Source organism: Adhaeribacter rhizoryzae (assembly GCF_008629685.1).
Lineage (GTDB): Bacteria > Bacteroidota > Bacteroidia > Cytophagales > Hymenobacteraceae > Adhaeribacter > Adhaeribacter rhizoryzae.
The window spans coordinates 115,344-173,014 of sequence record NZ_VWSF01000007.1 but is presented as its reverse complement, the minus strand read 5'-3'; the positions used below and the strand labels follow the sequence as shown (position 1 = coordinate 173,014).

General features: G+C 43.2%; 52 protein-coding genes (1 of these 52 only partly in view). 39 read left to right on the top strand and 13 right to left on the bottom strand.

From position 1 onward, the window contains the following. Positions 1-168: 168 nt before the first annotated feature. A complete protein-coding gene (locus F0145_RS11540; RefSeq protein ID WP_150088559.1) occupies positions 169-1,128 on the bottom strand; it encodes an EamA family transporter in 960 nt (319 codons plus the stop codon). Positions 1,129-1,256: 128 nt separating this feature from the next. Between F0145_RS11540 and F0145_RS11535 the strand changes: the two genes are divergently transcribed. The 4 genes from F0145_RS11535 (at position 1,257) to F0145_RS11520 (ending at position 5,856) form a co-directional block, all read left to right on the top strand. Beyond that, positions 1,257-1,511 (top strand): SemiSWEET transporter, encoded by a 255-nt coding sequence (locus F0145_RS11535; RefSeq protein WP_223815987.1) that lies wholly within the window; start codon positions 1,257-1,259, stop codon positions 1,509-1,511. A gap of 403 nt (positions 1,512-1,914) precedes the next feature. Continuing rightward, positions 1,915-2,499: a hypothetical protein gene (locus F0145_RS11530; RefSeq protein WP_150088558.1), complete on the top strand. Its 585-nt coding sequence runs from the start codon at positions 1,915-1,917 to the stop codon at positions 2,497-2,499. Between the two features lie 517 nt (positions 2,500-3,016). Continuing rightward, a complete protein-coding gene (gene fumC, locus F0145_RS11525) occupies positions 3,017-4,417 on the top strand; it encodes a class II fumarate hydratase (RefSeq protein WP_150088557.1) in 1,401 nt (466 codons plus the stop codon). Between the two features lie 320 nt (positions 4,418-4,737). Next, the gene (locus tag F0145_RS11520; RefSeq protein WP_150088556.1) at positions 4,738-5,856 is read left to right on the top strand and encodes an acyltransferase family protein; all 1,119 of its coding nucleotides are present in this window, start codon (positions 4,738-4,740) and stop codon (positions 5,854-5,856) included. Between the two features lie 74 nt (positions 5,857-5,930). On the opposite strand, the gene F0145_RS11515 is transcribed toward F0145_RS11520, so the two are convergent. Together F0145_RS11515 and F0145_RS11510 are read right to left on the bottom strand one after the other, a co-directional pair. Beyond that, positions 5,931-6,254: a type II toxin-antitoxin system PemK/MazF family toxin gene (locus tag F0145_RS11515; protein WP_150088555.1), complete on the bottom strand. Its 324-nt coding sequence runs from the start codon at positions 6,252-6,254 to the stop codon at positions 5,931-5,933. Then, positions 6,245-6,490, bottom strand: coding sequence for an AbrB/MazE/SpoVT family DNA-binding domain-containing protein (locus F0145_RS11510; protein WP_150088554.1), 246 nt, complete (start codon positions 6,488-6,490; stop codon positions 6,245-6,247). The genes F0145_RS11515 and F0145_RS11510 overlap by 10 nt, the downstream gene beginning before the upstream one ends. A gap of 813 nt (positions 6,491-7,303) precedes the next feature. Between F0145_RS11510 and F0145_RS11505 the strand changes: the two genes are divergently transcribed. The 6 genes from F0145_RS11505 to F0145_RS11480 all read left to right on the top strand — a co-directional run bounded on the left by F0145_RS11505 (position 7,304) and on the right by F0145_RS11480 (position 13,312). Next, a complete protein-coding gene (locus F0145_RS11505) occupies positions 7,304-8,215 on the top strand; it encodes a hypothetical protein (RefSeq protein ID WP_150088553.1) in 912 nt (303 codons plus the stop codon). 223 nt (positions 8,216-8,438) lie between these two features. Beyond that, on the top strand, positions 8,439-9,539 hold the full coding sequence (locus F0145_RS11500) for a Gfo/Idh/MocA family protein (RefSeq protein WP_150088552.1): 1,101 nt from the start codon (positions 8,439-8,441) through the stop codon (positions 9,537-9,539). A gap of 701 nt (positions 9,540-10,240) precedes the next feature. Next, entirely contained in the window at positions 10,241-10,744 is a 504-nt protein-coding gene (locus F0145_RS11495; protein ID WP_150088551.1) for a DUF6265 family protein, read from the top strand. Between the two features lie 220 nt (positions 10,745-10,964). After that, entirely contained in the window at positions 10,965-11,363 is a 399-nt protein-coding gene (locus F0145_RS11490; RefSeq protein WP_150088550.1) for a hypothetical protein, read from the top strand. A gap of 94 nt (positions 11,364-11,457) precedes the next feature. Next, positions 11,458-12,186 carry an FKBP-type peptidyl-prolyl cis-trans isomerase gene (locus F0145_RS11485; RefSeq protein WP_150088549.1) on the top strand — a complete coding sequence of 243 codons (729 nt, stop codon included), beginning with the start codon at positions 11,458-11,460 and terminating at the stop codon, positions 12,184-12,186. Between the two features lie 205 nt (positions 12,187-12,391). Further along, the gene (locus F0145_RS11480; RefSeq protein ID WP_223815985.1) at positions 12,392-13,312 is read left to right on the top strand and encodes a M90 family metallopeptidase; all 921 of its coding nucleotides are present in this window, start codon (positions 12,392-12,394) and stop codon (positions 13,310-13,312) included. A 29-nt stretch (positions 13,313-13,341) separates the two neighbouring features. Here the strand turns inward: F0145_RS11480 and F0145_RS11475 are convergent, their stop codons facing one another. Then, positions 13,342-13,950 carry a pseudouridine synthase gene (locus F0145_RS11475; protein WP_150088548.1) on the bottom strand — a complete coding sequence of 203 codons (609 nt, stop codon included), beginning with the start codon at positions 13,948-13,950 and terminating at the stop codon, positions 13,342-13,344. A 375-nt stretch (positions 13,951-14,325) separates the two neighbouring features. Between F0145_RS11475 and gdhA the strand changes: the two genes are divergently transcribed. Beyond that, the gene (gene gdhA, locus F0145_RS11470; RefSeq protein WP_150088547.1) at positions 14,326-15,666 is read left to right on the top strand and encodes an NADP-specific glutamate dehydrogenase; all 1,341 of its coding nucleotides are present in this window, start codon (positions 14,326-14,328) and stop codon (positions 15,664-15,666) included. Positions 15,667-15,823: 157 nt separating this feature from the next. Here the strand turns inward: gdhA and F0145_RS11465 are convergent, their stop codons facing one another. Next, positions 15,824-16,246 carry a hypothetical protein gene (locus F0145_RS11465; protein ID WP_150088546.1) on the bottom strand — a complete coding sequence of 141 codons (423 nt, stop codon included), beginning with the start codon at positions 16,244-16,246 and terminating at the stop codon, positions 15,824-15,826. 533 nt (positions 16,247-16,779) lie between these two features. On the opposite strand from F0145_RS11465, the gene F0145_RS11460 reads away from it, so the two are divergent. The 9 genes from F0145_RS11460 to F0145_RS11420 all read left to right on the top strand — a co-directional run bounded on the left by F0145_RS11460 (position 16,780) and on the right by F0145_RS11420 (position 23,441). Then, on the top strand, positions 16,780-17,163 hold the full coding sequence (locus F0145_RS11460; protein WP_150088545.1) for an SRPBCC domain-containing protein: 384 nt from the start codon (positions 16,780-16,782) through the stop codon (positions 17,161-17,163). A gap of 288 nt (positions 17,164-17,451) precedes the next feature. After that, on the top strand, positions 17,452-17,646 hold the full coding sequence (locus tag F0145_RS11455) for a hypothetical protein (protein WP_150088544.1): 195 nt from the start codon (positions 17,452-17,454) through the stop codon (positions 17,644-17,646). 483 nt (positions 17,647-18,129) lie between these two features. Then, positions 18,130-18,714 (top strand): Crp/Fnr family transcriptional regulator, encoded by a 585-nt coding sequence (locus F0145_RS11450; protein WP_150088543.1) that lies wholly within the window; start codon positions 18,130-18,132, stop codon positions 18,712-18,714. A 71-nt stretch (positions 18,715-18,785) separates the two neighbouring features. Further along, positions 18,786-19,211 carry a DUF4345 domain-containing protein gene (locus tag F0145_RS11445; protein WP_150088542.1) on the top strand — a complete coding sequence of 142 codons (426 nt, stop codon included), beginning with the start codon at positions 18,786-18,788 and terminating at the stop codon, positions 19,209-19,211. Continuing rightward, positions 19,208-19,792, top strand: a complete 585-nt coding sequence (locus F0145_RS11440; protein WP_150088541.1) for a DinB family protein — start codon at positions 19,208-19,210, stop codon at positions 19,790-19,792. The genes F0145_RS11445 and F0145_RS11440 overlap by 4 nt, the downstream gene beginning before the upstream one ends. Before the next feature lie 246 nt (positions 19,793-20,038). Next, positions 20,039-21,082 (top strand): LLM class flavin-dependent oxidoreductase, encoded by a 1,044-nt coding sequence (locus tag F0145_RS11435; RefSeq protein WP_150088540.1) that lies wholly within the window; start codon positions 20,039-20,041, stop codon positions 21,080-21,082. Between the two features lie 171 nt (positions 21,083-21,253). After that, positions 21,254-21,907 carry an HAD hydrolase-like protein gene (locus F0145_RS11430; protein ID WP_150088539.1) on the top strand — a complete coding sequence of 218 codons (654 nt, stop codon included), beginning with the start codon at positions 21,254-21,256 and terminating at the stop codon, positions 21,905-21,907. 13 nt (positions 21,908-21,920) lie between these two features. Next, complete coding sequence (locus F0145_RS11425; protein ID WP_150088538.1) at positions 21,921-22,583, top strand: NAD-dependent epimerase/dehydratase family protein; 663 nt, start codon at positions 21,921-21,923, stop codon at positions 22,581-22,583. Between the two features lie 438 nt (positions 22,584-23,021). Beyond that, positions 23,022-23,441 carry a hypothetical protein gene (locus F0145_RS11420; protein WP_150088537.1) on the top strand — a complete coding sequence of 140 codons (420 nt, stop codon included), beginning with the start codon at positions 23,022-23,024 and terminating at the stop codon, positions 23,439-23,441. A 60-nt stretch (positions 23,442-23,501) separates the two neighbouring features. Here the strand turns inward: F0145_RS11420 and F0145_RS11415 are convergent, their stop codons facing one another. Further along, positions 23,502-24,494 carry a pseudouridine synthase gene (locus F0145_RS11415; RefSeq protein ID WP_150088536.1) on the bottom strand — a complete coding sequence of 331 codons (993 nt, stop codon included), beginning with the start codon at positions 24,492-24,494 and terminating at the stop codon, positions 23,502-23,504. A 325-nt stretch (positions 24,495-24,819) separates the two neighbouring features. Next, positions 24,820-25,686, bottom strand: coding sequence for an MBL fold metallo-hydrolase (locus tag F0145_RS11410; protein WP_150088535.1), 867 nt, complete (start codon positions 25,684-25,686; stop codon positions 24,820-24,822). Positions 25,687-25,905: 219 nt separating this feature from the next. On the opposite strand from F0145_RS11410, the gene F0145_RS11405 reads away from it, so the two are divergent. Together F0145_RS11405 and F0145_RS11400 are read left to right on the top strand one after the other, a co-directional pair. Beyond that, positions 25,906-26,424 carry a GreA/GreB family elongation factor gene (locus F0145_RS11405; RefSeq protein WP_150088534.1) on the top strand — a complete coding sequence of 173 codons (519 nt, stop codon included), beginning with the start codon at positions 25,906-25,908 and terminating at the stop codon, positions 26,422-26,424. Positions 26,425-26,543: 119 nt separating this feature from the next. After that, positions 26,544-27,008 carry a DinB family protein gene (locus F0145_RS11400; RefSeq protein ID WP_150088533.1) on the top strand — a complete coding sequence of 155 codons (465 nt, stop codon included), beginning with the start codon at positions 26,544-26,546 and terminating at the stop codon, positions 27,006-27,008. 82 nt (positions 27,009-27,090) lie between these two features. Here the strand turns inward: F0145_RS11400 and F0145_RS11395 are convergent, their stop codons facing one another. Beyond that, on the bottom strand, positions 27,091-30,111 hold the full coding sequence (locus F0145_RS11395; protein ID WP_150088532.1) for an AsmA-like C-terminal region-containing protein: 3,021 nt from the start codon (positions 30,109-30,111) through the stop codon (positions 27,091-27,093). A gap of 177 nt (positions 30,112-30,288) precedes the next feature. Here F0145_RS11395 and F0145_RS11390 point away from each other — a divergent pair, with 177 nt between their 5' ends. Both F0145_RS11390 and gldJ read left to right on the top strand, forming a co-directional pair. Continuing rightward, entirely contained in the window at positions 30,289-31,305 is a 1,017-nt protein-coding gene (locus F0145_RS11390; RefSeq protein WP_150088531.1) for a PorP/SprF family type IX secretion system membrane protein, read from the top strand. Between the two features lie 71 nt (positions 31,306-31,376). Continuing rightward, positions 31,377-32,630 carry a gliding motility lipoprotein GldJ gene (gldJ, locus tag F0145_RS11385; protein WP_150088530.1) on the top strand — a complete coding sequence of 418 codons (1,254 nt, stop codon included), beginning with the start codon at positions 31,377-31,379 and terminating at the stop codon, positions 32,628-32,630. Positions 32,631-32,785: 155 nt separating this feature from the next. On the opposite strand, the gene F0145_RS11380 is transcribed toward gldJ, so the two are convergent. From F0145_RS11380 to F0145_RS11370, 3 genes are all read right to left on the bottom strand, one after another. Beyond that, a complete protein-coding gene (locus F0145_RS11380) occupies positions 32,786-33,523 on the bottom strand; it encodes an SDR family NAD(P)-dependent oxidoreductase (protein ID WP_150088529.1) in 738 nt (245 codons plus the stop codon). Between the two features lie 11 nt (positions 33,524-33,534). Beyond that, positions 33,535-34,851 carry a family 1 glycosylhydrolase gene (locus F0145_RS11375; protein WP_223815983.1) on the bottom strand — a complete coding sequence of 439 codons (1,317 nt, stop codon included), beginning with the start codon at positions 34,849-34,851 and terminating at the stop codon, positions 33,535-33,537. Positions 34,852-35,632: 781 nt separating this feature from the next. Further along, positions 35,633-36,337 (bottom strand): ComF family protein, encoded by a 705-nt coding sequence (locus F0145_RS11370; protein ID WP_150088528.1) that lies wholly within the window; start codon positions 36,335-36,337, stop codon positions 35,633-35,635. A 71-nt stretch (positions 36,338-36,408) separates the two neighbouring features. On the opposite strand from F0145_RS11370, the gene F0145_RS11365 reads away from it, so the two are divergent. The 11 genes from F0145_RS11365 to F0145_RS11315 all read left to right on the top strand — a co-directional run bounded on the left by F0145_RS11365 (position 36,409) and on the right by F0145_RS11315 (position 48,337). Then, the gene (locus F0145_RS11365) at positions 36,409-36,750 is read left to right on the top strand and encodes a carboxymuconolactone decarboxylase family protein (RefSeq protein WP_150088527.1); all 342 of its coding nucleotides are present in this window, start codon (positions 36,409-36,411) and stop codon (positions 36,748-36,750) included. 9 nt (positions 36,751-36,759) lie between these two features. Further along, positions 36,760-37,107, top strand: a complete 348-nt coding sequence (locus tag F0145_RS11360; protein WP_150088526.1) for a hypothetical protein — start codon at positions 36,760-36,762, stop codon at positions 37,105-37,107. Positions 37,108-37,111: 4 nt separating this feature from the next. Next, positions 37,112-37,873: an exodeoxyribonuclease III gene (locus F0145_RS11355; RefSeq protein ID WP_150088525.1), complete on the top strand. Its 762-nt coding sequence runs from the start codon at positions 37,112-37,114 to the stop codon at positions 37,871-37,873. Between the two features lie 158 nt (positions 37,874-38,031). After that, a complete protein-coding gene (locus F0145_RS11350; protein ID WP_150088524.1) occupies positions 38,032-41,457 on the top strand; it encodes a DUF4175 family protein in 3,426 nt (1,141 codons plus the stop codon). Positions 41,458-41,490: 33 nt separating this feature from the next. Next, positions 41,491-41,901: an ATP-binding protein gene (locus F0145_RS11345; protein ID WP_150088523.1), complete on the top strand. Its 411-nt coding sequence runs from the start codon at positions 41,491-41,493 to the stop codon at positions 41,899-41,901. Further along, positions 41,894-42,325: an rRNA maturation RNase YbeY gene (gene ybeY, locus F0145_RS11340; protein WP_150088522.1), complete on the top strand. Its 432-nt coding sequence runs from the start codon at positions 41,894-41,896 to the stop codon at positions 42,323-42,325. Before F0145_RS11345 ends, ybeY begins: the two co-directional genes overlap by 8 nt. Before the next feature lie 60 nt (positions 42,326-42,385). Then, on the top strand, positions 42,386-44,248 hold the full coding sequence (mnmG, locus tag F0145_RS11335) for a tRNA uridine-5-carboxymethylaminomethyl(34) synthesis enzyme MnmG (RefSeq protein ID WP_150088521.1): 1,863 nt from the start codon (positions 42,386-42,388) through the stop codon (positions 44,246-44,248). 2 nt (positions 44,249-44,250) lie between these two features. After that, positions 44,251-45,141, top strand: coding sequence for a class I SAM-dependent methyltransferase (locus F0145_RS11330; RefSeq protein WP_150088520.1), 891 nt, complete (start codon positions 44,251-44,253; stop codon positions 45,139-45,141). A 115-nt stretch (positions 45,142-45,256) separates the two neighbouring features. Further along, positions 45,257-46,873: an Ig-like domain-containing domain gene (locus F0145_RS11325; protein ID WP_150088519.1), complete on the top strand. Its 1,617-nt coding sequence runs from the start codon at positions 45,257-45,259 to the stop codon at positions 46,871-46,873. Between the two features lie 472 nt (positions 46,874-47,345). Next, entirely contained in the window at positions 47,346-47,840 is a 495-nt protein-coding gene (locus F0145_RS11320) for a DUF4385 domain-containing protein (protein WP_150088518.1), read from the top strand. Positions 47,841-47,875: 35 nt separating this feature from the next. Continuing rightward, entirely contained in the window at positions 47,876-48,337 is a 462-nt protein-coding gene (locus tag F0145_RS11315; protein WP_150088517.1) for a hypothetical protein, read from the top strand. A 238-nt stretch (positions 48,338-48,575) separates the two neighbouring features. Here the strand turns inward: F0145_RS11315 and F0145_RS11310 are convergent, their stop codons facing one another. After that, positions 48,576-49,982 carry an inorganic phosphate transporter gene (locus tag F0145_RS11310; protein ID WP_150088516.1) on the bottom strand — a complete coding sequence of 469 codons (1,407 nt, stop codon included), beginning with the start codon at positions 49,980-49,982 and terminating at the stop codon, positions 48,576-48,578. A gap of 240 nt (positions 49,983-50,222) precedes the next feature. On the opposite strand from F0145_RS11310, the gene F0145_RS11305 reads away from it, so the two are divergent. Continuing rightward, positions 50,223-51,725 (top strand): glycine--tRNA ligase, encoded by a 1,503-nt coding sequence (locus F0145_RS11305; protein WP_150088515.1) that lies wholly within the window; start codon positions 50,223-50,225, stop codon positions 51,723-51,725. Positions 51,726-51,842: 117 nt separating this feature from the next. Here F0145_RS11305 and F0145_RS11300 read toward each other — a convergent pair whose 3' ends face one another. After that, complete coding sequence (locus F0145_RS11300; RefSeq protein WP_150088514.1) at positions 51,843-52,466, bottom strand: hypothetical protein; 624 nt, start codon at positions 52,464-52,466, stop codon at positions 51,843-51,845. A 595-nt stretch (positions 52,467-53,061) separates the two neighbouring features. Between F0145_RS11300 and ileS the strand changes: the two genes are divergently transcribed. The 3 genes from ileS to F0145_RS11285 form a co-directional block, all read left to right on the top strand. Next, the gene (gene ileS, locus F0145_RS11295) at positions 53,062-56,574 is read left to right on the top strand and encodes an isoleucine--tRNA ligase (RefSeq protein ID WP_150088513.1); all 3,513 of its coding nucleotides are present in this window, start codon (positions 53,062-53,064) and stop codon (positions 56,572-56,574) included. 57 nt (positions 56,575-56,631) lie between these two features. Continuing rightward, positions 56,632-57,285 (top strand): lipoprotein signal peptidase, encoded by a 654-nt coding sequence (locus F0145_RS11290; RefSeq protein WP_150088512.1) that lies wholly within the window; start codon positions 56,632-56,634, stop codon positions 57,283-57,285. A gap of 199 nt (positions 57,286-57,484) precedes the next feature. Further along, a protein-coding gene (locus tag F0145_RS11285) for an ABC transporter ATP-binding protein (RefSeq protein WP_150088511.1) crosses the window boundary here: on the top strand, positions 57,485-57,671 show its 5' portion. Its footprint extends 1,613 nt past the window's final position; 187 of the gene's 1,800 nt are visible here — the first part of the coding sequence; the start codon lies at positions 57,485-57,487; its stop codon lies off the right edge, out of view.

Genomic DNA, 57,671 nt, shown 5'->3' with positions numbered 1-57,671 from the left:
CGCAATGCTGCGCACCGGAAAGCTGAAAGGCCCTCATCGCCCAAACTGACGTAGCTGGCTTCGTAGCTGCTGCTTATTGCGGATGTTAATACTCGTGAAATGAAAACATACAATCCTTTAAAAAGCGAATCACCAAGTTATCTTTAAAAAAATATTAACCTTATTCGATTAGGTAGCCTCCTCCGGCACTACCTGCGGCTTTGAAGTTTTGGCTTTGGCCCGCAAAATCAGGATAACACCGGGTAAAATAAACGCGCCAGCCAGCAGCATCTGCCAGGTAATGGCTTCACCGCCAAATAACCAGCCTAATATTACCGCTACCAGCGGGTTAACATACGCGTACGTAGACGCCTGGCTCGGCGGCACCACTCTAATAAGCCAACTATACGCATTAAAACCCACTAACGAGCCAAAAACAATCAGGTAGCCAAAAGCCAGCCAACTCTTAAGTGATACTTGTTCCACGTGAAAGCTAGCTACTTCGCCGCGCAGGGCAGCCGTTATGAGCAGGAAAAAGCCGCCGGCCAGCATTTGCAAAGCTGTATGAATAAGAGGCGGCGCAAGCGTTTTAGCAACCGATGAATACAAGGAGCCAACCGTCCAGCCAATAGTACTGATAATAATAATTCCTAACCCAACCATATCCAACGCATGACCTGTTAACTGACCGGGACCAATTAGTACGACCATACCGGCAAGACCTAAAGTTAAACCAATAACGGTGCGGGAATTAGGGCGGGCATTGCCAAAGAAAAGCCAGCCCAGCAATACAACCCAAACCGGGGAAGTAGCAATTAATAGGGCGGCAATACTCGAAGGAATGGTTAATTCGGCGTAAGCGACGCCGCCGTTGCCAATTAATATTAGCAGCAAAGCCACAATAGTGGCGGCTTTAACATTGGGCCAGGTAGGTGCCTTAGCTTTATTTACAATTCGGGCATACAAATACAAGCAAGTCCCGGCAATTACAAACCGCAACCCCGACATTAAAAAAGGCGGAATGGTTTCGTTGGTAAACCGGATACCCAGGTACGTAGAGCCCCAGATTATATAAATAGCCGCAAATGCCAGGTATATCTGCCATTTAGGCGGCTTAGGAACAGCAGATGGGGTTTGAAGTGCGGCCATATGGTGGAGCAAAGGTTAATTATTTGCAAACTTACCATTCCTGCTCTTTTCGCCTCCATTAGTAGGTATAAATTCTGTGGTTTATGCTGATTAAAATTGTGGTAAATTCGGAAAACTCCAATTAAAAGTTGCGTATAGTAGGCGCTATGGATATGGTACAAATATTAGGATTAGTGGCGGGCGCTTGTACATCTCTGGCAGCAGTGCCGCAATTAGTTAAAACCTGGAAAACAAAAGAAGTAGAAAATATTTCGATGAAAATGTTTCTGTTTTACGTGGTTGGTATGAGCATGTGGCTAACCTATGGCATCATAAAATCGGATTTACCCATTATTATTACCAATGCCATTGCCCTAACTTTTCATGCGCTGATGCTCTTTTAAAACTGAAATATAAAAATAAAGCTGGAACAGTTACGGTTCCGGCTTAACAACTTACCGCAAGGTGCTGCACAGATATAATTCCGCGGATTTGTTGCCTCTTACCGGTGTACCCAACTCTTGCCTTACCGGCTGGTTCAGCTTAATAAAAAGTAAAAGATCAACATAAAATATTCTTTATAGAGCTACCTTCTCATTTGTATCTTTTTCATATCACCCTACCTGAAGGTTAAATTAAATCAGCTTTTATAGTACCTTTTGCCTGATACGGGCATTACTTCTTCCGGAATATTTAAGTATTTTTTCAACCTGAATACAAAAGATTGCATTTATCTAACCTACGGGGTATCTTTTTTTGCGTATGTGGGGTATCCGTACTTAATTTGTTTTATCAAGTCTGAACACTATGAAAAAATTTACCAACCTTTCTCCTTTATTTGCGCTGCTGGTTTTTACCGCAATGCTATTTTTTAGCTCATGTTCCAGCCAGAAGCAGCATTTCTCTTTTACGCCAGCACCGCCTGCTTACGTTAAAAAACAAGCACCCGCACCTGTAAAAACTACGCCAACCGAAATAAATAATACCGATACGGATGCTGCTACTTTATCTGCCAGTGCTACGCTTGTCCAGGCAACGGTACTGCCCGAAGTAGCTGCCCTGGAAAGCAGTAAAGCCGAATCAAATAATAAAACTGCCACAACTTACAAAGCTGGTCTAGCGGCCCCTGTATTTCAAAAAAGTCAGAAACTAACACTGGCGCAGAAAGTAGTAATGCACAAAGTACAAAAACAGGTAAAAAAGTTAAGCACTCAAGCCAAAGCTGCAGCCGGCCCGGTATCTAATCGGAATGCCATTGCCCTGGTATTAATAGGTATAATTTTGGCTGTATTTGCGACCCTGATTGGCGGCGGTTTAGGTAATTTATTTTATACCTTAGGTATTTTAATATTACTGGTGGGTCTGATACTGCTTATCCTCAACTACGTCTAACCTTTTAACTTAAAATATTATCAGCCGTTCCGTCAGATATCATTTATGCTGGCAGAACGGCTTTATTATTAACGGCAAGTGATCATCCGGCTAAAGCCGGAGGCAATTTAAGGTCTAAATAAATACAAAAACTACCCTTAATCTTTCTATTTTTTTAAATCTGGCAAGACAGCCGCTACTGGCAAACTACATCAGTTTGGGCGATGAGGGCTTTTGGAAGATTCTCTTCTGAGTTTCCGGAGCGCAGCATTGCAAGGTACGAGCAAAGGAAAGATGAGCAGCCCGAATGACCAAATGGGGCCCGCCGGCCCAGAGGCTTCTTAGGAGATTGCTAACTGTTAGCACCTGCACCTTGAAAGATGTAATCTTACAAAAGAAAAAAAATAGCTAACCTTTTCTCTATAGAAAGTTAATTGGAGCTACAGTAGCCAGCCCGTTAAATTATTTTACGTAACACCAGTTAGAAATTTATTCCTTAATTTCGCAGCCGGTTTTTAAACATAAAACATCCACTACTATGAGTAATTTCCGCATCGAAAAAGATACCATGGGACCGGTAAATGTACCGGCCGATAAATATTGGGGTGCTCAAACCCAGCGCTCGAAAGAAAACTTTACCATTGGCGGCCAGTTAATGCCCAAAGAAGTCATTCAGGCGTTTGCTATTCTTAAAAAATCGGCCGCTTATGCCAACACCGAGCTGGGTGTACTACCCCGCGAAAAAGCCGATATTATCGCCCGGGTGTGCGACGAAATATTGGCCGGCGAACTCGGTGACGAATTTCCGCTGGTAGTATGGCAAACCGGTTCGGGGACCCAAAGCAACATGAACGTAAACGAGGTAGTAGCTAACCGGGCGCACGTGTTGTTGGGCGGCAACTTACTCGACGAGAAAAAACAAATTCACCCGAACGATGATGTAAATAAATCGCAGTCGTCGAACGATACGTTCCCAACTGCCATGCACATTGCCGGGTACAAAATAGTAGCCGAGCATACCCTGCCCATGGTGCAGAAGCTGCGCGACACGCTGCACCAGAAATCGCAGGAGTATATGAACGTGGTAAAAATTGGCCGTACCCACCTGATGGACGCGACGCCGCTCACGCTGGGCCAGGAGCTTTCGGGTTATGTATCGCAGCTCGACCACGGTATGCGCGCGCTGCGCAATACGTTAGACCATTTAAGCGAACTAGCTTTGGGTGGATCGGCCGTAGGAACCGGTTTAAATACGCCTAAAGGTTACGCTGAACTGGTAGCCCAGAAAATTGCCGAATTCTCGGGTTTGCCGCTGCGCACCGCCGAAAACAAATTTGAAGCTTTGGCTTCGCACGATGCCATAGTAGAAACTTCCGGTGCTTTAAAGCAACTGGCGGTTAGCCTCATGAAAATTGCGAACGATATTCGTTTGCTGGCTTCCGGTCCGCGGTCTGGTATCGGCGAAATTATTATTCCGGAAAACGAACCGGGTTCTTCTATTATGCCGGGCAAAGTAAATCCCACCCAGGCCGAAGCCATGACCATGGTTTGCGCCCAGGTAATTGGTAACGATGTAGCCATTAGCGTAGGCGGCATGAATGGCCATTTTGAGCTGAACGTGTTTAAACCGGTTATGATTTACAACCTGCTAGTGAGCGCCCGGTTATTAGGCGACGCCTGCGATTCTTTTGACAAGCATTGCGCCGTTGGTATTGAGCCGAACTACGAGGTAATTAAGCGGCAACTGGAAAATTCTTTGATGCTGGTAACCGCCCTGAACCCGCACATTGGCTACGAAAATGCCGCTAAAATTGCCAAAAAAGCCCACAAAGAAGGCACTACCCTCCGCCAGGCCGCTATTGACTTAGGCTTACTCACCGACGAGCAGTTTACCCAGTGGGTTCGGCCGGAAGATATGATTGGCAGTTTAAAAGACTAAGCCAATTGTAGTATTTAAGCGGTTTATTACAATTACAAGAAACGGCCTTTTAAGGCCGTTTCTTTTTACCTCTCTTGTTATCTTGCGCTGGTTGCCCTCTTCTTTTATCCGGAAAGCTTAATCTCGTATTCGGTCTATTTAACTAATCATTATTACAGCTAACAGAAGAAGGCTTTCAGCAGTGGCAGCTTTCGCAATTCTTCCGATCATTTAAGCACTAAAGCCCTATATACAATTTGTTATGTATATTTAGCGTTTCTGCCGCTGTTGCTTTCAGCCAAGGTTAGCAGCGCCTGGATGTTTCAACCTATTTAAGCATTATGAATAAAGAAAATCTGACCCAGGGTATTGTACAGACAAAACAACATTTTGAGGTTCTTGATGGCTTAAGAGGTATTGCCGCGCTGGCGGTGGTCATTTTCCACTTTATGGAATGGATTTTTACCGATTTCGACAAAAACTTTATTGGTCATGGTTTTTTAGCGGTCGATTTCTTCTTCTGTTTATCAGGGTTTGTAATAGGCTATGCTTACGATAGCCGTATCCGGGAAATGGGAGTAAAGGAATTCTTCAAATTAAGGCTAATAAGATTGCACCCTTTAGTGATTTTGGGTTCTGTATTGGGCTTATTGGGCCTTTTCTTAGATCCCTTTGCCTCACCCATAACTTACGATGCAGGCAAACTTCTATTGCTGTTTGTTTGCTCCGCTTTTCTTATTCCCTTTCCGGTAATGCAAGACCGCGCTTTTAATCTTTTTGGACTCAATGCGCCCTCCTGGTCGCTTTTTTATGAGTATGTAGCCAATATTTTTTACGCGGTGGTTCTTTATAAGGTAGGCCGCCGTTCCCTGGCTGTACTAACTTTCCTGGCTGCGATAAGCATTTGCCTGGTTAGTTACCGGGCTGGAAACCTGTTGGGCGGATGGTCGAAAGACAACTTCTTAGATGGTGGTGCCCGGGTAGCTTACTCTTTTTTAGCCGGTCTCTTGCTTTTCCGTTCTAATTGGATTATTAAAAACAAGCTTGGGTTTACCGGCCTGGGCATTTTGTTGCTTTTAGCCTTTATCATGCCCGGGTCTAAGTGGAACTGGCTGACGGAAGCGCTGGTGGTACTCTTCTATTTTCCCCTGCTGGTGGCGCTCGGCGCCGGCTCCAGCTTATCGCCGCAATGGAAAAAGGTTTGCCGGTTTGCCGGCAATATTTCTTATCCGCTTTACATGACGCATTATGCCGCTATCTGGGTATTTGGAAATTATTTTATCAAAGAAAAGCCGTCGGCTGGCGAACTAACCTATATTGTTATACTGGGCAGCATTTTCCTGGTAGTTATTGCTTATTTGGCAATGAGGTTCTATGATGTACCCGTCAGGAAATACCTGGCTAAAAAACGGCGCAAACCCGAAAGCATTAGCCTTATTAACCTTGATAATAGCCGCTAACGGTTATTATATGCAAAGCCCGTAGCGGAGCAAGGAATTTGTATGTAAAGTGTTACCAACAGTTATTCTTTTTATCAGTCAACAAAGGTTTCTTTTATTATTCTTTTACAGGCAGCGGCTTCAGAAGAATTCAGTTGCCCTAAAATCTTAACAATCCGTATTTTATCGATTGTCCTTATCTGATCTATAACTACCCAGCCAGTCTGATTGTTATGTTTTACTTTTACACGTGTTGGGTAGGGGTGGCTTTTTGTAGTCATTGGGGCAATGACTACGGTCTTAAGGTTATGGTTAATCTCATTAGGTGAAACTACCACACAAGGCCTGGTTTTCTGAATTTCACTCCCTACAGTCGGATCAAGGTTCACCAGCACGATTTCATATTGATTTACTTCCATTCCTCAAAGCTTTCATCATCAAAAACATCGTTGAGTAGAAGTTGATCCTCACCATTCTCATGCATTTTTTTGAAAGCTTTATCCCAGCCTTTTCTTGGCTCATCAACTGGCTTTAGTATAATCTGCCCTTCTTCCAAAATCAGCTCAACCTTATCCTTAATATTGTATTTGTCTAGAATAGACTTGGTCAACCGAAGCCCTTTAGAATTTCCTATCTGAATAATTGATACTTCCATAGTTAAAAAGCATTAATGTAATTACAAAGTTATTACATTAACGCCTTTATTCAAGTCGAAGTTCTAAATTTTTCAATTATAGATAACGTACAAGGCTTTGCAATGGCATAGCTACCGTAAAGGTGTGGTTGGTTTTAATATTTTTATTTCTCAAATACTTTCTCAAAATCAATTTTTATAGGTTTTCCTGCCGGGAACTTAGATGATGTTAAAACAGAAACCTTTACCTTCCATTTACTTTCCGATATTTTTGTCCCTTCAATTATGCCGCTTTCAACTTCGTAAGTTCCTCCCGCCCAAGTGCCAATTTCCTGATAATAGCAGTTCGATAGTTTTATATCGTTATCTGTAAAGCGGAATTGTGCTGCTTCTGTGTTTAATTTAAAAGTGAAATTTTAAGCAATTCATCATCATAAGCATTAATATAAACGCCATAATGGTGTTTAGCCATCCATCTTCCAAAATGTATACTTAATTGGACAAACGAATATATTATATTTAAAACTATATAAAACAAAGCTGTCGGAGAATATTGCTTATAGTTAGGTCGATATACATGATAAGGCTGCTATCTAAGTATAAACATAAGGCAGTCCAGGAAGCATATTATGTTAGAAAAAATTAAGTAGCCACGACCAGCAATGCAACGGATACATAGGCTTAGGCCTCAATCTTACGGCAAATTAATTGCAATTCAGCCCGTTTTTTGTTAACTTCCATTACCGTGTACAAAGCATCTAAAGTCCGGATAAATATATTCGGAGGGTGTTCTGTCCAGACCAAGGTTAGTAATTTTATTTAATCCTTTGGTTTATGAAACTGCTGCTGGTATTCCGCTGGGTGCTGGTAACCACTTTAACTTTGGTGGCCTTGTTCTACCTGTTTATGTCGCAGGCCGAAAAGGATAAAACCCCCAATATTATTACCGCTAACACAAATAAATTTCCGCCGCTCATGCTTACCGGCGATTACCGCGCCTTAATTCGGCTACAGGACACCACCGTTCTGCTGAATGAATCTATCACTTTCTCTAAATCGGATTTAGACTCCTTGGTGGCCAAAGACTTGTACGGCGGCATAACAGATACCGCTTACCTGCAACATATGGGCACCCTAGGGTGGCACCCCGCAAACGCCGCAGCCGGCAAAATAACTTTAAAGAAAACGAAAGCAATTCCGTACCAAATTAGCCTGCTGCAAAAAACCAAAAATATTGCCGTACCCCTGCTTTACACCCCCGATAGCGTGGTACTAAATAAAAGCGCCCGGCGTTGGCAAAATATTGAGGCAGTAAACGGTGCGGCCAACATGCATTACGGCCTTGGCCTGGATTATATTCCTTCGGATAAATCGGATATTAAGCTGGTAGCGCGGCGCGGCAGTGTGTTGGCTACTTATCCGCCTGCCACGCCCCAACAATTACTCGATGCTGATGACAACGAATTATTTACCTTCGACCCCAAACAAATTCAGCCCCTGGCCTTAAACGACGAAGAAATTCATACAACTACGGTAAATTTTCAACTCGTACATCCGTTCTACAACAATGCCATCGGGCAAATAGTAAAAGATTGGTCGGCGGGTAAAATTATGGGTTGGTTGCTGATTAGCCTAATGGCGCTTTTCGCTGATAAAATTAAAGAACAGTTGTTACAACCTTTGGTGCAGAAAGCGTTTACGCCATCCCGAAGAAAATCCAAAGCCGCCAGCAAGAAGGCAAACTAATATTCAGGCCTATTATTTTAAACCGCAGGAAGAACAAACTTAAACCAGAAGCTGCCCCAATAGAAAGTATTCCGCTGGTAAATATTTAAGGTAAGTTTCGCGCCGAAACAAGCAGATTTTAACTATTTTGCTTTCGTAAATTAATTTAAGTACAGGTGATGTATTACTTTTTAAAAGGTAAATTAATTTTTCTAAAGGCAATTACTTCTTAACCTTAGCAACCATGACTTTAACTTCACGTCGCGACATTCTAAAAACCTTGGCTTTGGGCAGCGCCGCTGCACTGTTCTCACCGCATACACTTTTATCGGCCACTTTACCGCAAAAAACCCGGTTAGGCGTAGCTTTGGTGGGTCTGGGCTATTACAGCACCGATTTGCTGGCACCGGCTTTGCAACAAACCAAAAATTGCTACCTCGCGGGCATTGTAACCGGTACCCCGTCTAAAGCCGAAGCCTGGCAGAAAAAATACAATATTCCGGAAAAGAATATTTACAACTACCAGAATTTCGATCAGATTGCCAATAACCCCGATATAGATGTAATATATGTGGTGTTGCCCCCATCGATGCACCGCGAATACGTAGTTAGGGCGGCCAATGCGGGCAAGCACGTGTGGTGCGAAAAACCCATGGCTATTACGGTGCAGGAGTGCCAGGCCATGATTGATGCCTGCCGCAAAAATAAGAAAACTTTAGCCATTGGTTATCGGTTGCAGCACGAACCTAATACCCAGGAATACCGCCGCATTGTGCAAAAGAAGCTTTTGGGCAACGTACAAAAAGTAAATTGCGCCGCCGGCTACCGCGAGGGCCGCACCGACCACTGGAAACAGAAAAAAGAAATGGGCGGCGGTGTGCTCTACGACATGGGCGTTTATGCCATTCAGGGAGCGCGTATGGGAACCGGCATGGAACCTATTGCCATTTTATCGGCCAAAACCTCTACTATCCGGCCCGAAATTTATAAAAACGGCCTCGACGAAACTACGGTAGCTACTTTAGAGTTTCCGGGCGGTGTAAGAGCCGATATTAAAACCAGTTTTGGCGAAAACACTAATTTTTTAAATATTACCTGCCAGAAAGGCGAAATAAAAATGGAGCCTTACTCGGCTTATGCCGGCGTAAAAGGTAGCAGCCCGCTGGGCGAAATAAACCACTCGTACCAACTGCCCTGGCAGCAAGCCAATCAAATGGACGACGATGCGCTGGCCATTATGCAAAACAAGCCCTTGCTGGTACCCGGGGAAGAAGGTTTACGCGACATAAAGGTTGTAGAAGCTATTTACAAATCGGCGGCTTCGGGCCAACGGGTTAAAGTATAAGTGCGCTGTCGTTACCGGTTAGGGCCTGTAACGGCAAGCTTCTACCAAATAAACAATACACCTTCCTTAAAGATTATTTTATCAGAAATCTGATTCCAGCATTAGTTTAGAATTAAGGTACTTGTAGTTTGCCTGGAGCTGTTTACTATTCTTTAAGGTTTTCGCCGGTGCGGTAGGTACCTGCTTTTCTGCTGGAAGAGATTAACCCTTCCGCCCTCCGGGCACCTGCCCTAAATTAGGGAAGGAACTCGCCCGAACCGGAATGTTGCGCATTAGCTTTGTTGAGCTGGCTTGTTCATTGATTTTTAATAATGACTTAGAAAAGCCGTAGCTACTGGCAAACTACAGCAGTTTGGGCGATGAGGGCCTTCTAAGGTTGTGGTGCGTAGCATTCCGAGGTACGAGGAAAACAAGCTTAGACAGCCCGAGTGACCAAACGGGGCCCCGCGGCCGGGAGGCTACTTAGACTTCTAACTACAGTTAGCACCTCCGCATTGAAAGATGGAATCTTTCAAAAGATAAATAGCACCTCCGCATTGAAAGATGGAATCTTTTAAAAGATAAATAGCACCTCAGCCTTGAAAGATGCAATCTTTCAAAAGCTGAACATTAGGTGTTATGATTTATACTTTTACCCAGTACCAGATAAAGAAATATTTTATACCTTGAAAACCGGACTATATCTAAAAAACTAAATTTATATGAAAAAATTAATGCTATTGCCCCTGTTGCTGCTGTTCTTAAATTTACTAACCCCGGCTTCTGCCCAAACAACTCCCAAAGGCGGTACGCTGGCCGATGTAAGTTTTATACAAGGCCACTGGAAAGCTACCAACGATGGCCGCGATGTAGAGGGCTATTGGATGGCCCAAAACGGCGACAACATGGTAGGCATGATGCGCATGATGAAAGGGGACAAAGCCAGCATGTACGAAATATTGGCCTATGAGCAAGGTCCGCAGGGGCTGGTGTCGCTGGTAAAACATTTTAGCCCCGGCCTGATTGGGCAGGAAGAAAAAGATAAACAAGACCGTTATAATTTTATAGAGGCCAGCAAGAACCGGGCAATATTTCAGAAAGAAGGCGAAGCTTTACGCATTCTGTACGAAAAACGCTCCGATAACCAGTTTGTAATTGCCCGCGGCAACCAGCAGGATAACAAATGGGTGTACAAAGATTTGTTTGTATTTAACCGGATAAAATAATTACCACTTAATTCAGTCAGAAATATTCTTAATTGCCCGGGCTTAATACATAAGCTTGGGCAATTTTATTTAAATTCATATTTACTATTGCACAAAAATGCGTTTATTGCCAGCAGGCCTAACTTTTATTTAACTACTACCCGAAAATTACAATTTTAGACTATATTTAGCTTGTAGTGCATAAGTATATCACCTATTTTTGCTAACATTAGTTCGCGTCATGATTTTGTTCAACAGCCCGCTTATCCGCCTCGATTACTCGCCCGCCACCGATATTTTAGTTGCTGATTTATCGGCTAGCTACGAATTTTATGCCCTGGAAGTACAAGAAGCTTTGAGTACCATTGCCAAATATATTAGGCACTACGATGTTAAAAAGCTGCTCATGGATTCGCGGAAAAGAATTATACAAATAGATAATGAACGGTACACCGCTATTATGGCCGAATACATCCAGGAATTAGAATCTACCCGGCTCCAGAAATTAGCGCGCCTGCACACGGGCAATTCCGACCGGGAAAGCTTAGCCCGAACCATGCAGGAGCAAGTAGTTACAGCCTTTGAGATGAAAACTTTTACTGATCTGGAGCACGCCCTTACCTGGCTTAAAGCCAAATAAAGCAGCGGAAACTGCTGTCGCAACCACCTATAGCCGAACTAATTTCTCAAACCCTGGGTTAAAACACCCAAACGCAATTCAAAATAAAATAAATATGCTTAAAAAATTATTCTTGTTGTGGCTGCTGGTGGGTAGCCTGGCGGCGCAAGCCCAAACCAAAAAGCCCGTTCCGGCCAAGAAACCAGCTACTCCCACCAAACCAGCAGCTCCGGCCGCCCCTTCTTTCAAAAACCTGAACGATAGCCTTAGTTATGCCATGGGCCTTTCGGCCGGGCAATTTTTAAAAGCCCAGGGCGTAGAAAATCTGAATTACGCCTTACTAAACAAAGCCATTGAGCAAACCTTAGGAGATAAATCTACCTCTTTTGATATGCAAGCGGCTAATGGGGTAATGGAGCGTTTTGCCCGCACCAGTGTTAGCAAAAAAGCGTCCGCCGAAAAAGAAAAAGGCCGTCAGTTTTTGGTGCAAAACAAAAAGAAGGCCGGTGTAACCGAAACCGCCAGCGGTTTGCAATTCGAGGTTCTAACCGCCGGTCAGGGGGCAAAACCAAATAGTTCCGATACGGTAGTGGTGCATTACGCCGGCAAGTTGCTTAACGGAAAAGAATTCGATTCTTCTTTTAAGCGTGGCCAACCGCTTACCATTCCGGTTGCCGGCGTCATTTCGGGCTGGACCGAAGCCCTGCAACTAATGCCCACCGGCAGTAAATGGCGCCTGTACATACCTTCGGACCAAGCTTACGGCGATATGGGTGCCGGCCGCGATATTCCGGGCGGCGCTACCTTGGTATTTGATGTAGAACTGCTAGAAATTAAAAAATAAAATATTACCGGAAGCTTGAAAAAAGTCTTTTAAATATTTGCGGTGTTACCTTAGCGCAATACCATTAAGTAAACCTCACCAACTGTAAAGCCGGTGAGGTTCTTCTTTTACATTAAGTGCCATACACGGCATATCCGGAATTTATAGCCTGTTTTTTACCCGTAGGCGTATAGTTAAAACCAAAGCCCTACCAGGTTAATTAAAGATGGAAGCAGATTTTGAAACGTATTACCAACGGCTTGTAAGCAAAAGCCGGAACCAAGCCCTTTTATACGTGGCTGGAGTAGTAATATTTTGCGCTATACTCTGGTTTTACAGCAATCCTTTACCGGTGATTATGCTGGGAGGCATTTGCTTTCTGCTCATTTTTATATTGTACCGCCGCTCTACCAATAAATATTACCAGCGACTGCATTTACTAAATATTAGTTTCCCGGAAACCTGGCAAGACCTGTTGGAAAAAAATTCAGTTTTCTATGCCAATCTTAGCCCAGCAGATAAAAAAATATTTAACCAGCGGGTGCAGTTTTTCCTGGCCGAGAAAAAAGTAGAGGGCATTGATACCAACCTGGACGATACGGTTAGGTTGCTCGTAGCGGCCAGCGCCATTATTCCTACTTTTGCTTTTCCATTTTTCGAGTACCCCAACCTGAAGCAAGTATTAATTTATCCCAATGCTTTCGACGAAAAATTCCGGACAGAACATACGGCAGGGCAGGAGCGGATTATTGCCGGCATGGTGGGGAATATGTACTTAAATAACACGCTGCTGCTTTCTAAACCTAATTTGCTGGCCGGCTTCCAAAATCAGGACAACAGCAACGTGGGCATTCATGAATTTGTGCATTTACTAGATAAAGCCGATGGGGCGATAGACGGGCTACCCGAAATATTCTTAAATAATGCTTATGCTATTCCGTGGTTACAGGTACTTAAAGCCGAAGTTAAAAAAATGAAGAAAGGCCAGTCAGATATTAACCCTTATGGCTTAACCAACAATGCCGAATTTCTGGCGGTGGTAAGTGAATATTTTTTTGATAACCCGGAAAAGCTGAACCAGAACCACCCGGAATTGTACCGTTTGTTGTGCACCATTTTCCAGCAAGACCCGGAGCGAAGCCGCTAAAAAGTTTATTACCTCACATAAAATAAGTTTTAATTTTCTAAACCGGCATTTACTACAGCCCTAATAGGAGTAGCTATTACTAAATCGGGCACTTCTCTTACTTCGCCGGGTTGCAAATTATTTAGTTGCAAGTCACCTACGCGCACCCGAACCAAACGCAAAGTAGGAAAACCAACAGCCGCTGTCATTTTCCGGACTTGCCGGTTTTTGCCCTCGGTAAGCGTAATAGAAACCCAACTGGTAGGGCCGTGGCGCTCATCACGAATTTTACGGCCGCGCGGCGGCAAATCTGGTATAGTGGTTAGTTTTATAGCCCCACAAGGCTTGGTGGTATATATTTCACCTTCCAGGCCAATATTTACGCCTTGCTGCAGTTGGGCAACGGCCTCCGGGGTAATAATTCCATCTACCTGGGCATAATATTCTTTTTCAATTTTAGCGCTGGTAATATATTGGCTTTTTTTGCCATCTGTAGTTAATAGCAGCAGTCCTTCACTGTCCTGGTCCAGGCGCCCGATAGCCATAGTACCCGCCGGAAAGTCAAACAGTTCGCCTAGGCGCTTTTTCTTTTGCGCTTCGCCTACAAACTGACTTAGATAACCATAAGGTTTATAAATAACAAAATGCCGGTGCTGCATAGCGTAAAAAACAGGAATAAATCTTATAGCCTTAATTTTGGCTTTATTAACGACCAGCAAAGATAGCTAGCTTTTTAAACTTTAGGGAAGGTTAGAGAAAAACCCATTTTAGTAAAAGCAGTTTTATACTTGCCTTATTTGGGCTAAAGCTGCTTTTAAACTTTCCGGTGCAAGACGCTTTTACTTACCCATAAATATTGTCTGTTAGCTTCTTTAACCCGGTATAATTATTTATCAGGCTTATTTAATAAATAAAAGTTGCTGATTATGAAATTTCATTCTTAATATTAAAACTTTATTAGTAATACCTCGGTAAAAACGGCATTACATCAAAAATTAATAAGCAAACTATCAATATTTTATAAAAAGAATTCTATGGATGCACAGGTAAAAGAGTTTCTGGATAAAGTTGCATCGCGCAATCCGCATGAACCAGAGTTTTTGCAGGCGGTACAGGAAGTGGCCGAAACTATTATTCCGTTTATAGAAGAAACTCCGAAATATAAGAAAACCAGAATTCTCGAACGTATGGTGGAGCCCGAACGGGTTGTTATGTTTCGGGTGCCTTGGCTGAACGACCAGGGCGATGTAGAAGTTAACCGGGGCTTTCGGGTGCAGATGAACAGTGCCATTGGTCCTTACAAGGGCGGCCTCCGCTTTCACCCATCGGTAAACCTGAGCATCCTTAAATTTCTGGCCTTTGAGCAGGTTTTTAAAAATAGCCTGACGGGTTTGCCCATGGGCGGCGGTAAAGGTGGCTCCGACTTCGACCCAAAAGGAAAATCTGACAGTGAAATAATGAAGTTTTGCCAAAGCTTTATGACGGAATTGTACCGGCACGTAGGCGCCGATATAGACGTTCCGGCCGGTGATATTGGCGTAGGTGGCCGCGAAGTTGGTTTTTTGTTTGGCCAATACAAGCGCATTAAAGGCGAATTTACGGGTGTGCTTACGGGTAAAGGCATTAGTTGGGGCGGTAGTGCCATTCGGCCGGAAGCTACCGGCTACGGAGTGGTTTATTTTGCCGAAGATATGCTGGCCACCCGGGGCGAAACCTTACAAGGTAAAACGGTGCTGGTATCGGGCTCGGGCAATGTGGCCCAATATACCGTAGAAAGATGCATCCAGGCCGGCGCTAAAGTAGTTACGCTCTCCGATTCTGAAGGCTTTATTTATGATCCGGCGGGCATCGACAATGCTAAACTGGCCTATTTAATGGACCTGAAAAATGAGCAGCGCGGACGTATAAAAGAATACGCGGATAAATACAATTGTGAGTTTTTTGCCGGCGAACGGCCCTGGAAAATTAAAGGCGATATTGCTTTCCCGAATGCTACGCAAAACGAACTCGACGAAGAAGATGCCCGCACCCTAGTCCGGAATGGTTGTATTTGCGTAGCCGAAGGTGCCAATATGCCTAGTACTCCGGATGCTATTCATGTTTTTACCGAAGCCAAAATATTATACGCGCCAGGTAAAGCTTCTAACGCTGGCGGCGTGGCGGTATCGGGCCTCGAAATGTCGCAAAACTCGTTGCGTATTTCCTGGAGCCGGAATGAAGTAAACAGCCGCCTCCGCGATATTATGAAAGAAATTCATAGCATTTGTGTAAAATACGGCACCGAAAAGGATGGTTATATTAACTACGAAAAAGGCGCTAATATTGGCGGTTTTGTGAAAGTAGCCGATGCCATGCTGGCACAAGGTGTTGTTTAATAATATTTTACGAAGTGCTTAATAAATATACCAGCTTCTAAAAGTGCCTCTCCAAACCACAAAAAACAAAAGCCTGCTTTTATGTAAGCAGGCTTTTGTTTTAGAGCTTGTAATTTACAAAATTTAATAAGGTTAATTTAACCGATTAAGATTAAAGCTATTTTTTTAGCGGCGCTCCTACGGGTATAGCACAATCGTGGCCTGGTTGTCCGTGCGGCGGATTGGTACCGGCGGCTACTAAACCCGGCGCAGAGGGCAGCGGAAGCGTTGGCGCGGGTAACTGGGGCGCTATTGTTGGGTTGCTTTGGGGCGGCGAATCTAGCCGGGCACCTACGGGTATATCGCAGCGGTGCCCCGGCAAACCGTGGGCCGGGTTTAAACCTACCGGATTTACTGGCGTAGCTGCTTGGTTTTGCGAATTAGTTGCTTGCACCGGATCACCGCCATTAACCGTTGGTTGGTTAGTTGTAACATTATTGTTAGGCGCTGGTGTGGTTATAACGGTACTTTTTTTCTCGGGTTGGCAATTAGTAAAAATTAGCACCGCCGCTATAAACAAAATATTAGCTATATTTTTCATGGATGACTTCTTAACTTTAATAGGTGTAATTTAAACAAAGGTAACGTACGAAAGCAGTTTATCTTTCTAAATTAATATTAATATATTTTTTCTTCAACCCCAACTGGAAAGATAATTAAAATTGAAAATACTACTTCTTATGGTCTGTTTTATTACTCTTTTTAGCTAAATGGCGCTTTTAGGAAGCTTTACTTAACATAATAACGTAATTAGAAGACAAAACAAGGCAGATTAAGTAACGTCTGTTATACCAAAGCTAAAAAATAAGGGTACAAGTAATTCACCTCTGTCATTCAGGAGGAAACTATTTAACAGGCCGCCAAATAGTTTCCTCCTGAATGACAAGAGTTAGCTCAAGATGCTTAAATTTAATATTGCCCTACCTTTTGCGCAGCATCAGTAACTAAGTTATAATAAAACTAATTTCGTTATTATAGTGCTGATAATTTACGGCTAGAATTATTTTGCCAGCATAAACGTAGCGGGTTAATATTTTTATCTTTTAATTTGCCACAATACGTTAAGCTTATACAATGAAAGAATTTAAAAAATATTTTATTATTCCGGCCGCGCCCGAAGAAGTTTACCTGGCTTTAACCAATGCCACTACTATTCATCTTTGGTCCGGCGAAGAAGCCGTAATGAGTACAGTACCGGGCTCGGAGTTTGAATTATTTGATGGCAGCATTGCGGGCAAAAACCTGGAGTTTGAAGAAAATAAAAAAATAGTACAGGAATGGTATTTCGGCGAACAACCTGAACCTTCGGTGGTAACAATTAAACTGCACCCACACAAAAATGGCACATCAGTGGAACTGCGCCACACCAATATTCCGGACGAAGCTTTCGAAGATATAGTAGAAGGCTGGAACAATATTTACTTCGGCAACCTGATTGCTTTTTACGAAGACGAATAAATCACCTTTAACTACTCTGGTTTTCTTTGCATCTTAAGCTTTCCAAGCTCTTCTCAGCGCAACTCTGCGCCCCTTCCAAATAGCCTGCAACCCCTGCATTTTAACCATTCCGCCTACCTAATAAAGCTTAAAAAGCAATCTTTTACTATATATAATAAAAACTATAAGGTTAAAAAAAGTAAATATTGTAATTTTCAAATATTTTGTGAATTATTTTTGGAAGTTGAATTCACACCATCTAAATTGCACTAAATTTATAAAAGTAAAAAACAGTTAGCTTTATTATATATGAAAAACTTAGTCCCTTTACTCGTAGTAATTATTTTATCTTCTTGCGCTGCTAACAAAAGAGGCGGCTATCACCGGCTACCACCGCTCGAAAACCGCTTCGGACGGCAAATGTACTGGAAAAAAGAAAGATCGCACGGCCAAATTAATCCTAAAAAGAATACGATTGCTATTTACGACATTGCTGAAGGGTAATTAATATAATACAAGCAATAATATAACTTTAAAAATATTAATTATAATATATATTTACTTGACGCTAAGTTACACTTGTTGAACTATACTGCGCTCTAATTAATTGAGAGCAGAAATGCATGTACTTAATTGTAGTACCTATACAAGTGTATATTTTATGTAATTGCTTTTAAAAGTAGCCGTTATACCAAAACAGTTCTATGGCTGTTTCGGGGCTGTTACTTGCAATTCAGGAGATACCTAGTGGCTAACTGCTTTTAGTGGTATCTCCTGCACTTTGCTTTACTTTACCAATATTTATAATACCTGCTCTTGGGTTAAAATATTAACTTTAATTTCCTGCTTTACAGCTACAAGCTTTACGCTAATAAAAAGTATTATTGGCAACTCCGGAATTTAATTATCTTTAATTCCGGGCATAAAAGCCACCTGGGTAAAACCCGGAAGAATACCTGATTCAGATTAAAGCTTATAATTTTGCTTATGCCGGAAGCTACTGCTGCATTAAAATTATTGGTTAATGCTATTTACCCGATAGCCGAAGAAGATTGGGCAGCCTTTTCTTTAATCTGGCAGCCATTCAGGGCCAAACGTAAAGAAGCGCTTACCGTTGCCGGCGAAAAAGAGAAATACCTGTACTTTGTGGCAGAAGGCGTGCAGCGGGTATATTATTTCGATGACCAAAACCGCGAAGCAACCCTGGTTTTTAGTTATGCGCCTTCTTTTGGCGGCGTACTCGATTCTTTGCTGCAACAACAACCCTCCCGTTATTATTTCGAAACTTTAACGCCATCGGTATTTTTGCGGGCTACTTTCCCTGACCTGCAACAGGTAATGCAAACCCGACCTGCTATAGAAACCATGGTGCGGGTGGGTATAACCCATTCGTTGGCGGGCCTGCTCGAAAGACTGGTAGAACTGCAGTGTTATTCGTCGGAAGAAAAATTTAAGAAGTTGTTGCAGCGGAGCCCGCATATTTTGCAGTTGGTACCGCATAAGTACTTAGCCAACTATTTAGGCATAGAGGCCACCAACTTTAGTAAATTAATAAATAAGGTAAAGCTTTAAAATCTTGGTAAATACCAAGAATAATTTTTAGGCCTGACGCCACCTTTGTGTTGTACTTAAATCTAAAGAAAATGAAAACACAAAAAACTTTACGTCTGGCCGCTCAGGGCTTTATTTTATTATCGGCAGTTAGTTTGTTATCAGTAAGTTTAATGGCTTTTGCCAACCCGCAATCGGTAATGGATTTAGTGGCCGTAAAGTTAAACAACACCGATGCCTTTAGTTCTATCCGGGGCGTATACGGTGGCGTAGGATTAACTTTGTTCTTAACGCTACTTTACTTGCTGCGCCAGAACTTCCGGAAGGGATTAGCTTTTTTATGCCTGCTTTGGGGCTTGTATGCCGTATCGCGGCTTATTACTATTTTTACCGAAGGTCCGTTGGGCGATTTTGGTACCCAATGGCTGATTACTGAATCTGTTTTTTTTCTGGTAGCTTTTGTGCTGTATTTGCTCAATAAAAGTGCTGTAACCGTTAAAAATCCTGCCCTAATATGAAGCCGGTAAATAAAGAACAGTTTTTAAGCAGGCTCGAAAACAAAGTAGAAAGCCACTTACAGGAAGCTATCCGGGTTTTTCAGAATATTAACGAAGAAACCTTGCTACGCCCGGCTACCAACGGCGGCTGGAGCATTGCCCAGTGTCTCGACCACCTGAACAGTTATGGCCAATATTACTTGCCTTACATCCAAAAAGGTTTAAATAAAAATATTAACCTTGTAAACCCGGATACCTTCCAAAGCTCCTGGCTGGGTAATTATTTTACGCGGCTAATAGACCCCGAAACCGGTAAGAAAAAACAAAAATCCGCTAAAATACATCAGCCTGCCCACAACCTGGATGCGCACGCCGTAGTAGCCGAATTTATTCAGCAACAGGAAACCTTACTGGCTTATATAAAGCAATCGCGGCAGGTAGATTTAAATAAAATAAAAATTCCGGTTTCCATTTTAAAATGGATAAAACTAAACCTGGGCGATGTATTACAGTTTTTAATAGCGCACAACGAGCGGCATTTACAACAGGCTAAACAAAATCTTCTTCAGCCAAATATTTTAACCGCAACTGCCAGCGTATAGCGGCTTGCCTGCTCTAAAACACCAAGTATCAGAATAATAAAAGACACCATTTCACTTCACCGGGTTATCCAAAGCGTATGCCTCCAGTTTTAGCGGCTTAACGCTTTAGGTAATCTGGTATACTCAAATCATCTTCAGTTGTGCGTGTTGCTTAACCGAACTTTAATCCGGGAGCAATCGTTTTCTATTATCTTCCCTCGTGAAATAATTCTGTTTTGCAGGCCGGAAGAATTAGAAGAAAATTACATGCGAACGATAAATAATAAACAAAAACAGCTGGCGGATATTCCGGTATCGGTGCTTGACTTGGTACCTATTCTGGAAGGCAAAACGGCCGTCGATTCTTTCCAAAATAGTTTAGACTTGGCCCAACACGCCGAAAAATTTGGGTATAAGCGCTACTGGTTAGCCGAACATCATAACATGCCGGGTATTGCCAGCTCGGCTACTTCGGTATTAATTGGTTTTATTGCCGGTGGTACTTCTACTATTCGGGTAGGTTCTGGGGGTATTATGCTGCCTAACCATGCGCCACTGGTAGTGGCCGAGCAATTTGGTACGCTGGCCTCGTTGTACCCCAACCGGATAGATCTGGGCCTGGGTCGGGCGCCCGGCACCGACCAGCTTACGGCCATGGCTCTGCGCCGCGATTTAAAAAATGCCGGTAACGATTTTCCGGAGCATGTAGCCGAACTCAGAACCTATCTATCCGCTGAAAATAATACCTCTCCAGTAAGGGCCGTGCCGGGCGAAGGCTTAAATATTCCGGTTTGGTTATTGGGGTCGAGTACGTTTGGCGCGCAGTTAGCGGGTATTCTGGGTTTGCCTTATGCTTTTGCCAGCCATTTTGCGCCAACTTACTTGCAAGCGGCTTTACAGGTTTACCGCGAAAGCTTTATTCCTTCCGAAACGCTTCTGGAACCTTACGCCATGGCCTGTGTAAACGCCGTTGTAGCCGATTCCGACGAAGAAGCCCGTTACCTGGCTAGCAGCTTATACGCTTCTTTCTTAAATGTAATCCGGGGCAAATCTAAAATGCTGCAGCCACCCATCGCAGATCTGGACCAAATATGGGATGCTTCGGAAGCTTACTCGGTAAACCAGATGCTGCGTTATTCTTTTATTGGCAGCCCGGCTACGGTAAAAGAAAAAATGCAAACTTTCCTGAACAACACCCAGGTAGATGAGCTTATGATCAGCTCTCATATTTACGACCATGCCGCCCGCGTGCATTCTTACGAATTAATAACCGCGTTGCAGCAGCAAAAGAAAGCCCAGTTGGTTAGTTAAGCTGGCATTTAATTTCTCAGCAATAATTTTGCAATAATATTAAGAGTAGTCCGGGTTTCGGGCTACTCTTTTTTTTACTCGCCATAGATACAAAAAGCCGGTTAAGGATATAAATTGCAGTACTAGCCAGCAGGTTGGTTTTGTAGTAAAATATTTTACTTAAGCTATGGCATGATTAAATACATTGCTTTCGATTTTGATGGTACGCTGGTGCATTCGCAAGATGCTTTTATCTTGGTGTATAACCAACTGGCCGAAAAATACCGGTTACGAATAATGGAACCCCATACCATTACTTACCTGCGCACCTTATCTATAAAAGAGCGCTGCCGCTACATGAACTTACCATTGTACAAAATTCCTTTTTTTACGGCCGAATTCCTTAAATTGTACCAGGCCGCTATACCCAATATTAGCTTAATAGCAGGCATACCGCCAGTGCTCTGGGAATTACAGAACCAAGGTTATCAACTGGCAATAATTTCTACTAATTCCGAAAAAAATATTAGGCAGTTTCTGCACCACAACCAGCTCGATTTAATAAGCAGCGTGTTTTGCTCTACCAACCTGTTTGGGAAAGATAAAGTAATCCGGAAGTTTCTGACAGCCTATAAACTGTTGCCGGCAGAAGTGTTATACGTGGGGGATGAACACCGCGATATTATAGCTTGCCGGAAAAATGGAGTTAAGGTGGTTTGGGTAAGTTGGGGCTACGATTTACCGGAAAGTCTTGGCAACGATCAGCCGGATTTTGTGGCTAATACACCGGCAGATATTTTGAAAATAATGCAGCAGCAAATTAAGCTTACTTATATCGGAATTTAATATTTTATTAACCATGAAAATCAGGGCTATTATTACAGGCGCTACCGGCATGGTAGGAGAGGGTGTGCTACACGAATGTTTGGCGCACCCCCATGTAGAACACGTACTGGTAATTAACCGCAAACCTCTGGGGATTGCGCATCCGAAACTAAAAGAAATTATTCACACCAATTTCTTCGATATATCGGCGATAGAAGCGCAGTTACATAACTACAATGCCTGCTTTTTTTGCCTGGGCGTATCATCGGTGGGGATGGCTGCCGATGAATATTACCGCTTAACCTACGACTTAACCATGCACGTGGCCCAAACCTTAGCCCGGCTTAACCCCAATATGGTTTTCTGTTATGTTTCGGGCGCTGGTACCGATAGCACCGAACTGGGCCGCAGCCGGTGGGCGCGGGTAAAAGGCAAAACTGAAAACCACCTCCAGCAATTGCCTTTTAAACAAACGTATCTATTCCGGCCGGCCTATATTCATCCTATTCGGGGGCTTAAGAACACAAAACCTTACTTCGCGGCTTTTATGTGGCTTTACCCCATATTACGGCGCTTTTTGCCACAGTATGTATCTACGCTGCAAGAAGTTGGCCGGGCCATGGTAAACGTGGTGCTTAAAGACTACAATAAACCCGTGTTAGAAGTTAAAGATATTAATGCATTAGCGAAAGCCTGAAAATTATTTATGGTTTAGTTTCCAGGGAAAGGCTTTCTTTGATTATTGCTATTTACAATTTCTTGGGGTAAGTTTTCAAAGCTTACTTTTTGCCATATCTATACTATAAAATAAATCCGTAACAGACCTATATTTCATTTTTAGTAAAACAAAGCTCCTCATTTACTAATATTTTAGAAAGAATTAAATTTCTCCTCGCTAGTTTTTAATTTCTTCGGCAAAAGCTATTTTCTTAAAGCATTTACTGCTTAAGTACTCATTACTATTATTATATTCTACTGCAAATATAAAGAACAGCTATATTTTAGATAAAGTGTAATTTTATTGTAATATCGCTAAATAATAAGTTAGTAATTTTAATAATTCATAACGAACACTTATCTTTGTTACGAATTAAATATTACTCTTGTGAAAAACATTCTATGTTCTGCACTGTTAATGATGGTAATTTCATTAAGTGCGTTTGCTAACAACGGTACCGACAACGGAAAAGAAAAAGTATCTGGTTATACCAAATCTACCTTTAATACACACTTTGCTGGTGCCGAAAATGTAACCTGGTCAGCTTCTTCCAGATTTCAAAAAGCTACTTTTACGAAGAATGGCAAAACCATGACTGCGTTTTACGATGCCCAAAATGAGTTGGTGGGTACTACGCAATTGGTAGAAATAACAGCTTTATCTCCTAAAGCCATCAAAAACCTGGTTAAGAAATATCCTAATTACCAGATGGGCGAAATAATTAAATATACCGGTAACGAAGAAGTTTACTACGTGAACCTGAAAAACGAAACAACTAATTTCTTAGTAGAAATTACCCCCGATATGGATGTGCGTTATTTTAAAACCTTAAAATAAGGCCTGAAAATTTCCCTGTTTTCTTACATCCTTACCGGCTACTGCTGGTAAGGATTTTTTTTACCGCTTAGTGGTACCTTTAGTTGAGCGGCCTCTCCGGCCACCGCTTGCCCCAGGAGTTCTTTTAGTAGGGCTTGCATTGCTTCTAACTTCAGGCTTACGACCAGTAGCAGCGCTTTTTGCTCCGCTTCGGGCATCTGTATTGCTAGTACGCTTATTGCCGGAGGTTGGTGGCCCGCTTCGTTTTCCGCTGCCAGGTGCTCTGGCCGCGCGGCTACGGGCAGGTAAGCTTTCCCCGAAAAAAGCATCTTCTTCCCTTTTAGTTGCTGCACCGCTTTTTCCGGATTTGGTTCCGGCTATTTTTTTCAGCGTTTCTACTTCGGCTTCGGTGAGCGTGCGCCAATGGCCGGTTTGCAATTTTATTGGGGTAAAGTTAGCAATGCGCACCCGCTGCAAATGGGTTACTTTATAACCCAAGGCTTCGCACATGCGCTTAATGTGGTGGTTCATGCCGGGCTCCAGCACAATCCGGAAACGGTTAGTACCTTCTTTTGCGACAAAAACTTTTTTACGGCTAGTCCCTGGCGTTGGTGCACCACCCTCACTAATGCGGGTCAGGAACTCGCCGGTAACAGGTTTATCCAGGGTAAGCACGTATTCTTTCTCAAAACGGGTATCAGCTTTGGTCATTTTGCGGGCTAGTTCGGTGTCGTTGCTTAAAAACATCAGACCTTCGGCTTCGCGGTCTAAGTGGCCAATGGGCTGCAACGTGGCCGGGTAATTCAGCGCACTAATAATATTATTACGCACCGAAAGGTCGGTGGTGGTGGCAATACCCGCCGGCTTGTTAAACAACAAAAAAACTATTTCTTCTTCCCGTACGTGCAGCAACTCGTCGTCAATGCGTACTTTATCTTTAGGACCTACTTTGGTACCAGCATCCGGAGTTTTATTGTTCACCGTTACCCGACCTTCTTCAATCAACCGGTCGGCTTCGCGCCGGGAACAAAAGCCAGCATCGCTAATATATTTATTTAATCTTTTCGGTTCCATAAGCGTGGGCGCAAGGGTAAAGAATAGTTGGGCAATAGTTTATAAACGTGGGTTAATGCAAAAAGTAAATTTAAAAAGAGCAGTCACTAAATTTAAAGCTATTTTAAACTGCTTAACCAGCCGCCAAAGGTAGGTCAATATTTTTGATTTGGCAGATTCCGGTCAATAAATTAGCAATGTGGGGAGCGTAAGTCATTTGCAAACACCAGTTCTAATTACTCGGAAAATATTCCTTTATTGCCATCAGCAACTGCAAAATAAGCTTTTACCTGACTGTTTTAAACTTATTGCTATTTTACCTGATTAGCTTAACTCCAAATAATACTTACCAGATTATTTCTTGCTGGATGCCAATATTTGCTCTGCCCCGGGCTACCTTTTTACGTTCGGCTTTGGGCAACGCTGCTTTTTTAACCATATTACCGGTGCTGCTAATGGTATAAACGGGTGTTTCCGCGTACCGCGATGCTACTATTACCTCAGTACCTGCAGCGTGGGTGGTAAATATTTCGCTAACCAGGTTGGGGCAATTATTATTTTTAGAAAGGTGCGCCAACAGCAAATGGCTCATGTGGGCCGGCTTGTAAGTAGTAAATAATGTGAGGGCTTGTTTATTAGATAAATGCCCTTTATCGCCGCGAATGCGCCGTTTCAGATGGTACGGATAATAGCCGTTATCCAGCATTTCGTCGTCGTAGTTGGCTTCCAGAAAAGCCGCGTGGCATTCGCTGAAATGATTAATCAGGTTATCACAACATGTGCCAATATCTGTAAATATTCCTACTTTAACATCCTGGCAGGTAACTACAAAACTATGCGGGTCGGCGGCATCATGAAACTTAAGAAAAGCTGTAACCGATAGCGCCCCAATATGCACAGGTTTATCCGCTACAAAAGGTACTACCAGGTTTTGCGGCAAATCCAGGCGGCCAAAGCGTAAAGTTTCGGGTGTAATATATACCGGCAACTGGTATTTTTTAGCTAATACCGGCAAACCCCGAATGTGGTCGGAATGCTCGTGCGAAATAAAAATAGCTTTTACTTTACTCATGCACAAACCCAGCCGCTGCATCCGTTTTTCGGTTTCGCGGCACGATATGCCGGCATCGACCAGAATAGCTTCCTGATCGTTGCCAATGTAATAGCAATTACCGTTACTTCCGGAATTTAACGAGGTAATAAATAGGGACATAAGTAAATACAAAGAAACAGTTTTTCGCCGATTTTTCAACCCGCTACAAACAAGTATGTCGCATAACAAACTTCTTACTCAGCCCAGTTCCTGTTTTATTGTTATTACTGGTACTGCCCTGATAGTTAAACCAATTAAATATTTCTGTAAAAATTGCCTGACCATACTGCCCCCAATATCTCCGGCAACCTCATTCAAACATAACCGTTATAAATTCAGATGAGCCGCGCTTTTGTAAAAGAAGATGATGCGGGAGAGCCCCCGATAATTCCGCCCCGGGCAGCTTTGCCGCCGGGTACCCCCAACTATGTTACCCCGCAGGGACTGGCGCAACTCCGCGCCGAGCTAACGGATTTAGAAACGGTGCGCACCCGCACCGAAGCCAACCGGGAAGACGAGGCTAACCGCACCAGGCAACTCACCATCTTGAACGGCCAACTTAGTGCGCTCACCAGCCGCTTAGCCAGTGCCAAAGTAGTAGACCCACGCAGCCAGCCTGTAACCGAAGTACGTTTTGGCGCAACGGTTACCCTACGTACCCGCAACAATAGCAAAAACCAGGACCGGCGGTTTACCATTGTGGGCGTAGATGAAGCCTCCGTAGCAGATGGGAAAGTAGCCTTTGTAGCTCCTATTGCCCGGGAAGTACTGGGAGCCAAGCTGGGCCAAACGGTAACTTTGCGGCTGGGCCGCATCGAAGAAATAGCCGAAGTAGTAAATATTACCTACGAACCTTAACTGGTCGGTAACCCCGAAATATAGAATGTTAGTCTGAATACCTAATTCAGTAGGAATTAAATACTAAATAATATATTCCTCCGGTTATATTTGCCCACACATCTTAAGCGCCTTTTTGTATGATAAATAAATCTTCTACCTTAGAAAAGTTAGCAGCTTATAATTATTGGGCAAACGATAGGTTGTTACAGCACTTAGAAAATATGCCCGGCGAAATTCCGGAAACTACTTTGCAGCTATTCAGCCACGTAATAAATGCGCAGGTAATCTGGCTAAGCCGACTTGAAAATATTCCGGTTTTATTGCCGCTTTTCGAAACGCATACCCTGAGCCAATGCCGGGAACTTCACGAAACGACGTCGGAACAATTTCAGGAATACGCCACGCTTAACGTTCCCGAACTCGAAACTGAAGTTATTTACACCAATACCAAAGGCGAAGGTTTTTCTACTTCTATCCACGATATTTTAATGCAGGTATTTAACCACGGCACTTACCACCGCGCCCAGGTGGCCCGCGATTTGCGCCAGCACAACCTGGAACCTATAAATACTGATTATATTACTTATGTCCGGAGCAACTAATTTTATTCTGAAATTTTATTCTGAATATTTCAGGCAAAAGCTCCCGCTACTAGTGCGGCAGCTTGCCTGAAAAATATTCTATTTATCTCTTCACAGAATCTGGTTTGGTTTCGGTGGGAGCAGTTGCCGGTTTAGTTTTATTGCGGTTAAACAAGGAATTAAGTTTTTCGGAAGCTTGTTTTTTCAGGCGCGCTTCGGCTTCCAGACGCTTCTTTTCTATTTCGACCTGTACTTTGGCTTCGGTTTCGGTGCGCTTACGATCCAGTTCGGCCCGTAGGCTATCTTCCACCACCTGCTTCTTGGCTTTTAAGTCGGCTTTGGCATCGCCGAGTTTGGCCTGCACTACATTCTGCACCAAATCTTTAGCTTGGGCTTTAGCCGTACCACCCGCTAAGGCTACTTTGGGCGCGGTAAGCGTACCACCAATATTTAAGTTTAAGGTAACGCGCTCGGTGCCTTTAATATCTTTCAGGCCGGTTAGCGACGTAAGTTTAGCATTTAAAGCATTCCCTAATTTACCGGTAGGTACATCTAAGGCGGTAACGTAAGCAATATCGCCGTTAATATTGTTAGTGCCGCCCACGGTCATTTTTATATCGCGCACCTGAATATCAAAGGGTTTCACCACCAGGTTACCGCCTACTATTTCGGCGCCAAAATCTTTGTTTTCGATTATTAAATTCCGGATTTCATTAAAATTAGTTACTTCGCTTATTTTATTTAATACCTGCACATTGGTAACCACGGCCTTAATAACTTCAACTACGCCTTTACCAGTTAAGGTGCTAAATATGGGCAGCATGTCTTTACCCAGCTCTCCCGAAAAATTAAAATCTGTAGAGAATTGTCCATCGAGTAACCGGGCAATAGGAGCCAAGGCTTTTACCGTATTAAAGGCATTGTAAGCCGATTTAAAATCGAGGTTATTAATATTGAGCCCCATGGTAAACAGCGGTCGCTGCAAATTTTGGGTATTATAAGAGCCCGACGTAACAAAGCTGCCGCCCAACGTATTAAAAGCTACTTTCTCTAAGCGGGCTATGCGGTCTTTAATAACAACGGTACCCTGGGTATTATTCAGTTTTAAATTGCTGTAAACTACTTCTTTTACCGAAGTATTCAGCACAAAATCAACATCGGCGGGCACTTCTACTACGCCTTCGGTGGGTGAGTTGGTAGGCTTACCGGAATATTCGTCTACCATCCATTCGTTTACATCAAAGTGGTTCGAGTTCAGGGTTAAGTTACCACGCAAAGGCTGATTTTTGGAGAATAGATAACCCATATAATTAGAAATGGTACCGTTTACCTGAATATCGCTTTTACCTACCGCGCCGTTTAGTTGCTGTACGTTTATTTTTTCGTTGTTAAACTGCACCTGTGCCTGGTTTACTTTCATGCCCTGGGGCAAATCTTTGCTTACATAAGTTAAGTTATTTACCTGCATGTTGCCGCTGGCAGTTAAGTTGTCGTAGCGGCCGGCTTCCACATCGGTCATTTTGCCTTTGGCGGCTACATCGGCGTTAATGCGGCCGGTTACAGTCATGTCGTCGAGCGGGAATATTTTGGTAATCTTAGTCAAATCCAAAATACCTTTTATCTGCGCATCAAAAGCGGGTTTGTCAATATCCTGGATGGTAACGCGGCCTTGTAACGGCTCGCCATCGAGCAGCATGTTAAAGCGGTCTACCACAATGCGGGTATCGTTGGTGTTGCCGGTGGTGTTGGTTACCGTAGAGGAGAAGTTTAAATTCTGAATAGGCGCTGGAAAATCTTTTGACTTCACAAAGCCATTGGCCAAATTCAGGCGGGCACGCATTACCGGCATTTGGGTTTTGCTGTAAGTACCTTTGGCGGTAGCATCTACGTTTAACAAGCCGCGCAGCGTCATGCCTTCTACCGGAAATACTTTAGTCATTTCGGTTAAGTCAATGTTTGCTTTTACGTTACCGTCTACCTGCATCGGTTCCAGGCCATTTATAGTGGCGCGGGCATCTACCGGGTTTTTACCTAAGTCCAGGTGAAATTTATTTACCTGTATTTTTGTGTTGTTTACAATGCCGTCGGGGTTATCTACCTTCATGTCTACGTTAATATTAGTAGCGGCCTGCGGCAGGTCTGGGTATTTGAACCGGCCATTACTTACTTGCAAATCAATGCCGAAACCTGGCGTTGAAACTGCGTTGGAGCGGCCTTTGAGATAACCGTTAAAAGCCATTTTACCTTCGGTCTGTACATCCTTAAATTTTTCGGTAAACATGCCCGGCACAATAGAAAGAATATTTTTAAAATCCGTTTCGGCAGCTTTAAAGGTTAGGTCCAGGTCAATATCTTCCGTCGGCATGGCAATAGACCCGTTAAACCCAAACGGAAATTCGTTGATCCGGATTTTGTTTTCTTTAAACGTATAAAGCGATTTATTCAGATCCATAGCCAGGGTTACATCGGCATCCAGCAGCGTATTTTCTAAATAATTAACGCCGCCGTAGGTCATGGTAAAAGCATTGGCCGTGGTTTTGGATTTCAGGTCGAAAATATTCTGCTCGAAATCGCCGCTGCCGGTATGGTTTACCTTATGCGCTACCAGGCCCATGGGCAAGGTTAAATCTTCGTACACAAAAGTGCCGTTTTCTATTTCCCAGCCTTTAATAGCCATTTTAAATTCACTGGTAGTAGTATCAGTGGGCGTTTGAACCGTATCGGATTTAAAAATATCCCAGTTGGCTTTGCCGCTTTTTAAAACAATTAATTTAATACGCGGGTTTTTCAGGTTAATAGATTTAACTTTTAGTTCATCGCCGGAAATAACGCTCATTAAATCCAGGCCCATGCTAAAGGCCGGCAAGGCCGCCAGCGTATCGCGCTGAAAAGAATCCTGACCAATTACGGTTAAATTATTTACGGTTAACGACAGATTAGGAAAGTTGCGGAACAAACTCAGATTTACATCATCGGCTTTATAAATAACCCGGGCAGCTACGTTTTTTTCAATTTGTTTATCCAGCACCTGCTTTACTTTATCCCGAAACAAGTAAGGCAGCAAAGCGGCCGCTGCAATAAGTACCACCAGAAATACAGCGATACCAATTATTAGTTTTTTCATGGCACTATTAATTAAGTACTATATTTAAATAGCGAATTTAGCTAAATTTTATTGCCCCAGGTTTTCGCTTCTTAAAATTTATATCCGGCATTATACCTAAACCAGCATCTAAACGTTTGGTTAAGCAGGCCGGAAAATTTTACGCTTTGCCCGCCACCGGTTATTTTTGGCAATTATATGCGGTTTAAACTTACTCAATTATTATGCCTGTTCAGTTGGCTGCCGTGTACCGGTTTAGCCCAGGACCTGCATTTTACCCAGCAGTATGCCAATCGCTTACACCTGAACCCCGCTTACGCCGGCCTGCACGCCGATTACAGCGCTGCTTTTACTTACCGCAACCAGTGGCCTAAACTACAAGGTGCTTTTGTTACGAACCAGTTTTCCGGCTACTATCGCCTTAAAAACCAGCAATCTTCTGTGGGGTTGGTAATTTCTAACGATAAAGCCGGCGAGGGTGGTTTTGCCAAGTTTCAGGTAGGCGGCCAATACGCTTACCAATCTATGTTAAGCGAGAAGCTGGCTTTTAGTTTGGGTATGCAGTTAAGCTACGGTTCGCAGCGCCTCGATTACACCCGTCTTACCTTCGGCGACCAGCTCAACGACGATGGCACCACCAACCCCAATTCACAAGAGCTAAACTTTTACGACCCGGTGCGGTATATTAGCGTTGGTACGGGCGGTGTGCTTTACAATAATAATTTTTGGCTTAGTTTAGCCGGCCACCATTTAAACCGGCCCGTTATTGGTTTTAACGATGCTTCGGCTTATTTACCCGGAAAAGTTATTTTAAACACCGGCTATAAATTTCCGTTGAAAACGTACTATTATTTGAACAAACCTTACGAGTGGAGCGTTACACCCAGCGTTACGTATACGCAGCAAGGTCCCTTTAAAAAAACTGATATTGCTTTGTATACTACTTATACGCCTTTTACGTTTGGTCTATTGTACAGAGGCTTACCTTTATTAAGCAATTATGCGTATGATCAGTCGGTAAGTTTTCTGGCAGGTATTGGCTTAGCATCGTGGCGGATTGGTTACAGTTATGATGTTCCGTTATCGCCGTTCGGAACCCGGAACGGCGGAGCACACGAAATATCATTATCTTTTGAAAAGGTAGATTATAACAAAATATTTAAAAAGCGAGTATCCGGAAAAAATTATAAAAGAATACCTTTGCCGGGTGTGTAATTTTTGATATAATTGCGAATTATATTGATAATATTATTAATTTTGTCCAAACAGGTAATGAATAAATATTTATGAATTTTTTAAAGTACGTAACCTATGCTGCTGCAGGCATAATGCTAATGGCATCCTGTAACAAACGTGGCAATCCCACCAGTACCGACCCTGGCCGGGCAAGTACCAAAACCGGTATCGAATACAACGAGGAGGAAGGTTTCCAGGTGGCGGATTACGCCGATATGCCGGAAGGTCCGGGCCTGATATTTATTGAAGGCGGTCGTACTACCTTAGGCTCCAGCGAAGAAGATGTAGCCATGACCCGCGATAACATCGAGCGTACGGTTACCATTGCCTCTTTTTTCATGGACGAAACCGAAGTAGCCAATATTCACTGGCTGGAATATTTAATGTTCGTAAAAAGAGATTCGGCCGAAGAATTTTACCGGTCGGCGCTGCCCGATACTACTGTTTGGGAAAGAGAACTTTCTTTCAACGACCCTTACAAACTTTATTACCTGCGTTATCCGGGTTTCCGTTTTTACCCGGTAGTTGGAGTTAGCTGGGAACAAGCCAATGACTACTGCTTGTGGCGTTCGGCTAAGGTTAATGAAAAATTAGCTTCCGGTGGCAGCAGCAGCGGCGGCCGTAAATTTGGAATATTTGGCAAAAGACGTCAGGCTGCCGGAGCGGAGGCTCCTGCCGAAGGCGGCGCTGGCAATTCTATTGAGTCTGGCATGTTGCTGCCAAATTACCGTCTCCCAACCGAAGCTGAATGGGAATATGCGGCTCAGGCCATGATTGGTACCCAGTTAGATGAAGATGAAAACCAAGCCAACCGCCGGATTTATCCTTGGGATGGCCACCAGTTACGTAACCCTTATGGCAAGCGCCAGGGCCAGTTTTTGGCTAACTTTAAACGCGGCCGCGGTGACTACGCCGGTATTGCCGGTAGCCTGAACGATGGTGCGATGATTACCGAATACGTTTATTCTTATCCGCCAAACGATTTTGGTTTATACAACATGGCGGGTAACGTAAACGAGTGGGTACAAGATGTTTACCGTCCGCTTTCCTTCCAGGATGTAGAAGACTTAAACCCGGTTCGCCGTGGTGGTGGTACCACCGACCCAGCAAAGGATTATGCTGCTGGTGCTGAAGGAGGTTTCCAATCTTTAATTACCGACGAAGTGCGTGTGTTTAAAGGTGGTTCCTGGAAAGATGTGGCTTACTGGTTATCGCCTGGCACCCGTCGTTTCATGAAACAAGATTCTGCTACTTCTACTATTGGTTTCCGTTGCGCCATGATCAACACTGGTTCAAACAGATAATTAATTCAGAATAATATATTTAAAAAGCCTGGGCCTTTTGGTTCAGGCTTTTTTGTTTTAAAACTTATCCAAAAACTTCAATAAGTGTAGTAGCTGCGACTTCTGGCCAACAAGTTGCGGGTAAAAACACCATAGCGGCCAGGCTAAGGAAAAAACTATAGTCTATCCGACCGGCCACCATCTACCTGGAGCATAGCTCCCTGCACAAAGGCGGCATCATCGGAGGCCAGGTAAGCAATTGAGGCGGCTACATCTTCCGGTTTCCCTACGTTGCTCCGATCTATTTTTTCGATACCGGCTTTTACGTTTGGGTTCTCCCAGAGCATAGGCGTATCGATGGCACCTGGTAATATAGCATTAACCCGGATGCCTTTGGGTTTGCCTTCTATGGCCGACGAGCGGGTAAAAGATAATAAAGCGGCTTTGGCAGCGGCATAGGGGGCGACCATAGGGGTAGTTTCAATGGCGTGGATGCTGGAAACATTCACAATCCGGCCACCAGCCACCATGTGCCGAAAAGCATATTTGGTAAAGTAAAAAGCGCCCAGTAAATCTACCGTTAGTATCCGGAGCCAATCCTCGCCGGTCTGGTCTTCTATGGGTTTAAAGAGCATTAAACCAGCATTATTTACAACTACATCCAGCCGGCCAAATTGCTCGATAGCTCCTAAAACCGTGGCTTTAACCTGCTCTTCTGCAGCTACATCGCAGAGAATGGCCCAAACGGCCGGGGCCCCGGCGGCTTTTACTTCCAGTTCGGCAGCCTTTAAATTTTGCTGATTAAAATCGGCTAAAACCAGCCGCGCCCCTTCCGAAGCAAATCTTTTGGCGGTAGCTAAGCCTATGCCGCTGGCCCCACCGGTAACAATAACTACCTGATCTTTAAATCTCATGCGCTTACAATTTAAGAATTAGCCGGTGCATTAGTAGATGCATCTTTACGGGCTTTTGCCTGCCGGATATTTTTCAGACCCACTTCTTCATCGTATTCTTTGGGCAATACCACTGGTACCCGTAAACAAATACTTTGCGTGGGCAGCACTTCGCTCCAATCCCGGATTAATTGATGATACGCCGTACCTACCGGCCGGATGTTGCGGTCTAAATCGTATAAACCCAGCGGATTGACGTGGCCGTTGTTTTCGCGTAAGGCTGAATCCCAATCTACCTGGTCTGTTAAAGAATACCAGGTAAAGCCCAGAATAGGCATACCGTCGTTGCGCACCCGGAGCACATTGGCCCATTGTTTTTTTAACCAGTTTACAGCCTCATCGCCGTTAGGTCCCTGGTTCAGATTGGTTTCGGTGTGCATAATTGGTAGCTGGTAGCGGTTGTAATATTGCGACGTGATAACATGGTAGCCGAATATTTCGCCGGCAGCCCAGGTGCGGCCATCTGCCGCTACCCGGTGTTCGTTGGTTACGTAATAGTCATTGCCCATAATACAATGGCGCTTCATTTTATTATGCAGAAAGAAATGGTATTCTTCCCGGGACATTCCGTTATCCATCAAGTATTCGTACATCTCCGAATCTACTCGCCGCCCATAATTTAAATCTAATGAGAGAAACCGTTTACCATTCATAATCTCGGCCGGACCTATAGCCCGGGGATTTTCGGCATGAAAATATTCCGAAGATTCGCTTTGTATAAAAATAGCATCGGGCCGCACTTCCAGAATGGCCCGCATGGCCAGAACATTGGCTTTTACAATATGCTTGAGGGCCGTTACGTAAGACTGGTCAGTAGTGAGTTGTTCATTCCACCAACCGTACTTGGCCGAAAAAAGGGCACAAATATACATTTCGTTTACCGGCGTATAAAGCTGCACCCACGGAAAACGGGCCGCAAACGCTCGGGCATATCCAGCAAATAAATTCGGAAAATCCGGATTCTGAAAATTCCCTATCCAGTCGGGCACCCCAAAATGACACAAATCCACAATTGGCACCAGGTCGCGGTGGTATAATTCGGCAAAGGTTGCATCGGCAAAAGACCAATCGTAGTTATTAGGCCCCAAAAAAGTTTGGTGAATAGGCGGGCCATAACGCAGAAAAGTTATACCTAACTCCTGCACTAAATCGAAATCTTTTCGCCAATGCGTATAGTGACCACACTTTTCTAACTCATCCATCCGGTATTTTCCATTTTGTATAGTCGGCGCGCTGTTCTCAATGCCGGTAGCAAACATAAATCCGGGAGTTATTTGGTTGGTCATCATAGTGGGTTCAGACTAATAAGGAAATTACAGGAACGTTTAAAAGAGTACCAGCACCTGGTAATAAAAACACTTTCTGTTAAAACAAAGCAAATTGTGTCAGCTAGTAAAGTTTGTATATAGCCATACGATATTTATAATAATTTGCCTATTTAATCTACTAAGAACCAGGAGTTAATAAACATACCAGAATAGAACCTAAAAGAATAGAAGCAGAACGACTTAAACCTTCTCCTCAAATATCTTTTTCACTTATTCTGACAGCCACATTGGAAAATCACCCCAACAGCAATCAGAGCTAAAGTCGTTATGTTGTACGAAATACCTATATTCAAAAGAATATGCTTTAGCGCTGTATAAAAGCTGAAATATTCAATCAGCATTGCTAAACCGGAATTTATGATATTCTTGAACAAAAGATAGTTAGAGAACACACTTTTAAGACTACGGCTAACCAGAGTATCAGCAACAGCCTCAAAGGGGCGTTATAACTTAGCGATGGGTGCAGCCCATCGGAATAAATAAAAGATAATTAAGGCTAAAGCCCTGTAAGGGCGTAATACGTAATAATCGGATTAGCTATAAAATATTTCACCCATTCAGGGCTAGATTATTTCTTTCACAGGGCTTCACCCTGTGCTAAGTTATAACGCCCTTTCAGGGCTGAGAGAACGGTTAGTAGTTGCTGTAAATGATACAAAGCGCTATAATGGAGAGGAAACTTAACGAGGTAACTTAGAGAGAAAACAATCGGTAGAGAAAAACTTTATATCTGGCAAATAAGCTAAGCCGCCGCAATGGTGCAAACACTCACCTCAGCACAACCAGCTTTCAATAAAGTTAAACCACAAGCTTCCAACGTGGCACCAGTTGTAATTACATCATCTACCAGCAAAATCTTTTTACCCTGAATAATGGTTGGGTCTATCACTTTAAACACTTCCGCTACGTTTTCCCAACGTTCGGGCCGGCTTTTATGGGTTTGCGAAGAAGTATATTGGGTGCGTTTTAGTACCTGGTTACTCCACGGGCAACTTAAGGCATTGCCTAAGCCACGGGCAAAGCTGTCGGATTGGTTATAGCCGCGTTGCCTTCTTTTGCGTGGGTGTAAAGGAACCGGCAAGATTAATTCAAAGGCATGGGCGTAACCGCTTTCTTGCAAATTGTGTCCGTACCAAGTACCCAACAATTCGCCTACTTCCTGTACACCCTTATATTTTAGTGCGTGCAACAAACGTTGTGTACGACCAGCCCGGTTAAAATATAAATATGCCAGCACGTGCTTCATGGGCAACTTGCCATAAAACCTTACTGCAAGCGGGTTCAAATCTGGTGGCTGTAAATGAACGTTGGTATAAGGCAGTTTCAGGCGGCAATGCGTACATACCAAATCTTCGCCAGCCGCCAGCGTTCTTTCGCAAGCCTGGCAAAACTCCGGAAATAATAAAGTTAGAAAATCGGAGAAGATATTTTTTAACCCGGTCGGCATAGGTGGTTTAGGTAACTTATGAGTAACTTTATAGTTTAGTTATACCTCAACTTTTATTAACATTTATATACATGAACCAAGTACAGGAGTTTAACGATTATCGCAGCCGGATGAACGAAAAAATTATGGCCGCGGATAATAAAGTAATAAAACGCTTTTTTAACCTCGATACAAATGCTTACCAGGATGGCGCCCTGGACGTGAAAACCAAAGAAATGCTGGGATTGGCATGCTCCATGGTTTTGCGTTGCGACGACTGCATTAAATACCATTTGGGTAAGTGCAAAGAATGCGGCCTCACCGATGAAGAAATTTACGAAGTGTTTGCCATTGCCAATATTATTGGTGGTTCAATTGTAATTCCGCATTTTAGGCGGGCCGTAGAATATTGGGAAGAACTAAAAACTGCTTAATTGCCGCTGATGGAATTTGAAAAAAGCGAAGATTTTGAAACCCGCTGGCTCGAATTATTGCGCAGCCTGCGCGCCCGGTTCGGGAAAGAACTTCATTTAAATGGTATTTTATTTTTAATTGGGGTACAGGAACTAGGCCAGGGTATTAGTGAATTTACGAAAGAACAAAAGCAGGATTTAATGCACATTGCCACCTGCAAATTATTTAGCCTTTCGGGTTATTACGAACTCGATAGAATAGACGAAGATGGCTGGCCGCACTACAAAGCTGTAAAACCCATTCCCAGCGCCAACCTAAAAGAACAGGAACGCATGCTGAAATGGCATATTTTAGAATATTTCGATAGAGAAGAATAGATTTATGAAAATTATTAGTTACAACGTTAATGGTATCCGGTCGGCTATTAGCAAAGGATTTTTAGATTGGGTGCAAGCCGCCAACCCTGATGTATTGTGCTTACAGGAAATTAAATGCTGCGAAGATAAACTCGATAAAGCTGCTTTTGAAGCCTTGGGTTACCACGCCTATATTCATCCGGCCATAAAAAAAGGCTACAGTGGGGTAGCCACCTTTACCAAACAAAAACCCATTGCCGCTACCGTGGGCTGCGGCAATAATCTTTACGATTGCGAGGGTCGTGTGCTGCGCCTCGACTTTCCGGAATATTCGGTATTAAACGTGTACATGCCTTCGGGCTCCAGCGGCGACGAGCGGCAGGCTTTTAAAATGCGCTGGCTCGATTTTTTTCTGCAATACGTACAGGAAGTACGGCAACAAGTACCCGGGTTGGTTATTTGCGGCGATTATAATATTTGCCACCAGGCCATCGATATTCATAACCCAAAGTCTAATGCCAACAGCTCCGGCTTTTTACCCGAAGAGCGCAGTTGGTTTACCCATTTCCTGTCGCATGGTTACATCGATTCGTTCCGGCACCTGAACACCGAACCGCATAATTATACCTGGTGGAGTTACCGCGCCGGCGCCCGCGGCAAGAATTTGGGTTGGCGGATTGATTATGCCGTAGTAACCGAGAACTTACAGGAAAAATTAAAACGCGCGGCTATTTTACCCGAAGCTAAACATTCGGATCATTGCCCGGTTTTAGTTGAAATTAGTTAGAAAAATTATATATCATTTACCTGCTAACTACCGTTTTATAGTATAAAATTTAAATAAATAATATAATTCATTATCTTACGTAGATAATAATTATCACCCAGGAATTACCTTCCCGGATTATCTTAGTATAAGTTAACGCCTCCCTTAAATATATAATTATGGCACCTCAACATTCAGCCATGCAGGCGGTACTGCACCAACTGCAGGAGTTCAAGAAAAAGTTTTATTTAAACTTATTAATTAAGGGCATTATATTTTCGGGCGGCTTAATCTTAACATTCTTCCTGCTTTATAACCTGCTCGAATATTTCTTTTACTTTCCGTATTACGTGCGGGCGTTTTTATTCTTCTCGTTTTTAGGCTTGTGTTTATATGCATTTTTGCGCTGGATTATGGCGCCATTGGCAGCTTTTATAAACCTGAGAAAATTATTAACCGACGAGCAGGCCGCCCGGCAGGTGGGTAATTATTACCCCGATATTAAAGACCGGCTGTTAAATACCATTCAGTTACAGGCTGTTACTACCGGCAATGATCTGATAGCAGCCAGTATTAACCAAAAGTCGCAGCAGTTATCGGCTTATCATTTTGCCGAGAGCATTCGCCTTACCGAAAATAAACCGCTGCTGAAATATGTGTTGATTCCAATGGCTTTTATGCTGGGCATTGCGCTTATTTACCCCAGTTTATTTGTGCAGGGTACCGAACGCATTATTCATTACAAGCGGCATTACGCGCCGGCAGCGCCGTTTACTTTCGAAATTCAGAATAAAAACTTACAGGCTTTTCAGGAAGAAGATTATACCTTAAATGTAAAGCTCGAAGGCAAAACCATTCCTAACGAAGTAACCCTGCTATACAATGGCCGGGAGCAAAAACTTACCCAGCAGAAAGACGGTACTTACAGCTTTACTTTCCAGAAACTACAACGGCCGATAGATTTTCAGTTAGCCGGCGGCGGCTTTTTTTCGGAAGAATACCGGTTAAATGTTTTGGCGCGGCCTAACCTCACTAATTTTTCGATTGATGTAACTTACCCGGCTTATTTGCGCAAGGAAGCCGAAACTATTCATAACACCGGTAACGTAACGGTGCCGGAAGGCAGCACGCTCCGCTGGAATTTTAAAGCCACGGCAACCGAGCAACTGGCTTTGAACTTTGATCAGCCTAAACAAACTTTAGCGGCCGTGCAGGAAGCCGATGTTTTTAAAGTTACCAAGCGCATAGATGCCACCCAGGAATATTCAATTAACCTCCGGAATAAATACAGCCAGAACAAAGAGCAAATGAACTTTTTAATCAGCAGTATTCCGGATCGGCATCCCGATATTTCGGTAGAGAATTTCCGCGATACGGCTACTTACGCTTATCTGGTACTGGGCGGCAGCGTATCGGATGATTACGGCCTGACCCGGCTTAATTTGCACTACCGTGTTACCAACGACAACACTAAAAAAAGTACCGGCTATAAGGCGGTTCCGTTAAACTTCGATCGAAACCAACTGAGCCAGACTTATTACCACCAGTGGAATTTAAATAATTTGAGTTTGCAGCCCGGCGACCGGCTCGAATATTTTGTACAGGTTTGGGATAACGATGGCGTACACGGTTCTAAAAGTTCGCGCACCCGTTTGTTCGATTTTAAAGTACCAACCCGCGCCGACCTGGAAAGAGAGGCTGCTTCTAACGCCAAATCTATTCAGAGCCAGTTAAGCAAATCGGTAGAAAAATCGCAGCAACTGCGGCAGGAATTACAGAAAGCCGACGAAAAGCTAAAAACCAAAGATAACCTGAACTGGCAGGACAAAAAGCAACTGGAAAATTTGCTGGATAAGAAAAAGCAACTGGAGCAGGACGTGGAAGCCATGAAGCAATTGTATGAGCAGCTTAATAAGCAACAAGATCGCTTCGACCAGAAAAGTCCGCAGCTAATGGAAAAAGCCAAACAGCTGCAGCAACTCATGAACGATTTGCTCGACGAAGAAACGAAAAAGCTTTACCAGGAGCTAGAAAAATTATTGCAGCAACAACAACCCAACGAGCGCGAATTGCAACGCTTGCTGGAGAAAATGAATAACAAAGAAAACAACTTGGAAAAAGAACTGGAGCGTACTTTAGAATTATTCAAGCAACTGCAATTCGAAACCAAACTCGAAAATACTACCAAGCAACTGGAAGAACTGGCTAAACAAGAAGAAAAATTAGCCGAGAAAACCGAAGATAAAAAAGCTGATTCTAAAGAAGAAAAGCAAAATCAGCGGAAAGAAGGCTCCGAAGAACAGCAAAAAGAATCGAAGCAAGACCAAAAGCAATCTAAAGAAGAGCGGCAGGAAGAATTGCTGAAGGAGCAAGAGAAAATAAAAGAGCAGTTCGAAGATATCAAAAAAGATATAGAAGAACTGAAAGAGCTGGATAAGCAAATGGAACAGCAGCACCAAATGGAGCAAACTGAACCGCAGCAAGAACAGATTGAACAAGAATTAAATAAAAGCCAGGAGCAATTACAAAAAGAACAGAATAAAAAAGCCAGCCAGTCGCAGAAAAATGCTGCCCAGAAAATGCAGGAAATGGCCAAACAAATGCAGCAAAAAATGAGCAGCGCCGAAATGGAACAAGCCCAACAAAACCTGGATCATTTGCGCGATATTCTGGAAAACTTAATTACGCTTTCTTTCGACCAGGAAGAATTAATGAAATCGTTTAGAGGCGTAAGCCAGAGCGATCCGCGTTTTATAACCTTGGGCCAGCAGCAGCTAAAATTAAAAGACGACGCCAAAATTATTGAAGACAGTTTATTGTCTTTGGCGAAAAAGGTGTTTCAGATCCAAAGCTTTGTAACCCGCGAAGTAGGGGCCATGAACGATAATATTGCGCAAAGCTTAAGCCAGATAAAAGAACGCAACGTAGGTAAAATTACCGGCTACCAACAGCTCACCATGACCTCGATTAACAACCTGGCCTTGATGTTGAACGATGCTTTAAAGCAAATGCAGCAGCAAATGGCCATGGCTATGGCCAAACCGGGCCAGGGTAAAGGCAAGCAAAAAGGCAAGCCGCAGCCCGGCAACATGGGCGATATGCAGGATGCCTTAAACCAGAAAATACAGGAATTGCAAAAAGGAAATAAATCGGGTAAGGCACTATCAGAAGAATTAGCTAAATTGGCGGCCGAACAGCAAATGCTGCGAAATGCTTTAAGGGAGTTGGAGAAACAACAGCAACAAGGCGGGAAACAGGACGGCGACAAACCAGGTGACGGCGGCAATATGGATAATTTGCGCAAAATGATGGAACAAACCGAAACCGATCTCGTTAATAAACGACTTACCGAGCAAACTATAATGCGGCAGCGTGAAATACTTACCCGTTTGCTCGATGCAGAGAAATCTGCGCGTGAGCGGGACTTAGACGATAAACGGGAGGCACAGACGGCATCCGAAAAAACACGTACGATGCCCCCGTCGTTTGAAAAATATTTGAAGACAAAACAAAAGCAAACGGAATTGCTTAAAACCGTTTCGCCGGCTTTGTCGCCTTATTATAAACAAGAGGTAAATGAATATTTTCAGAAGATGGGTAAGTAAACCATTGACGATAAGCGAAATTTTATAAAAACTATGAATCAATTAAAAATTCAGATTCCTTCATTAATTGAAAACATTCGGGTTGTGGAAAGCTTCATCGACAACTCGAAAGAGAAATTTAATATTGAGGATGACATCTATGGCAATATTATGGTGGCAGTAACAGAGTCGGTCAACAATGCTATTCGCCATGGCAATAAATTTGATAAAGATAAAAACGTTTTGCTTTCTTTGTTTGTAGAAGACGATCGCTTACGCTTTGAAGTAGAAGACGAGGGCCGGGGTTTTGACTATAATTCCTTATCGGACCCAACCGCACCAGAAAATATTGAAAACCCAGGCGGCCGCGGCATATTTTTAATGCGCAACCTGAGCGACGAAGTAGAATTTTCGAACGATGGCCGGAAAGTAGAATTAACTTTCTTTATTAATAATAATGCCTGATGAATTAATCGAGTTCGTTTCGGAAGAGGTAGATTTTACGCTTCCGGATCAGGAACCCGTAGCAGCATGGTTAGCTGCTATTATAGAAAACCATCACTTCCGGCTCGAAAATCTTACTTATGTTTTTTGTTCCGACGAATACCTATTAGAAATAAACCAGGAATACCTGGACCACGATACTTACACTGATATTATCACTTTTAATAATGCCGATGAACCGGAAATTATTGAAAGTGATATTTTTATTAGCATCGATCGGGTAAAAGAAAATGCCGCTAACCTGAATATTCCTTTCTTAGACGAGTTGCACCGGGTAATGGCCCACGGCGTACTCCATTTATTAGGCTACGACGATAAGGACCCTGAATTAAAGCAGCTTATGCGCACAGCCGAAGATAATTGCTTATCTTTGCGAAAATTTTAGCTTTAATCGGAATTATAATTTAACCCAGCTGTGTTTGGGGTTAAGCCTATATAAATAAAAATGTTTCCAGAATACGATATTATTGTAGTTGGCGCCGGCCATGCCGGTTGCGAAGCAGCGGCGGCGGCGGCCAAAATGGGTTCGAAGGTATTATTAATTACCATGAACATGAACACCATTGCGCAAATGTCGTGCAACCCGGCAATGGGTGGTGTAGCCAAAGGCCAGATTGTACGCGAAGTTGATGCGTTAGGTGGCATGAGCGGCATTGTGACCGATAAAACCATGATCCAGTTTCGGATGCTGAACCTTTCGAAAGGACCAGCTATGTGGAGCCCGCGCGCGCAAAGCGACCGGATGCGTTTTGCCGAGGAATGGCGCCTGACTTTAGAACAGTCCGAAAACCTGGACTTCTGGCAGGATATGGTGGATAACTTGTTAGTTTCACGTGGAAAAGTAGCAGGTGTAAGAACCAGAATGGGCCTGGAAATTAAGTCCAAAGCCGTAGTGCTTACAAATGGTACTTTCCTGAATGGGGTTATCCACATTGGCGAAAAGCAATTTGGTGGTGGCCGGGCAGCCGAAAGAGCCGCTACTGGTATTACCGAGCAATTAATACAATTAGGTTTCGAAAGCGGTCGCATGAAAACCGGTACGCCTCCGCGGGTAGATGGCCGTTCCTTGGATTACAGCCGCATGGAAGAGCAACGCGGCGACGAAAATCCTTCTAAATTCTCTTACACCGATACCCAACCGCTAACAAAACAAAGAAGCTGTTACATTACTTATACCAGCACCGAAGTACACGAAATATTAAAAACCGGGTTCGAGCAATCGCCCATGTTTAAAGGTCGTATTCAAGGCTTAGGTCCACGTTACTGTCCTTCTATAGAAGATAAAATTAACCGGTTCGCCGATAAAGACCGGCACCAGATATTTGTAGAGCCAGAAGGCTGGAATACGGTTGAAATATACGTAAATGGTTTCTCCAGTTCTTTGCCCGAAAATGTGCAGTTTAAAGCTTTGCGCAAAATTGCCGGTTTCGAAAACGCCAAAATGTTCCGGCCGGGTTATGCCATCGAGTATGATTTCTTCCCGCCCACGCAGTTAAATTTAACGCTGGAAACCAAAGTGGTAGAAAACCTATACTTTGCCGGCCAGATAAATGGTACTACTGGTTACGAGGAAGCTGCTTGCCAGGGATTAATGGCTGGTATAAATGCGCATAACAAAGTACACGAAAAAGAGCCTTTTGTGCTGAAACGCTCCGAAGCTTACATTGGCGTGTTAATAGACGATTTGGTAAACAAAGGTACCGAAGAGCCTTACCGCATGTTTACTTCTCGCGCTGAACACCGGATTTTGCTACGCCAGGATAATGCTGATATTCGCTTAACACCGCTGGGCTACAAATTAGGTTTGGCCAGCCAGGAGCGCTTAGAAAAAGTAGAGAAAAAAATATCGGAAACCAAAGAAGTAATCGCTTACCTGAATAATAAAGCCGTAGAACCGGAAGAAGTTAATGAAACCTTGTTAGCTTTAGGTTCGGCACCAATTTCGGAAAAAGCAAAAGCCGCTAATTTACTCAGAAGACCTAATATTGAAGTTAGCCATTTAACGCAGGCAGTACCGGTGCTAGATCATTACCTGAGTAAATACGTGCCCGATAGCATCGAACAAGCTTCTATTGCGATTAAGTACGAGCATTATATTCAGAAAGAAAATCAGCAGGCAGCTAAAATGGAAGAGCTGGAAAACTATGTAATTAAGGAACGCCTCGATTATAAAAGTATGCCGGCGCTGTCGAAAGAAGCCCGCGAAAAATTAATTAAAATAAATCCCGAAACCATTGGCCAGGCTTCCCGCATTAGTGGGGTATCGCCGGCCGATATTTCAATCTTAATGGTTTACCTCGGCAAATAAAAATGCAATACGAACGCCTGGAGCAATGCCCGATCTGCAATAAAGAAGCTTTTAAAAACTTTATGGTGGTTACGGATAATGCCGTTTCTAAAGAAAGTTTTGTAATTGTTCAGTGCGAAAACTGCTCTTTTAAATTTACCAACCCGCGACCCGACGAAGCCAGCATTGGCCGGTATTATGCTTCGGAAGAATATATTTCGCATAGTAATACCAGCAACGGCTTAACCAATAAAGCCTACCAGGTAGTACGGTCTATAACGCTCCGGCAAAAGGTGGCTTTAATTAATAAGTTTGTGCCGCAAAAAGGCCGCATTCTGGATTATGGCTGCGGCACCGGTCATTTTCTGGAGGCATGCGCAAAAAATGGCTGGCAGGTAGCTGGCTTCGAGCCCAACGATGTAGCCCGCAAACAGGCGAATGAAATAACTTATAATAAAGTTGAAGGCGCGGATATTTCGAAGTTCGAGCCCGAATCCTTTGACATGATAACGCTCTGGCACGTGCTGGAGCACATTCATGGGTTAAACGAAACAACAAAAAAAATATTAGCCTTGTTAAAACCGCAAGGCTTTATTTTAATTGCCGTACCCAACGCCGATTCTTTAGACGCGCAGAAGTACAAAGAAAACTGGGCCGCTTACGATGTGCCCCGGCATTTGTACCACTTTAACCAGCAAACCATGAAACGCTTTCTGAAAAAGCATAAAATGGAACTGGTACAAACCCTGCCCATGAAGTTTGATGCTTATTACGTAAGCCTGCTGAGTGAAAAATATAAAAACGGCAGCCCTAATTATTTCCGGTCTTTGTTGAGTGGCTATAAATCTAACACCCACGCCGGCAAAGAAACCAACGATTATTCTAGCCTTATTTATGTAGCCAAGAAAAAGTAAATCCTATTTAAGATAGGATTTACTTTTTTATAGCACTTTTGAAATACGCGGCTTATATATATTTTCCAGTAAACTCCGTTTTGTTATAAATCCCAAAATATTCTTTTAACCCCTGATGCGCATCTATTTAAACCTTGCTTTACTGCTTTATATAACCTTTTATATTTATTCCTGCGCCAGCATTGGTACCCCCGAAGGCGGACCCAAGGATGCACAAGCCCCTAAGCTGGTAGAAAGCCTGCCGGTTAGTAAATCATTACAGGTAAGCGGCAAAACCATTCAGTTGGTGTTCGACGAAAATATTCGGCTAAAAGATTTAAATCGCCAATTAATTATTACGCCCAACACCAATAATACTTTTGAAACTACAGTTTCTAAAAATACCCTGAAGCTGGAATTTGAAAAGCCTTTTGAACCTAACACTACTTATTTTATTAATTTCCGGGAAGCCGTAGAAGATGTTACCGAAGGCAATAAAGCAGCTAACCTGAGCTTAACTTTTAGTACCGGTACTTTCCTCGATTCGGGCCAGGTGAAGGGTACCGTGCGGGAGCTTTACAGCAATGCCGCCGAAGCCAAAACCAACGTGGTGCTGTACCCCGCTAACGATACCACCACCATTCGCAAGCACAAGCCTTTTTACTTTACCCAAACCGATGACAAAGGCAATTATCAGCTGCAAAATGTAAAAGATGGTGAATACCGGATTTACGCGCATCAGGACCGCAACAACAACATGATTTACGACAACGACAACGAACGCATAGGCTACCTGGGCAACACCATTAAAGTATCGTCTGCTACCCCAGAACAAAACCTTACTACAGTGCGCATCGATACCAAAAAGCCTTTAGTAGAGTCGTCGAATAAATTTGTGGAAGAATACCAGATTAACTACAACGAAGGCTTAAGCGCTTTTAATATTTTGCAGCTGGCCAAAACGCCGGCTCCTTTTGTATACCTTTCCGATAAAAGGGGTAATAAAATAACAGTTTATCCAACTGCGCCTAATCCCAGCGGGAAGTACCTGGTTTCGGCTACCGATAGTGCCGGCAACAGCCGTTCCGATACGCTAAATATTGCCTTCGAAGGCAAAAAAGCATCCCGCGCCGGCGAGGCTTATACGCTAAAAACAGAGGGTAGCGAATTAACAAAAGATACGCCGCTGGATTTAACTTTTAAAGTACCCATAAAAATAGTAGAACCGCAGGGCGCGCTTACCTTGGTTCAGGATTCGGTTAACCGCAAAGTTTTAAATTTTCCGGCAGATCTAAAACTTAACCCCACGGCTACGGTCCTGAGCATTGCTACGCCGCTTACCGCTAAAAAATCGGTGCAAATTATTCTGGATACCACCAAAGTACTACCCGTTTCCGGCGATCGCTTCCGGAAACAAAATACCCGTTTAACCATCTCAAATAAAGTAAACACCGGCGGCTTAAGCGGAAAAATAACGACCAAATACAAGCGCTATTGGGTAGAAGTACTAAACAAAGCCAACGAAATAGTGTACACGCTGGATTCGCCCAAAATATTGCAGTTAGAAGGCTTAGCGCCCGATACCTACCGCATCCGGGTAAAAATAGACGAAGACAATAATGGCCAATGGCGCGCCGGAAACGCCGATTTAACCACCATTCCGGAAAAAATATTCTATTATCCGGGCAGCATAGACATTAAAGCCAACTGGGAAATTGAGATAAAAGAGCCCGATCCGCTGCTTAGTTTTTAGGCTATGGATAAGTGGTGTGTATAGCTGTGGATATGTGTTGGCCTTGTTGGTATTTTAAACCTAAAAACCTACTTAAACCTTAAAACCACTGGTTCATCAACCCAAAGGTTAATAAAAAAAATTAAGTCCGGTACATTCTCAATCCTTATAAACATATGCATAACTCCACCGCTTTTTCAGCCTGCCAATTGTCTAAATGTTTACAAGTAAAATATTAGATTGATTAATAATACCTTAGCTAAACTATTAGTGTCGATAAATCAGGATAAGTGGCTGCTTTGTGAACAAGATAATAACTAGTTTATAAACCAAATACTTTATCAACTTGTGAACAGCCCTAATAACGAGGATAGATCTTTTTAAAATTTAAATTAAATATTTAATAGATCTACAGTTGTTCACAACTTTGGGCAAAAGAGAAAAAAACTTTTAGAACCCGGTATTCCGTATAGAGAAATCAAAATGCAGAAACATGCCTTTTGACTACACACTCGATTTTAAAAAAATAAATTTCCGGGCTTCGCCCGAATTATACCGGATTGGGAAAGGCGAGCAGGGCGTGTTGCTGGTGGAACCATACAAGTCGGAAATATTGCCGCACTGGCGGTTTAAAACCCCCGAGATAGCACGGCAGTCCGCGGACGAGGTGTACAGGCTTTTTTTAGATTACCTGGCACAGCGGGACTTTATTGGGGCCGATATGGCGCGCAAATTTTTACAAATGGGATATACCCGGGCTCGGCGCTACGCCAATCATAAGTCGGGCCGAAAATATGCGCAAAATCCGCAGCTGGAAGAAAGCCGCGAGGCCGAAAAAAAAGCGCGGGCTAAATATTTATTGCCCAACACCGAAGATCCCGTAAAAGCCGCGTCAGCGGCTATATTTAAAGAAAAATGGGATGAGGCAAAAAATAATGAATTGTATAAACAATTAGCCCAGGAGCATCTAACTAAATTTGGCAAATAATAAAACAGAAAATAGATTTTCAAAACCAACTAAACATGAAAGAAAACGAAATTGAACTGGGTACCGGTATGGGTAATATCCGCTTTGGGTACTCCATGGACCAGGTGAAAGATGTAATGGGCGATCCGGAAGAAGTAGAAGAATCGGACGAAGAAGATGAATTTGAGCACACAGCCTGGAATTACTGGCAAAAAGGCTATTCTTTTTTCTTCGACCGCGAAGATGATTACCGTCTGAGCTGCATCCAAACCGAAAATCCGGATGTAATATTATTTGGTAAAAGAGTATTTGATTTATCGGCCAAAGAAATAAAAGAGCTGCTGGCGCAAAATGGCGTAACCGAGTTCGAAACCGAAAAATTAGAAACCGGCGAAACCCGCCTGAGCTACGAACGCGAAATGATTGATTTGTATTTGGAAGACGATCAACTGCTAGCCGTTAATTTTGGGGTTTTTATTAACGACGATTTAGAAGTGCAATGGCCCGACGAAAAATAATACCATTATTATTTAATTGATACGCTTAAAATTATTGTAGTCCTGTTGAGCTTGTCGAAACATTTAATTTCACTTTACAATGCAGTTATAGATCCTTCGACAAGCTCAGGATGACCAAAATTCACTTTTAAGCACTTTTTCTATTTGATAGCGGTATAAATATTTGGATTAGAACCAAAAAGAAAGCGGCTGATAATTTTATCAGCCGCTTTTTTTATACAGGTTTGGTATGTTTTAATTAAATCATCCAGCGGAATAACAAAAACAAAGTACCGGCTAAAAACATAGAAACCGGCAACGTTAAAACCCAGGCCAACGCAATATTCCGGACAGTAGACGGATTCAGGTTTTTAACACCCCGGTTAGCCACCATACTACCCGCAATACCCGACGACAAAATGTGCGTGGTACTAACCGGTAGTTTAAAAACAAACGTAGAAAAACCAATAACGCTGGCCGCCATTAATTCGGCCGAAGCGCCTTGCGCGTAGGTTAAATGTTCTTTTCCTATTTTTTCGCCAATAGTTTTTACTATTCTTTTCCAGCCCACCATGGTACCAATACCCAACGATAAAGCCACAATAGAAATAACCCAGGTAGGCGCGTAATCGGTGTAAGAACGCATTTCATGAATATTTTCGTCCAGGCGGTTCCTATCGGCCAAACTTAATGTTACATCAGGGCTCTTTAGTAAGCTTTCTGTTTCTTTGGTAAGTAATAAAATATCCCGACGTACCATAAACCGGCTTTTTTCGGGCAGGGCATGTAATTGATCTACCGAAGAGAACAGGCGGTGCATATCCGTAATATTGTTTTTCATTTCGGCTACATTCTGCTTATCTCTCAAAGACAAAACATTAACATCAACTTTGTTTACTACCTGTTCTACCTGGGCCAGCGATTGGGTAATCTGGATTGGGTCTTTCGAAATATCTAAAGCAAAATGAATAGGCACAATACCTATTAAAATAAGCATAATTAACCCAACGCCTTTTTGGCCATCATTAGATCCGTGGAAGAAGCTAACCAAAGTACAGGTAATAATTAATATCAGGCGAATCCAGAGGGGAGGTGGTTTGCGTTTGTGCGGTTCTTTAAATATTGATTTATTTTTAACAAACCGTTTTAAGATAAACATTAAAATAACGGTAAGGGTAAAACCCAGCAGCGGCGATACAATCAATGACATTCCGGTTTTTCCGGCTTCACCCCAATTTACTGCGGTACCGGTAGTGTTATCGGGTAAAACCGAATAAGCAATACCCACACCTAATATAGAACCAATAAGTGTGTGAGAACTGGAAGAAGGCAAACCATAATACCAGGTACCTACGTTCCAGATAATGGCGCTAATGAGTAAAGCGCCAATCATGGCAATGCCGTGGTAAACATTCTGGTCTATGAGGGCTTCGACGGGCAATAAATACACAATGGCCATGGCTACGCCAATGCCGCCGGCAAAAACGCCAATAAAATTCCAGAAACCAGACCAAACCACTGCTACCCAAGGCCGTAGCGTATTGGTATAAATTACGGTAGCTACGGCATTGGCGGTATCGTGGAAGCCGTTGACAAACTCAAAAGCACACGCCGCCAGTAAACAAAGAATAAGTAAAAAAAGAAGTTCGGGAGGTAGTCCAAACATAAAGGTTACAGTTAATCCAAATTAGTCGCAAAAGTAAGCGTAAAAAGTAGGGTTAATGTTAAGAAATTGTTAATTCGTCATAATAAATAAACAATATTTATTATGCGTTCAGCAATTTGAAAAACAGAATAAAATAATCCTTACACGTAAATTCCAGTAATAGGTTAAAAATGAACCTGCTAAAGGCAAAAATCAGGTAATCTCTTTCTCCGGAAAGATGCTCGTTATATATTTGCAGCTATGGCAACAAAAACAGATAAAACTTCATTAGAAAGTACGCAACTTAAAGATATAATTTCGCACGCCAAAGAATACGGTTTTGTATTTCCTTCGAGCGAAATATACGACGGACTGCAGGCCGTTTACGATTACGGCCAGAACGGGGTAGAGCTGAAAAATAATATTAAAATGCTCTGGTGGAAATGCATGACCCAACTAAACCAGAACGTTGTGGGGATTGATGCCGCCATATTTATGCACCCGCTTACCTGGAAAGCTTCGGGCCACATCGATTCTTTTAGCGACCCCATGATTGATAACAAAGATTCGCAGAAGCGTTACCGGGCCGATGTACTGGTAGAAGAGAAAGCCGCCGAATACGAAAAAGCCGGCGATTTAGAGAAAGCCCAGGCATTGGTAAAAAATTTGGCCCGCTTGCTCGAAGCCGAAGATTTAAAAGGTGTACAGGAATTAATAATTTCTGAAAATATTAAATGCGCTGTTTCCGGTACCACCAACTGGACCGAAGTACGGCAGTTTAACCTGATGTTCTCGACGCAGGTTGGTTCGGTAGCCGAAGATGCCAGCACTATTTATTTACGGCCCGAAACCGCCCAGGGAATATTTGTGAATTTTCTGAACGTACAGAAAACCGGCCGCATGAAAATTCCTTTTGGTATTGCCCAGATTGGTAAAGCCTTCCGGAACGAGATTGTGGCCCGGCAGTTTACTTTCCGGATGCGCGAATTTGAGCAAATGGAAATGCAGTTTTTTGTGCGGCCTGGTACCGAAGAAGAATGGTATGAGAACTGGAAGCAAATCAGGTTAAAATGGCACGAGGCTATGGGTATTCCGGCCGAAAAGCTGCGTTTCCACGACCACGAAAAGTTAGCCCATTACGCGAAAGCCGCGGTAGATATTGAGTTTGAGTTCCCGTTTGGTTTTAAAGAAGTAGAAGGCATCCATTCCCGGTCCGATTTTGATTTAAGTCAGCACCAGGAACTCAGCCGCAAAAAGCAGCAATATTTTGACAACGACCTGAACGAAGAAGGCAAGCCTTTTGGTAATTATGTGCCTTACGTTATCGAAACTTCGGCCGGCGCCGACCGCTTGTTTTTAATGACTTTGTGCAATGCTTTTACCGAAGAAGAAGTAATTGAAGGCGAAGCTACCAAAACCCGTACTTTCCTGAAATTGCATCCGGCGCTGGCACCGGTTAAGGCGGCTATTTTTCCGTTGGTGCGTAAAGATGGTTTACCTGAAAAAGCCCAGCAAATATTCGACGATCTGAAGTACGACTTTAATGTTATTTACGAAGAGCGCGATGCCATTGGTAAACGCTACACCCGCCAGGATTTAATTGGCACCCCGTACTGCATTGCCGTAGACTACGAAACGTTAGAAAATAATACCGTAACCATTCGGGATCGTGATACCCGCGAGCAGCAACGCGTACCCATCAGTGAACTGAGTCGGATAATTGGCGATGCTGTTAGTTATAAAAGAATATTTGAGAAGCTGTAAGGATTATACCTGAAAAAAGAAGGGCTGCCAAATAAGTTGGCAGCCCTTCTTTTTTATGATTTTAAATGAATTCCGGCTTAAAGCCTTGAAGAAACTTAGAATTTTTGCGGGTACGTTCTAAATATTCAAATCGATATAACCGGTTAGCAACGCTACCCCTAATGCAATTAGCGCCAAAGCCAGCGCTACTCCTAATATTGTACCTATAACCGGCAGCGAAAGTAATATTAATAAAACCAGTAAAGCGGCTACGCCTAATAAAATCCATTCGGTTTGCGAGAATTCCGGCAGTGGTCTTTTCATATCTACCGTCAACTTTTTATCGTCATTTTGTACCCTTACCGAATTTTTAAAATCGCGGGCTTCCGATTCTAGCTGCGCCAGCCGGTCTTTATTTAAGGCAATGCTCATTCGCCGGTTCCGGCCGTTGGTATCAGTTGTATCTTTAATATTTTTTAGTGTCTTTTTCACAAGCTTCCGCAAATCTTTTTTGCTGAGCGCCACGGGTATATTGGTCTGTTCTGTTTCAGGAGTTGTTAAAGTGGTGCGGGGTAAATCAGCGGGGGTAATAGTGTTGCCAGCCGATAAAACAAGCTCCGGTTTAGCTTCTTTGGCAGCTACTTTTGGGGTAGCTGGCCCGGGCTGAAAATAAAATGCTTGCTTAGGGCTGGAACAAGAAGTAGCCAAAGCAATGGTTAAGGTTATACCCAACGAATATAAAGCAAGTCTTATTCTTTTCATAGTGTCTGGATTAAGGTAGTAATACTGCAAATGTAATAGCTATCTCTAAAATTTAACGGTTTACTTAAACTCAAATTATCGGTAAAGGGTGCTATATATTTAATCCTTACCGAATTAATCAATAATATTTTTTAACCAATTGGTTAAACCTTTTGACTAATAAGCAATTCCTGCAACAGATTCCGTACCTTTGTCCAGTTAAATTTGGCCAAGTTAAAACCCTTGTAGTAAATGCATTTGGCAGTTTTTAAGGTCTGGCTTCGGAAATTGGGTTAAATAATATTTAATATTTTAATTAAATCCGGAAGTAACCGCTAATTGCCTGCAAGTATGATTTATACTTCTTCGGTTTTGTTCGCGGGCTTTGTTATTTTTGCAAATCCAAAGTTTAGGCATTCTAAAATATTGGGAATGTTAAGCATCGTAAGGTTGTTTAGGTTAAGCATCTGTATAAAACAAAAAAACGGAGCTGTACCCTGGGTTAACCGGAATAAAAGTAAAAAGTAACAGTTAAGTTAAAATAATTAGCGGCAGTAGTTGCCGGAATAGTAATAGCGATATGCCAACCTGTTTGGTTGGAGAGAGAAGAGCATTAATGAATAACGATAAAGTGAAATATAACGAGTACAAAAATCTGGATTACGCGAAGGTAGGGGAGGACATCCTGGCTTACTGGAAAGCTAATAATATTTTTGAAAAGTCGGTGGAAACCCGCGAGGGCCATAAGCCTTTTGTTTTTTACGAAGGACCTCCTTCGGCTAACGGCACACCGGGTATTCACCACGTAATGGCGCGGGCGGTAAAAGATATTTTCTGCCGTTACAAAACGCTTAAAGGTTTTCAGGTTAACCGCAAAGGTGGCTGGGATACCCACGGTTTGCCCATTGAGTTACAAGTTGAAAAAGAACTCGGCATTACAAAAGAAGATATCGGTAAAAAAATATCCATAGAAGAATATAATGCCCGTTGCCGCGAAACCGTAATGCGCTTTAAAGGTCAGTGGGACGACCTGACCGAACGCATGGGGTACTGGGTAGACCTGGATAACCCGTACATTACTTTCGATAACGAGTACATCGAATCGGTTTGGCATTTATTAAAAAAGCTTTACGACAAGGGCTACCTCTATAAAGGCTATACCATTCAGCCATTTTCGCCGGCGGCCGGCACCGGATTAAGTTCACACGAGCTAAACCAACCGGGCACCTACAAAATGGTAAAAGATACCACCATTGTAGCCCAGTTTAAGGTAAAGCACAACAAAAAATCGGAGTTCTTATTTAAGAATCAGAATAACGAACAACAAGCAACGGCTAACGAAAATCTATATTTCCTGGCCTGGACAACTACGCCCTGGACTTTGCCGGCTAATACCGCATTAGCCGTTGGTAAAAATATTAAATACGTAAAGGTTCACACTTTTAACCAGTATACCTTCGAGCCGATAACCGTAATCTTGGCTAAAGATCTGGTAAAGCGTTATTTCTCGGAGAAGGCAGCTAACCTGAATCTGGAAGATTATAAATCCGGCGATAAACTAATTCCTTTTCAATTGCTGGAAGAATATTCCGGCAAAGATTTGGAAGGGGTAGAGTACGAGCAATTATTGCCGTATGTACAACCCGATAAGCCGGCATTCCGGGTGGTAATCGGTGATTTTGTTACTACCGAAGACGGTACCGGTATTGTGCACATTGCGCCAACTTTTGGCGGCGACGACTTTAAAGTAGCGGCTCAAAACGATATTCCGGCTTTAATGGTAGTGGACGAATGGGGCAAGATGAGCCCGATTGTAGACCGGACCGGAAAGTTCGTAAAAGAAATAACGGATTTCGCCGGCATGTATGTGAAGAACTACACCGGCGAAGATGAAACAGTAGCCGGTTATAAGTCTACAGATGTCCTGATTTCCATTAAGTTAAAGGAAGAAAACAAAGCCTTTAAGGTAGAACGCTACGAGCACACTTATCCACACTGCTGGCGCACCGATAAACCGGTTTTATATTACCCGTTAGATAGTTGGTTTATCCGTACTACGGCGGTTAAAGAGCGACTTATAGAGCTAAATAAAACCATTAACTGGAAACCCGAATCGACTGGTACGGGTCGTTTTGGTAACTGGCTGGAGAACTTAGTGGACTGGAATTTATCCCGCTCGCGTTACTGGGGTACGCCTTTGCCAATCTGGCGCACCGAAGACGGAGCGGAAGAAATATGCGTGGGCTCGGTTAAAGAGTTGTACCACGAAATAGAAAAAAGTATTGCCGCTGGCTTTATGACTTCTAATCCGTTGGCCAAAGCGGTAGATAATGCCGACGAATCGGCCACGGCTGGTATTGTGCATACCGTATTAGAATTTGCCGGCAATTTTTCGTTGAGTAATTCGGGTTCAGATGAAACTGCTGCGGGTAAAACCACCGTGGATTATAAGGCATTCGACCTGCACCGCCCGTATGTGGATAATATTGTACTGGTAAGCCCATCTGGTTTAGCAATGCACAGAGAATCAGACTTAATAGATGTTTGGTTTGATTCGGGCGCGATGCCTTATGCCCAGTGGCATTACCCATTTGAGAACCAGGATACCTTCGAGAAAAACTTCCCGGCCGATTTTATTGCGGAAGGCGTGGATCAAACCCGTGGTTGGTTCTTTACGTTGCACGCCATTGCCGTTATGCTCGAAGACAGCGTAGCTTTTAAAAATGTAATGGCTAATGGCTTGGTGCTGGATAAAAACGGCAACAAAATGAGCAAGCGCTTAGGCAATGCCGTAGATCCTTTCGAAACCATTCAGAAATACGGTCCGGATGCTACGCGCTGGTACATGATCTCCAATGCGCCGCCTTGGGATAACCTGAAGTTTAACACCGATGGGGTAGTGGAAGTACAGCGCCGGTTCTTCGGTACCTTGCACAACACGTATTCTTTCTTCGCGCTGTACGCTAACCTCGATAACTTTACCTTTAGCGAAGCCGAAGTGCCTTTGGCTAACCGCACCGAAAGCGACCGCTGGATTATTTCTAAACTAAATAGTTTAGTATCGGCCGTAGATGCCTCTTACGCCGATTACGACCCAACGAAAGCCACCCGCGCTATTCAGGATTTTGTAACCGACGATTTAAGTAACTGGTACGTGCGCCTGAACCGCAAACGTTTCTGGAAAGGGGAATACAACACAGATAAGATTGCTGCTTACCAAACGCTGTATACCTGCTTAGAGACTATTGCTATTTTGGCGGCACCGGTAGCACCGTTCTACATGGACCAATTGTTCCAGGATTTAAATAAGGTTTCGGGCCGTAATAAAGTGGCTTCCGTGCACTTAGCTGATTTCCCGAAAGCAAACAAAGGCGCTATTAATGTGGATTTAGAAGAGCGGATGCAATTAGCTCAAACTATTTCTTCGCTGGTGCATTCTTTGCGCAAGAAAGAAACCATAAAAGTACGGCAGCCGCTTTCACGTATTCTTATTCCTATCCTGAACGAAAATACCAAGGCGCAGATAGAAGCCGTAGCCGATTTAATTAAGTCGGAAGTGAATGTTAAGAATATTGAGTATATTGACGACACTTCGGGTATATTAGTGAAGAAGATTAAACCCAACTTTAAGCGTTTGGGCCAGGTATTTGGTCCGCGTTTAAAACAAGTGGCCGCGGCTATCCAGGGCATGAACCAGGAAGAAATTGCCGTGCTGGAACGCGAGAACGGTTTTGAAATTCCGCTGGGCGATGATACGGTAATTATTACGCCGGAAGATGTCGAAATTATGTCGGAAGATATTCCGGGTTGGCTGGTAGCATCGGAAGGTAAATTAACCGTAGCGTTGGATATTACTTTAACCGAAGCCTTAAAACAGGAAGGCATTGCCCGCGACTTGGTAAACCGTATTCAGAATTTGCGGAAAGACAGCGGCCTGGATGTGCAGGATAAAATTAAAATATCGCTTCAGAATAATCATAAAGAGGTAAACGAAGCCGTTAAAGCTTATGAGCAGTACATCCGGGAAGAAACACAAGCCACCGGCGTATTGCTAACCGAACTCTTAGCCGACGGAACTACTTTAGAAATAGATGAGTTTACTTTAGGAGCAAAGCTGGAGGTGGTATAATATTGGCTTCTAGCTATTTGTTTAATTAATTGAAGAGATTATTTCTCGCGTATCTGAATGAAATATTTTAAATATTATTTGTTAAGCTTACTGGTTATCCTCATCGACCAGGCCGTTAAATTGTTAGTCCATTTTAATATGGATATGGGCCTGCCCGGCGAAATTCACCTGATAGGCGATTGGGCTAAGCTGCATTATACCACCAATCCCGGTATGGCCTTTGGGGTAGAACTTGGTTCCGATTACGGTAAGCTTATTCTGAGCTCCTTCCGGTTAGTAGCCATGGTGGGTATTGGGTATTACCTGTACTACCTTTGGAAACAAAGGGCACATACTGGGCTTATCTGGTGCGTAGCCTTAATTTTAGGTGGGGCCATTGGTAACCTGGTAGATAGCATTTTTTATGGTGTCTGGTTCGATAATGCCCCATATGGTTCGTCTACGCCGTGGTTCCACGGGCAGGTAATCGATATGTTTTATTTAGATATTTGGGAAGGCATTATTCCGCATTGGATACCAGTTATTGGCGGCCAGGCCATGTCGTTGTGGCCAATATTTAACGTAGCCGATTCGGCAATATTTATTGGGGTGGTCATTATCCTGTTTAACCAGAAAAGATTCTTCGCCAGTTTGCATCCGCAGGAGTCAGAAGAGAATTTGGCCCAGCGGCCGGCCAACGCCGAAACCAGCAATGCCGAAGTAGAAGCTTAACAACTTACTTTTATAACAGGAGAGCCATATTATTTAATATGGCTCTTTTTGTTTACAGGCTATTGATAATTTTAGGTGCTGGATGCTTCTGAGAATAAAGAAATGGCCCTTATTTATGGCCCCAATATTACCTTTATTTTAATTAGCCGTTATGCTATTTATTTAAGTAATATATTTACCAAGCTAGTACTTAATTATTTTGAATTTGTCTGCACCATTACTTCGGGTTAATCAACTGCAAACGCATTTTCAGTCGCATCGTGGCCTCACCAAAGCGGTGGATAATGTTTCGTTTACCATTAACCAGCAGGAAACAGTAGCCATTGTAGGAGAGTCCGGTTCCGGCAAGTCGGTTACTTCTCTTTCGCTGATGCAGCTTATTCCGC

Bases quoted from the DNA above. Each gene is read 5' to 3' on its own strand.
- F0145_RS11390 (WP_150088531.1), top strand. From the start codon at position 30,289: ATGCGGTTTAAACTTACTCAATTATTATGCCTGTTCAGTTGGCTGCCG.
- F0145_RS11350 (WP_150088524.1), top strand. From the start codon at position 38,032: ATGGCACCTCAACATTCAGCCATGCAGGCGGTACTGCACCAACTGCAG.
- F0145_RS11435 (WP_150088540.1), top strand. From the start codon at position 20,039: ATGCGAACGATAAATAATAAACAAAAACAGCTGGCGGATATTCCGGTA.
- F0145_RS11505 (WP_150088553.1), top strand. From the start codon at position 7,304: ATGAAACTGCTGCTGGTATTCCGCTGGGTGCTGGTAACCACTTTAACT.
- F0145_RS11415 (WP_150088536.1), bottom strand. From the start codon at position 24,494: ATGGAACCGAAAAGATTAAATAAATATATTAGCGATGCTGGCTTTTGT.
- F0145_RS11305 (WP_150088515.1), top strand. From the start codon at position 50,223: ATGGCAACAAAAACAGATAAAACTTCATTAGAAAGTACGCAACTTAAA.
- F0145_RS11440 (WP_150088541.1), top strand. From the start codon at position 19,208: ATGAAGCCGGTAAATAAAGAACAGTTTTTAAGCAGGCTCGAAAACAAA.
- F0145_RS11360 (WP_150088526.1), top strand. From the start codon at position 36,760: ATGGAATTTGAAAAAAGCGAAGATTTTGAAACCCGCTGGCTCGAATTA.
- F0145_RS11375 (WP_223815983.1), bottom strand. From the start codon at position 34,851: ATGATGACCAACCAAATAACTCCCGGATTTATGTTTGCTACCGGCATT.
- F0145_RS11425 (WP_150088538.1), top strand. From the start codon at position 21,921: ATGAAAATCAGGGCTATTATTACAGGCGCTACCGGCATGGTAGGAGAG.
- F0145_RS11510 (WP_150088554.1), bottom strand. From the start codon at position 6,490: ATGGAAGTATCAATTATTCAGATAGGAAATTCTAAAGGGCTTCGGTTG.
- F0145_RS11290 (WP_150088512.1), top strand. From the start codon at position 56,632: ATGAAATATTTTAAATATTATTTGTTAAGCTTACTGGTTATCCTCATC.
- F0145_RS11530 (WP_150088558.1), top strand. From the start codon at position 1,915: ATGAAAAAATTTACCAACCTTTCTCCTTTATTTGCGCTGCTGGTTTTT.
- F0145_RS11445 (WP_150088542.1), top strand. From the start codon at position 18,786: ATGAAAACACAAAAAACTTTACGTCTGGCCGCTCAGGGCTTTATTTTA.
- gdhA (WP_150088547.1), top strand. From the start codon at position 14,326: ATGGATGCACAGGTAAAAGAGTTTCTGGATAAAGTTGCATCGCGCAAT.
- F0145_RS11355 (WP_150088525.1), top strand. From the start codon at position 37,112: ATGAAAATTATTAGTTACAACGTTAATGGTATCCGGTCGGCTATTAGC.
- F0145_RS11405 (WP_150088534.1), top strand. From the start codon at position 25,906: ATGAGCCGCGCTTTTGTAAAAGAAGATGATGCGGGAGAGCCCCCGATA.
- F0145_RS11325 (WP_150088519.1), top strand. From the start codon at position 45,257: ATGCGCATCTATTTAAACCTTGCTTTACTGCTTTATATAACCTTTTAT.
- fumC (WP_150088557.1), top strand. From the start codon at position 3,017: ATGAGTAATTTCCGCATCGAAAAAGATACCATGGGACCGGTAAATGTA.
- ileS (WP_150088513.1), top strand. From the start codon at position 53,062: ATGAATAACGATAAAGTGAAATATAACGAGTACAAAAATCTGGATTAC.
- F0145_RS11420 (WP_150088537.1), top strand. From the start codon at position 23,022: ATGATGGTAATTTCATTAAGTGCGTTTGCTAACAACGGTACCGACAAC.
- F0145_RS11320 (WP_150088518.1), top strand. From the start codon at position 47,346: ATGCCTTTTGACTACACACTCGATTTTAAAAAAATAAATTTCCGGGCT.
- mnmG (WP_150088521.1), top strand. From the start codon at position 42,386: ATGTTTCCAGAATACGATATTATTGTAGTTGGCGCCGGCCATGCCGGT.
- F0145_RS11430 (WP_150088539.1), top strand. From the start codon at position 21,254: ATGATTAAATACATTGCTTTCGATTTTGATGGTACGCTGGTGCATTCG.
- F0145_RS11480 (WP_223815985.1), top strand. From the start codon at position 12,392: ATGGAAGCAGATTTTGAAACGTATTACCAACGGCTTGTAAGCAAAAGC.
- F0145_RS11345 (WP_150088523.1), top strand. From the start codon at position 41,491: ATGAATCAATTAAAAATTCAGATTCCTTCATTAATTGAAAACATTCGG.
- F0145_RS11500 (WP_150088552.1), top strand. From the start codon at position 8,439: ATGACTTTAACTTCACGTCGCGACATTCTAAAAACCTTGGCTTTGGGC.
- F0145_RS11485 (WP_150088549.1), top strand. From the start codon at position 11,458: ATGCTTAAAAAATTATTCTTGTTGTGGCTGCTGGTGGGTAGCCTGGCG.
- F0145_RS11515 (WP_150088555.1), bottom strand. From the start codon at position 6,254: ATGGAAGTAAATCAATATGAAATCGTGCTGGTGAACCTTGATCCGACT.
- F0145_RS11300 (WP_150088514.1), bottom strand. From the start codon at position 52,466: ATGAAAAGAATAAGACTTGCTTTATATTCGTTGGGTATAACCTTAACC.
- F0145_RS11540 (WP_150088559.1), bottom strand. From the start codon at position 1,128: ATGGCCGCACTTCAAACCCCATCTGCTGTTCCTAAGCCGCCTAAATGG.
- F0145_RS11370 (WP_150088528.1), bottom strand. From the start codon at position 36,337: ATGCCGACCGGGTTAAAAAATATCTTCTCCGATTTTCTAACTTTATTA.
- F0145_RS11395 (WP_150088532.1), bottom strand. From the start codon at position 30,111: ATGAAAAAACTAATAATTGGTATCGCTGTATTTCTGGTGGTACTTATT.
- F0145_RS11495 (WP_150088551.1), top strand. From the start codon at position 10,241: ATGAAAAAATTAATGCTATTGCCCCTGTTGCTGCTGTTCTTAAATTTA.
- F0145_RS11490 (WP_150088550.1), top strand. From the start codon at position 10,965: ATGATTTTGTTCAACAGCCCGCTTATCCGCCTCGATTACTCGCCCGCC.
- F0145_RS11450 (WP_150088543.1), top strand. From the start codon at position 18,130: ATGCCGGAAGCTACTGCTGCATTAAAATTATTGGTTAATGCTATTTAC.
- F0145_RS11460 (WP_150088545.1), top strand. From the start codon at position 16,780: ATGAAAGAATTTAAAAAATATTTTATTATTCCGGCCGCGCCCGAAGAA.
- ybeY (WP_150088522.1), top strand. From the start codon at position 41,894: ATGCCTGATGAATTAATCGAGTTCGTTTCGGAAGAGGTAGATTTTACG.
- F0145_RS11365 (WP_150088527.1), top strand. From the start codon at position 36,409: ATGAACCAAGTACAGGAGTTTAACGATTATCGCAGCCGGATGAACGAA.
- F0145_RS11455 (WP_150088544.1), top strand. From the start codon at position 17,452: ATGAAAAACTTAGTCCCTTTACTCGTAGTAATTATTTTATCTTCTTGC.
- F0145_RS11520 (WP_150088556.1), top strand. From the start codon at position 4,738: ATGAATAAAGAAAATCTGACCCAGGGTATTGTACAGACAAAACAACAT.
- F0145_RS11400 (WP_150088533.1), top strand. From the start codon at position 26,544: ATGATAAATAAATCTTCTACCTTAGAAAAGTTAGCAGCTTATAATTAT.
- F0145_RS11330 (WP_150088520.1), top strand. From the start codon at position 44,251: ATGCAATACGAACGCCTGGAGCAATGCCCGATCTGCAATAAAGAAGCT.
- gldJ (WP_150088530.1), top strand. From the start codon at position 31,377: ATGAATTTTTTAAAGTACGTAACCTATGCTGCTGCAGGCATAATGCTA.
- F0145_RS11310 (WP_150088516.1), bottom strand. From the start codon at position 49,982: ATGTTTGGACTACCTCCCGAACTTCTTTTTTTACTTATTCTTTGTTTA.
- F0145_RS11315 (WP_150088517.1), top strand. From the start codon at position 47,876: ATGAAAGAAAACGAAATTGAACTGGGTACCGGTATGGGTAATATCCGC.
- F0145_RS11380 (WP_150088529.1), bottom strand. From the start codon at position 33,523: ATGAGATTTAAAGATCAGGTAGTTATTGTTACCGGTGGGGCCAGCGGC.
- F0145_RS11465 (WP_150088546.1), bottom strand. From the start codon at position 16,246: ATGAAAAATATAGCTAATATTTTGTTTATAGCGGCGGTGCTAATTTTT.
- F0145_RS11475 (WP_150088548.1), bottom strand. From the start codon at position 13,950: ATGCAGCACCGGCATTTTGTTATTTATAAACCTTATGGTTATCTAAGT.
- F0145_RS11410 (WP_150088535.1), bottom strand. From the start codon at position 25,686: ATGTCCCTATTTATTACCTCGTTAAATTCCGGAAGTAACGGTAATTGC.